General features: G+C 41.4%; 53 protein-coding genes and 1 pseudogene. 26 read left to right on the forward strand and 28 right to left on the reverse strand.

The genetic code is table 11. From position 1 onward, the window contains the following. Positions 1-188: 188 nt before the first annotated feature. Entirely contained in the window at positions 189-749 is a 561-nt protein-coding gene (locus ACFSYC_RS12435) for a helix-turn-helix domain-containing protein (RefSeq protein WP_377127925.1), read from the reverse strand. A 471-nt stretch (positions 750-1,220) separates the two neighbouring features. On the opposite strand from ACFSYC_RS12435, the gene ACFSYC_RS12440 reads away from it, so the two are divergent. Further along, positions 1,221-1,574, forward strand: coding sequence for a cupin domain-containing protein (locus ACFSYC_RS12440; protein ID WP_377127927.1), 354 nt, complete (start codon positions 1,221-1,223; stop codon positions 1,572-1,574). Between the two features lie 16 nt (positions 1,575-1,590). Here the strand turns inward: ACFSYC_RS12440 and ACFSYC_RS12445 are convergent, their stop codons facing one another. The 5 genes from ACFSYC_RS12445 to ACFSYC_RS12465 all read right to left on the reverse strand — a co-directional run bounded on the left by ACFSYC_RS12445 (position 1,591) and on the right by ACFSYC_RS12465 (position 4,483). Beyond that, positions 1,591-2,136: a helix-turn-helix domain-containing protein gene (locus ACFSYC_RS12445; RefSeq protein ID WP_377127930.1), complete on the reverse strand. Its 546-nt coding sequence runs from the start codon at positions 2,134-2,136 to the stop codon at positions 1,591-1,593. A 296-nt stretch (positions 2,137-2,432) separates the two neighbouring features. Next, positions 2,433-2,864 carry a cupin domain-containing protein gene (locus tag ACFSYC_RS12450; protein ID WP_377127933.1) on the reverse strand — a complete coding sequence of 144 codons (432 nt, stop codon included), beginning with the start codon at positions 2,862-2,864 and terminating at the stop codon, positions 2,433-2,435. A 46-nt stretch (positions 2,865-2,910) separates the two neighbouring features. After that, the gene (locus tag ACFSYC_RS12455) at positions 2,911-3,138 is read right to left on the reverse strand and encodes an SHOCT domain-containing protein (protein ID WP_377127936.1); all 228 of its coding nucleotides are present in this window, start codon (positions 3,136-3,138) and stop codon (positions 2,911-2,913) included. A gap of 138 nt (positions 3,139-3,276) precedes the next feature. Continuing rightward, positions 3,277-3,948, reverse strand: a complete 672-nt coding sequence (locus ACFSYC_RS12460) for a DUF6629 family protein (protein ID WP_377127939.1) — start codon at positions 3,946-3,948, stop codon at positions 3,277-3,279. Positions 3,949-3,988: 40 nt separating this feature from the next. Next, a complete protein-coding gene (locus ACFSYC_RS12465) occupies positions 3,989-4,483 on the reverse strand; it encodes a hypothetical protein (RefSeq protein ID WP_377127942.1) in 495 nt (164 codons plus the stop codon). Between the two features lie 209 nt (positions 4,484-4,692). On the opposite strand from ACFSYC_RS12465, the gene ACFSYC_RS12470 reads away from it, so the two are divergent. Then, complete coding sequence (locus ACFSYC_RS12470; protein WP_377127945.1) at positions 4,693-5,397, forward strand: VIT1/CCC1 transporter family protein; 705 nt, start codon at positions 4,693-4,695, stop codon at positions 5,395-5,397. Between the two features lie 177 nt (positions 5,398-5,574). On the opposite strand, the gene ACFSYC_RS12475 is transcribed toward ACFSYC_RS12470, so the two are convergent. The 7 genes from ACFSYC_RS12475 to ACFSYC_RS12505 form a co-directional block, all read right to left on the reverse strand. After that, the gene (locus ACFSYC_RS12475; protein WP_377127948.1) at positions 5,575-6,744 is read right to left on the reverse strand and encodes a glycoside hydrolase 100 family protein; all 1,170 of its coding nucleotides are present in this window, start codon (positions 6,742-6,744) and stop codon (positions 5,575-5,577) included. A 6-nt stretch (positions 6,745-6,750) separates the two neighbouring features. After that, a complete protein-coding gene (locus ACFSYC_RS12480; protein WP_377127951.1) occupies positions 6,751-7,896 on the reverse strand; it encodes a glycosyltransferase family 4 protein in 1,146 nt (381 codons plus the stop codon). Beyond that, a complete protein-coding gene (locus tag ACFSYC_RS12485; RefSeq protein ID WP_377127954.1) occupies positions 7,893-8,528 on the reverse strand; it encodes a PIG-L family deacetylase in 636 nt (211 codons plus the stop codon). The genes ACFSYC_RS12480 and ACFSYC_RS12485 overlap by 4 nt, the downstream gene beginning before the upstream one ends. A 56-nt stretch (positions 8,529-8,584) precedes the next feature. Further along, positions 8,585-9,058 carry a hypothetical protein gene (locus tag ACFSYC_RS12490; RefSeq protein ID WP_377127957.1) on the reverse strand — a complete coding sequence of 158 codons (474 nt, stop codon included), beginning with the start codon at positions 9,056-9,058 and terminating at the stop codon, positions 8,585-8,587. Between the two features lie 65 nt (positions 9,059-9,123). Next, positions 9,124-9,870 (reverse strand): SDR family NAD(P)-dependent oxidoreductase, encoded by a 747-nt coding sequence (locus tag ACFSYC_RS12495; RefSeq protein WP_377127960.1) that lies wholly within the window; start codon positions 9,868-9,870, stop codon positions 9,124-9,126. 93 nt (positions 9,871-9,963) lie between these two features. After that, positions 9,964-10,623 (reverse strand): BON domain-containing protein, encoded by a 660-nt coding sequence (locus tag ACFSYC_RS12500; RefSeq protein ID WP_377127962.1) that lies wholly within the window; start codon positions 10,621-10,623, stop codon positions 9,964-9,966. Positions 10,624-10,683: 60 nt separating this feature from the next. Beyond that, positions 10,684-10,899 carry an SHOCT domain-containing protein gene (locus tag ACFSYC_RS12505; protein WP_377127965.1) on the reverse strand — a complete coding sequence of 72 codons (216 nt, stop codon included), beginning with the start codon at positions 10,897-10,899 and terminating at the stop codon, positions 10,684-10,686. A 264-nt stretch (positions 10,900-11,163) separates the two neighbouring features. Between ACFSYC_RS12505 and ACFSYC_RS12510 the strand changes: the two genes are divergently transcribed. Genes ACFSYC_RS12510 through ACFSYC_RS12525 form a run of 4 tightly spaced genes read left to right on the forward strand, consistent with a single transcriptional unit; the run spans position 11,164 to position 15,555 of the window. Further along, entirely contained in the window at positions 11,164-12,474 is a 1,311-nt protein-coding gene (locus ACFSYC_RS12510; protein WP_377127968.1) for a TolC family protein, read from the forward strand. A 37-nt stretch (positions 12,475-12,511) separates the two neighbouring features. Further along, the gene (locus tag ACFSYC_RS12515) at positions 12,512-13,606 is read left to right on the forward strand and encodes an efflux RND transporter periplasmic adaptor subunit (RefSeq protein ID WP_377127971.1); all 1,095 of its coding nucleotides are present in this window, start codon (positions 12,512-12,514) and stop codon (positions 13,604-13,606) included. A 5-nt stretch (positions 13,607-13,611) separates the two neighbouring features. Beyond that, positions 13,612-14,856 (forward strand): ABC transporter permease, encoded by a 1,245-nt coding sequence (locus tag ACFSYC_RS12520; RefSeq protein ID WP_377127974.1) that lies wholly within the window; start codon positions 13,612-13,614, stop codon positions 14,854-14,856. Between the two features lie 15 nt (positions 14,857-14,871). Further along, entirely contained in the window at positions 14,872-15,555 is a 684-nt protein-coding gene (locus ACFSYC_RS12525; RefSeq protein ID WP_377127977.1) for an ABC transporter ATP-binding protein, read from the forward strand. A gap of 175 nt (positions 15,556-15,730) precedes the next feature. On the opposite strand, the pseudogene ACFSYC_RS12530 reads toward ACFSYC_RS12525, so the two are convergent. Together ACFSYC_RS12530 and ACFSYC_RS12535 are read right to left on the reverse strand one after the other, a co-directional pair. After that, positions 15,731-17,334: pseudogene (locus ACFSYC_RS12530) on the reverse strand (oleate hydratase). A gap of 277 nt (positions 17,335-17,611) precedes the next feature. Further along, positions 17,612-18,136 carry a DsbA family protein gene (locus ACFSYC_RS12535; RefSeq protein WP_377127980.1) on the reverse strand — a complete coding sequence of 175 codons (525 nt, stop codon included), beginning with the start codon at positions 18,134-18,136 and terminating at the stop codon, positions 17,612-17,614. Positions 18,137-18,568: 432 nt separating this feature from the next. Here ACFSYC_RS12535 and ACFSYC_RS12540 point away from each other — a divergent pair, with 432 nt between their 5' ends. The 6 genes from ACFSYC_RS12540 to ACFSYC_RS12565 all read left to right on the forward strand — a co-directional run bounded on the left by ACFSYC_RS12540 (position 18,569) and on the right by ACFSYC_RS12565 (position 25,070). Continuing rightward, positions 18,569-20,074: a PAS domain-containing sensor histidine kinase gene (locus ACFSYC_RS12540; RefSeq protein WP_377127983.1), complete on the forward strand. Its 1,506-nt coding sequence runs from the start codon at positions 18,569-18,571 to the stop codon at positions 20,072-20,074. Between the two features lie 412 nt (positions 20,075-20,486). Then, positions 20,487-20,627: a hypothetical protein gene (locus tag ACFSYC_RS12545; protein WP_377127986.1), complete on the forward strand. Its 141-nt coding sequence runs from the start codon at positions 20,487-20,489 to the stop codon at positions 20,625-20,627. Positions 20,628-20,638: 11 nt separating this feature from the next. Further along, on the forward strand, positions 20,639-22,021 hold the full coding sequence (locus ACFSYC_RS12550) for an NAD-dependent succinate-semialdehyde dehydrogenase (protein ID WP_377127989.1): 1,383 nt from the start codon (positions 20,639-20,641) through the stop codon (positions 22,019-22,021). Between the two features lie 132 nt (positions 22,022-22,153). Then, positions 22,154-22,828 (forward strand): HAD-IA family hydrolase, encoded by a 675-nt coding sequence (locus tag ACFSYC_RS12555; RefSeq protein WP_377127992.1) that lies wholly within the window; start codon positions 22,154-22,156, stop codon positions 22,826-22,828. 596 nt (positions 22,829-23,424) lie between these two features. Beyond that, positions 23,425-24,675 carry a cation:proton antiporter gene (locus ACFSYC_RS12560; protein WP_377127994.1) on the forward strand — a complete coding sequence of 417 codons (1,251 nt, stop codon included), beginning with the start codon at positions 23,425-23,427 and terminating at the stop codon, positions 24,673-24,675. A gap of 134 nt (positions 24,676-24,809) precedes the next feature. Continuing rightward, complete coding sequence (locus ACFSYC_RS12565; RefSeq protein ID WP_377127997.1) at positions 24,810-25,070, forward strand: DUF2061 domain-containing protein; 261 nt, start codon at positions 24,810-24,812, stop codon at positions 25,068-25,070. A 14-nt stretch (positions 25,071-25,084) separates the two neighbouring features. On the opposite strand, the gene ACFSYC_RS12570 is transcribed toward ACFSYC_RS12565, so the two are convergent. Genes ACFSYC_RS12570 through ACFSYC_RS12585 form a run of 4 tightly spaced genes read right to left on the reverse strand, consistent with a single transcriptional unit; the run spans position 25,085 to position 31,158 of the window. Further along, positions 25,085-27,097, reverse strand: coding sequence for a copper-translocating P-type ATPase (locus ACFSYC_RS12570; RefSeq protein WP_377128000.1), 2,013 nt, complete (start codon positions 27,095-27,097; stop codon positions 25,085-25,087). A 20-nt stretch (positions 27,098-27,117) separates the two neighbouring features. Continuing rightward, positions 27,118-28,143 (reverse strand): class I fructose-bisphosphate aldolase, encoded by a 1,026-nt coding sequence (locus ACFSYC_RS12575; protein WP_377128003.1) that lies wholly within the window; start codon positions 28,141-28,143, stop codon positions 27,118-27,120. After that, positions 28,140-30,530: a phosphoketolase family protein gene (locus ACFSYC_RS12580; RefSeq protein WP_377128005.1), complete on the reverse strand. Its 2,391-nt coding sequence runs from the start codon at positions 30,528-30,530 to the stop codon at positions 28,140-28,142. Before ACFSYC_RS12580 ends, ACFSYC_RS12575 begins: the two co-directional genes overlap by 4 nt. Before the next feature lie 46 nt (positions 30,531-30,576). Further along, the gene (locus ACFSYC_RS12585) at positions 30,577-31,158 is read right to left on the reverse strand and encodes a hypothetical protein (protein ID WP_377128008.1); all 582 of its coding nucleotides are present in this window, start codon (positions 31,156-31,158) and stop codon (positions 30,577-30,579) included. Positions 31,159-31,798: 640 nt separating this feature from the next. On the opposite strand from ACFSYC_RS12585, the gene ACFSYC_RS12590 reads away from it, so the two are divergent. Genes ACFSYC_RS12590 through ACFSYC_RS12600 form a run of 3 tightly spaced genes read left to right on the forward strand, consistent with a single transcriptional unit; the run spans position 31,799 to position 34,395 of the window. Further along, the gene (locus ACFSYC_RS12590) at positions 31,799-32,794 is read left to right on the forward strand and encodes an NADP-dependent oxidoreductase (protein WP_377128011.1); all 996 of its coding nucleotides are present in this window, start codon (positions 31,799-31,801) and stop codon (positions 32,792-32,794) included. Positions 32,795-32,818: 24 nt separating this feature from the next. Beyond that, positions 32,819-33,502, forward strand: a complete 684-nt coding sequence (locus ACFSYC_RS12595) for a type 1 glutamine amidotransferase domain-containing protein (protein ID WP_377128014.1) — start codon at positions 32,819-32,821, stop codon at positions 33,500-33,502. Positions 33,503-33,552: 50 nt separating this feature from the next. Next, positions 33,553-34,395, forward strand: coding sequence for an SDR family NAD(P)-dependent oxidoreductase (locus ACFSYC_RS12600; protein ID WP_377128017.1), 843 nt, complete (start codon positions 33,553-33,555; stop codon positions 34,393-34,395). Between the two features lie 156 nt (positions 34,396-34,551). On the opposite strand, the gene ACFSYC_RS12605 is transcribed toward ACFSYC_RS12600, so the two are convergent. The 3 genes from ACFSYC_RS12605 to ACFSYC_RS12615 form a co-directional block, all read right to left on the reverse strand. Next, a complete protein-coding gene (locus ACFSYC_RS12605) occupies positions 34,552-35,538 on the reverse strand; it encodes a zinc-dependent alcohol dehydrogenase family protein (protein WP_377128020.1) in 987 nt (328 codons plus the stop codon). 98 nt (positions 35,539-35,636) lie between these two features. Further along, complete coding sequence (locus ACFSYC_RS12610; protein ID WP_377128080.1) at positions 35,637-35,903, reverse strand: BON domain-containing protein; 267 nt, start codon at positions 35,901-35,903, stop codon at positions 35,637-35,639. An 80-nt stretch (positions 35,904-35,983) separates the two neighbouring features. Beyond that, entirely contained in the window at positions 35,984-36,283 is a 300-nt protein-coding gene (locus ACFSYC_RS12615; RefSeq protein ID WP_377128023.1) for a BON domain-containing protein, read from the reverse strand. Between the two features lie 221 nt (positions 36,284-36,504). Here ACFSYC_RS12615 and glgP point away from each other — a divergent pair, with 221 nt between their 5' ends. The 6 genes from glgP to ACFSYC_RS12645 all read left to right on the forward strand — a co-directional run bounded on the left by glgP (position 36,505) and on the right by ACFSYC_RS12645 (position 43,345). Further along, positions 36,505-38,205: an alpha-glucan family phosphorylase gene (gene glgP, locus ACFSYC_RS12620; RefSeq protein WP_377128026.1), complete on the forward strand. Its 1,701-nt coding sequence runs from the start codon at positions 36,505-36,507 to the stop codon at positions 38,203-38,205. 6 nt (positions 38,206-38,211) lie between these two features. Continuing rightward, the gene (locus tag ACFSYC_RS12625; RefSeq protein WP_377128029.1) at positions 38,212-38,973 is read left to right on the forward strand and encodes a patatin-like phospholipase family protein; all 762 of its coding nucleotides are present in this window, start codon (positions 38,212-38,214) and stop codon (positions 38,971-38,973) included. Positions 38,974-39,040: 67 nt separating this feature from the next. After that, entirely contained in the window at positions 39,041-40,762 is a 1,722-nt protein-coding gene (locus ACFSYC_RS12630; protein WP_377128032.1) for an HAD-IIB family hydrolase, read from the forward strand. 362 nt (positions 40,763-41,124) lie between these two features. Further along, positions 41,125-41,418 carry a hypothetical protein gene (locus ACFSYC_RS12635; protein WP_377128035.1) on the forward strand — a complete coding sequence of 98 codons (294 nt, stop codon included), beginning with the start codon at positions 41,125-41,127 and terminating at the stop codon, positions 41,416-41,418. A 37-nt stretch (positions 41,419-41,455) separates the two neighbouring features. After that, the gene (locus ACFSYC_RS12640) at positions 41,456-41,698 is read left to right on the forward strand and encodes a DUF2630 family protein (protein WP_377128038.1); all 243 of its coding nucleotides are present in this window, start codon (positions 41,456-41,458) and stop codon (positions 41,696-41,698) included. Between the two features lie 717 nt (positions 41,699-42,415). Next, a complete protein-coding gene (locus tag ACFSYC_RS12645; RefSeq protein ID WP_377128041.1) occupies positions 42,416-43,345 on the forward strand; it encodes a rhodanese-like domain-containing protein in 930 nt (309 codons plus the stop codon). Between the two features lie 252 nt (positions 43,346-43,597). Here the strand turns inward: ACFSYC_RS12645 and ACFSYC_RS12650 are convergent, their stop codons facing one another. After that, positions 43,598-43,885: a hypothetical protein gene (locus ACFSYC_RS12650; RefSeq protein WP_377128043.1), complete on the reverse strand. Its 288-nt coding sequence runs from the start codon at positions 43,883-43,885 to the stop codon at positions 43,598-43,600. 246 nt (positions 43,886-44,131) lie between these two features. Between ACFSYC_RS12650 and ACFSYC_RS12655 the strand changes: the two genes are divergently transcribed. Beyond that, positions 44,132-45,064, forward strand: coding sequence for a LysR family transcriptional regulator (locus tag ACFSYC_RS12655; RefSeq protein ID WP_377128046.1), 933 nt, complete (start codon positions 44,132-44,134; stop codon positions 45,062-45,064). Between the two features lie 50 nt (positions 45,065-45,114). On the opposite strand, the gene ACFSYC_RS12660 is transcribed toward ACFSYC_RS12655, so the two are convergent. From ACFSYC_RS12660 to ACFSYC_RS12670, 3 genes are read right to left on the reverse strand one after another with little or no spacing between them, the layout of a single operon-like run. Continuing rightward, entirely contained in the window at positions 45,115-45,963 is an 849-nt protein-coding gene (locus ACFSYC_RS12660) for a DUF6671 family protein (RefSeq protein WP_377128049.1), read from the reverse strand. Positions 45,964-45,981: 18 nt separating this feature from the next. After that, positions 45,982-48,336 carry a DUF2309 domain-containing protein gene (locus tag ACFSYC_RS12665; protein ID WP_377128052.1) on the reverse strand — a complete coding sequence of 785 codons (2,355 nt, stop codon included), beginning with the start codon at positions 48,334-48,336 and terminating at the stop codon, positions 45,982-45,984. Next, positions 48,333-49,805, reverse strand: a complete 1,473-nt coding sequence (locus ACFSYC_RS12670) for a proton-conducting transporter transmembrane domain-containing protein (RefSeq protein WP_377128055.1) — start codon at positions 49,803-49,805, stop codon at positions 48,333-48,335. Before ACFSYC_RS12670 ends, ACFSYC_RS12665 begins: the two co-directional genes overlap by 4 nt. Before the next feature lie 475 nt (positions 49,806-50,280). Between ACFSYC_RS12670 and ACFSYC_RS12675 the strand changes: the two genes are divergently transcribed. Beyond that, positions 50,281-51,090 (forward strand): SDR family oxidoreductase, encoded by an 810-nt coding sequence (locus tag ACFSYC_RS12675; RefSeq protein ID WP_377128057.1) that lies wholly within the window; start codon positions 50,281-50,283, stop codon positions 51,088-51,090. 250 nt (positions 51,091-51,340) lie between these two features. Here ACFSYC_RS12675 and ACFSYC_RS12680 read toward each other — a convergent pair whose 3' ends face one another. Next, positions 51,341-52,306 (reverse strand): NmrA/HSCARG family protein, encoded by a 966-nt coding sequence (locus ACFSYC_RS12680; protein WP_377128060.1) that lies wholly within the window; start codon positions 52,304-52,306, stop codon positions 51,341-51,343. 212 nt (positions 52,307-52,518) lie between these two features. Here ACFSYC_RS12680 and ACFSYC_RS12685 point away from each other — a divergent pair, with 212 nt between their 5' ends. Together ACFSYC_RS12685 and ACFSYC_RS12690 are read left to right on the forward strand one after the other, a co-directional pair. After that, entirely contained in the window at positions 52,519-52,722 is a 204-nt protein-coding gene (locus tag ACFSYC_RS12685) for a hypothetical protein (RefSeq protein WP_377128062.1), read from the forward strand. A gap of 27 nt (positions 52,723-52,749) precedes the next feature. Further along, positions 52,750-53,229 (forward strand): Dps family protein, encoded by a 480-nt coding sequence (locus ACFSYC_RS12690; protein ID WP_377128065.1) that lies wholly within the window; start codon positions 52,750-52,752, stop codon positions 53,227-53,229. A gap of 550 nt (positions 53,230-53,779) precedes the next feature. Here ACFSYC_RS12690 and ACFSYC_RS12695 read toward each other — a convergent pair. Continuing rightward, positions 53,780-54,331, reverse strand: coding sequence for a DUF1569 domain-containing protein (locus ACFSYC_RS12695; RefSeq protein WP_377128068.1), 552 nt, complete (start codon positions 54,329-54,331; stop codon positions 53,780-53,782). Positions 54,332-54,554: 223 nt separating this feature from the next. Here ACFSYC_RS12695 and ACFSYC_RS12700 point away from each other — a divergent pair, with 223 nt between their 5' ends. Next, a complete protein-coding gene (locus tag ACFSYC_RS12700; protein WP_377128071.1) occupies positions 54,555-55,013 on the forward strand; it encodes an FAD-dependent oxidoreductase in 459 nt (152 codons plus the stop codon). Positions 55,014-55,082 lie beyond the last annotated feature (69 nt).

The following is a 55,082-nucleotide window of genomic DNA, read 5'->3' on the forward strand; positions in this document are numbered from 1 at the left end:
CCTGTCAGGTGACGATGACGGAGCAGCAGCAGGAATTGGTGAGCTTTCTGAAAACCCGGTTTTCAGCAATCCAGCTTGGCAGGCTTTCGGAAGGCGGGCAGATTGTTCAAGCTCGAAGGAATAGTTCGGGTAACTGATTTTTAAGGACTTGGTTAAGTTCAAGTGATGTTAATCCGGAATAGAGATAGCTATGGATTTACGATCCCCAATTGCCTGTTTTCTTTGAATTTTTTGAAATGGGAAGGCGTTAAACCGGTGATCTTTTTAAATTGATTAGAAAGGTGGGCAACACTGCTGTAGTGTAGTTTATCAGCAATTTCTGTGAGCGATAATTCATCGTATACCAATAATTCCTTTACCCGTTCAATTTTGTGCATAATGACATAATGCTCAATGTTAATGCCTACTACCTCAGAGAAGAGGTTGGCCATGTAGGTGTAATCATAATTGAGCTTTTCGCTTAAATAGTCAGAGAAATTGACTTTGGTCGGCTCTTCTGCATAATGGATCAGTTCTACAATTACCTTCTTTATCTTTTCTATGAGTATACTCTTTTTATCGTCCAGCAATTCCAGTCCATATTTAAGCAGGTTTGATTTGAATACAATCATTTGGGCTGATGATACATCTTCTATGATCTCCACCTCGCCTAATTCTACTTTTATATAGTGAAATGAAAGCCTTTTGAGCTCTTGTTTAACGATCATTTTACAACGGATACATACCATATTTTTAATATAGAATTTCATGGTATTGAACGTGTTTAATAATAAGTGAGGAAATGGAAACCGTATTACAACGATGAGTCGTTGTTAGAAGCAAAGGTGATTGTAGTCTAACATAACAGGGTTAAACCTTACTCTCATTATGTTTGGCTAAACCCTTAAATGTTTATTAACATAGACATAAGCAACAAATGGGACAATAGTTTTAACTTAAATGTTAAATAAATAAACCATACATTAAAAGTCACACAGGTTAATAAACATACACCCGCTTTTGAAGAGTTATCAGTTTCTAATCATTCATACTGATGTGTGAATGATGTAACTTATTTAACAAGTTGTGTAATAATCTCTGCTTAAATGCCCTCATCTTTACAGCATAGATCGCGACTGCTTAAGGTTCCCCGAAGAAAGATATAAAACAGTACCACGGTGCGGCGGAATTGAGTATGATTACACTACCAATAACAGACACTCCAAAAATAACCTCATACCATGGAAATCAAAAAGCCAGAAATTTCGGAAATGGAGACCGCAAAAGCTCACATCATCGTGGAAATTATTGAATATGTGCCCAATTCAGTTGTGATCAAAACCATTATAAAAAAATCAACCGGAAATATCAGCATTATGTCGTTTGATAGTGGTGAGGGTCTAACGGAGAAGACCAGCCCCTTTGATACATTCGCGCAAATTATCGAGGGTAGTGCCGAGATCGTTATAGACAATGTTTCCAGTCATTTAGATACTGGTATGGGTATCATTATACCTGCACACCTGCCAAATTATATCAAACCTAACGGCCGTTTTAAAATGATTCAGACCATCATCAAAAGCGGTTACGAGTGAGCCGTCTGAATTGCTTTTAAGGTATAACATGCTCTTTGAACTTTTTGAAATGTGTGGGTGTTAAACCGGTTATTTTTTTAAATTGATTACAAAGGTGTGCTACACTGCTGTATTGCAACTTGTAAGATATAGCAGTCAGTGAAAGTTTATCGTAGATTAATAATTCCTTTACCCGTTCAATTTTATGAGTGATCAAATAGTGCTCCACATTTATTCCTTCTACTTCTGAAAAAAGATTGGCCATGTAGGTATAATCATGGTTTAGCTTTTTACTGAGATGATCGGAAAAATTAAGCTTAACCAGTCCTTCTTCATAATGGATCAGTTCAATGATCACTTTTTTTATTTTGTCGATCAGTAAGCTTTTTCTGTTATCAAGAACATCCAGGCCAAACCTTTGCAAAGCCGTTTTGAAATCTGCCATTTGCTCACTGCTGATATCGCCGGTGATTTCGACTTCGCCTAACTCAACTGCCATGTATGGAATAGCTAACTTTTTAAGCTGTTGTTTAACTAATATCTTGCAGCGGATGCAAACCATGTTCTTGATGTAGATCTTCATTTCAAACTACTGGTTTAAAAGTTGTCTGGCGAGATCTACAAGTAAGTGAAAGGGCGGACAATATCGGATGATCAGTTGTTTCATAGCAGTGGATGTTGCCTTTTGGCATTGATCAAATCTGCCGAATATTTCTCCTAAATGGTATGACGATCATCAACTGTAATCATGTTTGATATCACCTTTAAGGGGTATAGGCGCAAGACTAATAGTAGTTTTGCGCCTATACCCCTCATTACCCTGACTTATTCTGATAACCAGGTCATTTAACGAGAAAAGTGTAACTATCCAGCCTGTATTTACTCGGTGGTTGTGCCTTCAAACTTTTCCGGATTTTCCTCCGCTTCTTTTTTAGTTGCACGTACGATGCCATCTTTATGGTGTGGCGGGGCATATATGGTGTACATTTTCAACTCATTGTTGGCATCTGTATTGATCACATTATGCTTGGCACCTGCCGGCACCACAATGGCATCTCCATTTTTAATCTCATAAACATTGCCGTTAATTATGCATCTTCCGCTGCCACTTTCAAAGCGGAAGAATTGGTCGTTTGCATTATGTATCTCCTCTCCAATGTCTTCGCCGGGTTGAAGGCTCATTAGTACGACTTGCAGGTGGTTACTTGTATACAAAACTTTGCGGAAATTACTATTCTCCAATACTTCACCTTCAATGTTATCATTAAAACCTTTCATCGGTCTTATTTCCAGATCTTCGCTATTTTTCATGTTGATTATTATTAATTTTTTTTAAGATGTAAAATGACAGCATAGATCAGGTATGCCTGATCGCGTCTATCTCAATAAGGCCTTTCCGCTCGTGGTATTCTTCCGGTCCTATTTCACCGGTGGCTAAGCGCATTTGTATATTTGCAAAAGGACCTGTTTTTTTGCGGCGCTGACCGGGAATATCATAAGGGATAATAAATATCCAAAACAGCAGCATGCCCCATATGCACCACCAGATAAAATCCATACCACCGAAGTTGTTGTAGTAAAACATGTTTTTATGTTTAATTTAATACTATGCAAAGCTTGTTTCTTTTAGAAGCAGATGCGTTATGCAATTCTTTTAATTATTTACATGATTCACACTTTAAAACAGTTATACCATTTGATTGATGGCTAATTAGAAGTTAAACTATGTCCGGCCTTTAGCTTTTATTTCATGAGGCGATTGCTGTACCTCATACATAATGTAATAGACGGCTAAGCTGACCACTGAAGCAAAAAAACACCATACAGACACCACATAGTTATCATAAAAGGCGGTCGTTATGATATAGGAGATAAAAACCGTTAAACTCAATATCCACATTCTTTTAATATGGGAAAACAGTGGCGGTACGATTGTGGCAATGATGTACAGCAGCCCGCCTGCAACCCTGAATTTCTCCGGATAGATCTGTTCGTAGTCGATATGATAACAGTTTAATATGGCATGAACCGGGTAAACAATCAGGCAATAAGTGAGGTAACATGACACGAGTAATCCAATTCCGGCCAGTACTTTCTGAAATATTTTACGGGTCTTTGATTTCTCCAGTAATAGTACGGCAACAGGTAGCCACAAAGGCCAGATAATTTGGGCGAAGATCAGGAAGAAATAGGTAATGCCATTTTTAAAATGCAATAATTCAGGATGGGGCAAGACGAGCCACAGCACCCCTTCCGAAATTTGCTGTACCGCAAAGATCAACGGGATCGCAGCGAATAACACCTGCGAGCGGTGTCTTACTTTTTTTAACGATGCAACACCGATTACTGTTAGCATAACACCGGCTCCAAAACTTGCCGTGGCGGAAAAACACATATATCGAAAAGGTAAACAGACAGATAAAAAGTGTTTCGGACTACTTCACATTATCTTTAAAAATATCTTTTAAAGCAGTTCCGATCTCTTTTGTATCGTGTTTGAATTCTCTTTTAAAAGATTCGTTTTTTGCATTTACTGATGAGTTAAACTTTGAAAAGTCTTTATTGAATTCGATATTCCGCTGATCTAAATGGGCCCGTAATGTATCTATGTTTTGCCTGGTTTTATTCAAATTGTCCGTAAGTCTTTTCTGGTCTCTTTTATTCGCCTTAGCGATGTTCAGTTTAATGGTGTCAACCCGTTTATTCATTACTAAAATGGAGCTATCCGATTGCGCTTTAAAATTCATCCAATTGTTCTTAGCATTTTTCCTTGCTGTACTGTCAGCGTCGGTTACCGCTTCCTTCAGATCTTTGTTCGCGGCTTTAAAATTTTGATTTGCATCTTTTAAATCCTTTTTAGATGCTTGGTTACAACTGGTGATGATCAGTATCGAGGCAAAAGCTGTCGCTATTATTATTACTTTTTTCATGGTGGTTGTTTATTACTTAGTTAAATTATAATACAAATTTGCTTGATTTCTTTGCAGGGGGTATTACGCAATTCCAGTTGATAGTTACATAATTCACACTTCCTTTAACTAATTTGTGTCTTATTGCTATCTTATAAAATATTCAACCGCTTGTGGCCAGGGGATGAAAAATCAGAAGGCGACAAACGTAATTTCAGATCTTCTTAGTTATGGTAGAAAAAAATATTTATGTAGAAAAGCATTATGTAACGCGGATGGGATGGCTTCGGGCGTCGGTGTTAGGCGCTAATGATGGTATCCTTTCAACTACAAGTATTGTCATTGGTGTAGCAGCCGCTTCACCTGACAGACATGCTATAGTGCTGGCTGCTTTAGCCGGAATGATTGCCGGGGCCATGTCAATGGCCGCAGGTGAATATGTTTCGGTAAGTTCTCAGGCAGATACCGAAAGTGCAGACCTGAAAAGAGAGCGGGAGGAAATCCGCACAATGCCTGAGATCGAACTAAAAGAACTCTCAGAAATCTATGTAGGTCGGGGGCTTGATGCAGAACTTGCCCATAAGGTCGCTGTCCAGCTCACTAATCACAACGCTCTTCAGGCTCATGCAAGAGATGAATTAGGCATGAACGAAATAACCAATGCAAGACCCTTACAGGCAGCTATGGCCTCACTTGCATCATTTAGTATGGGAGCCCTATTGCCATTTCTTGTTTCCATATTTGCCCCGTTGAAATATATGGTATATCTTCAATATGGTTTGTCAATCCTTTTCCTGATGCTCCTCGGTGCGGTTGCCGCAGGTGCCGGGGGATCGGATATAACCAGGGCCGTAGTCAGGATAGGTTTTTGGGGTACAGTTGCTATGGGAGTAACGGCGTTGGTTGGGCATTTTTTTGGTATTAGTACATCATAGACCTTTTCATGGGCCACAAGTGAAAAATTTCGTAATCGCACACTTGATAAGATTGCAATTTTAAAAGGAAGTTTTTCTTTGGTTTATACTTGCTTATAAGGCAAGCACCCCCACCTGTTGTCCATTTTTAGATTCATTTTTCTCCACCTGCACTTCTGCTACAATGCCATCGGTTTTCTATCTCCGCATTTCATCAAAAAAAGGCGTTTCTTGTTCTTCAACACATTTTGCCGCGTATAGATAAAGCGCAGCCGACCAGGTTTGCCAATCCTGCCCGCGCGGCAGGCCGTCCTGCGCTTTATGCCACTCATTAAAGCCGAATTCCAGGTCCTTGTTTTGAGCCAGCTTAACCATTTCCGTCAATGCAAACAACTTCAGCCTGGCGAGTTGGAACCTGCCTGCTGCAACCAGGGCTGCAATGTAAAAGGCGGTTATAAATGGCCAGATGCCGCCATTATGATAGTCGCCGGGCAAATTAAACTCCGTATAACGCGGGATCCAGTCCGGGTCTTCAGGCTGCATGAATGGAAAGAAATTGGGTGGTAAATTACCACGCAGAACACCTTTTTTCTTTAGCCCCGCACATTCGCCCTCGATCCACGCCACCATCTCCTGTGCCCTGGATTTTGGTGCCAAACCTGAAAGTATGGCGATACTATTGCCTAAAAGATCAAACCGTTCACTGCTATAAACCTTATAGGCCCAAAGGGCATAATAAGGTTTGTATTTCACGACGAGGCCTTCATGTACATGATGATGTATCGTACTTCCGGTTATTGTGAACCGTTTCATATCATGTTCAAATTTATCGGCACGGTCATCCTGGCCTAAGATCCTTAAATAAGAATATACCAATGTGTTTACATATAAACCATAACCTAATACCCACTGTTCATCCCGCCAGTCGCTCGTGGGCAACTGACCGATCAAATATCGATCAGACGGACTTTGATACTCCATCCACACTAACGATCTGCTAACCGCATCCTGCAGGAAATCATGCTCTGCTGTTACTTTCCTGAATATGCCAACAGCCAATAAAAATAAAGGCGTCGTATCGCTGGAGCCCCGGTCTTCCGGGTCATGTACAAGTGAGGGGATGTGCCCTTTAGGCGTTTGGTTCGCGGCGAGCGTCACCAATGTTTTTCGCATGGTGTCCATTAGTTTGCTGTTACCTGAAACGGCTATCCCTAACATAGAAAGCATCAGGTCCCGTGTATAGGGTTCGGGATATCCCCAGCCGGCGGTACGTGGTAATCCCTGGAAAGGCCCGTTCGCGTTATGAAGTAATACATCGGTTGCCGCCTTTTTGGCTTTTTCAATCTCGTCCCAATTTCCTGTCTTCATAATATGCTAACTATAGGTCAATATCTTTTCATTGATAAGCTTAACAAATTTTTGGGCTACTATCCGATAGTCGAAGTTTTCTACCACCCTCTGGCGGCCAGCCATACCCATTTGTGATCTAAGTTTAGGATCAGTTAATAATTTTAACAGGAAATCGCGAATGTCATTAACGTCGGCGCGGTAATCGACCGTTCGAGGCACGTCAAATTGAATCTTCGTTCCGGGTTTAAACCCCGCAGCTTCTCCAAGCGTTACCTCGCTAACCGTTATCCGTTCAGCAACTTGCGCCAGTAATGCCGTTTTGCCCGCAACGAGCGTATCGAGCATGCCCATTGCGTTAATGCTTATTACAGGTTTCCCGCAGGCACCGGCTTCAACCTGTGGCATACCAAAGCCTTCCAGGCGTGAGGGTGCGGCATAAATATCACAGGCTGCTAACAGGTAGGGTATAAAATCCCTCGATACAACACTTGTAGCATAAGAAACCCGTTGGTCAATCCCCAATTCTTTAGCAAGTGCGAGGTCTTCTATGTTCTGTAATATCGTGCGTGGTTGTGGCCATACTTTACAAATATATTTCCAGGAGGGTACTTTAACATCCAATGCAGCAAGCGCCTGCATCACCTCGCGTGCTCCTTTTGAAGCGGCATCTCCTCCGATAGTCAGGATCATCAACTGATCATGAGCGATCCCCAATTCTTCGCGAATGGCCAAAACCTTGGGATCATCTATTTGACGGGGTGAGAATTTATCGGTATCGCAACCAACGGGCAGTACCTCTATATTGTCGGCACTGATTCCGTCCCGAACATACATCTCCTTCACCCAGTTGGAGGTAACCAGGATCAGCGGGAGCTGATTCAGCACATCCTGGTAGTTGGCAATATACCCGTCTGCCACCAACCAGGGAACAGCCTGCATACCGAAACGCTGAGGATGCAATATCACCTGTGGGGTGTTTCCCCAATAACCTATACCTACTACGATATCCGGCTTAAACCAACGGTAATACCATTCTTTCTCTATTTCGGATTCCAGGTTAACCGCATGCGCATCAACGCCGATTTCCAGTAAGCCGCGGTATAACAGATCACCTTGTGTGGCCAATCCGCCCGGTGTAGGCGGGTAATCATATAGTAATAAAACTTTCATAGTTTCTGTTGATCTTTAAGCCATTTAAATGCTATTTTCGGGTCGGAAAATTGCCAGAATGCTTCTTCTTTTGGAGTGGTTTGGGCTTCCCAGCTATCTTTATTAAAACCATACAGTTTTGTAATAATATCATATTTGTGTTTCCAAATCTTTAGGGCAAGGGAAAAATGAAGATCAGCCGCGGGTACCGTCTTCGGAAAATAGTGCCGGTTTTGATCTTCGTAAGCGAACACCCAAAGCTCAGCGGTAACTATTGCACTATTATACCATAAATTAATGACGGCCTGACTTACTTCCTGGTGGCGAATATGGGTCGTGTATTCACCATGTGGGTTATGGGTAAGGATCAGGTTAAAATCAGTTGCGGGCAAGAGCTGTAGTAATTCGAGTTGAACCTGGCGAGCAGCCAAAGGGATTTGTTCAGCACCGTCATCCAGGTCTCCCATATCGCCATTCGCATTAAACTCTTTTAGTACCCGGTGAAATTTCGGCGCACGGTCCGGATCGCTTTTTCTGCAAAGTGTGACAATAAAACACTCCCATTCGGGATGGTTAAGTATCGTGCCACCCGCCCAAAGCGTTTCGTCGTCGGGATGTGCGACAATTATGGCAACCTTCTTATATTTTTCCATCGGATATAGAACGATAACACGTAAGTTTTTAAGCTAACCTATCTTTTGCGCCTATGCTAACTGAGGAATAAACGTTTTGAAAAATATTCCCTCACAAAAGCATGCTGCTGGTTCTCCGTCATTTTATCCGCAGACTGCACTTCGATCACGATATTCGCGAAGCGATGATCTTTCCTTAAAATATTCAGCAGTTCAACCTTTGCATCGGTCGGCCCGAAAAGAATGACATCATTATAATTTTTGATGATCTCTCCAAGCTCTTTGTAATAATCGGCTTCCTCGTGCTGCTCCTTATTGTGCATCAAATTTTCGCTCCTGCCCAGGGTTTGTTCTTTTTCCTGATGCGTAAATTTTGATTCAACGCTTGTTGTAGCGATAGGATCAGTTGTAAATTCCATGATATGTGCATTTTGATGATCCATCCAAATGCCTAAACTTTTTGCTGTTGTCATTTTCTTTTTGAAAATAAAGGTTGGTATTTTTACAGGAGGATGCATTACATAATTCAGTAAATGAATTACATCATTCACACTTTAATAAATAAAGTATGGATGCCATGCTTTTAACTTACCTGTTGGATATTTCTTTAAACATATCAGCACATTACCCCACCATCAAGGATCAGTTGTGTACCGTTACAATAACTGGAATCGTCACAAGCCAGATAAATAAATGCTTTCGCAACCTCTTCCGGCTGTCCCAGCCTTTTCATGGGCGTTGCTGCTTGCCAGCCACCTCGTACCTCTGCAGGCGCAGCCTGCAAAAGCGGCGTATCAATATAATAAGGGCAAATAGCATTGCCTCTTATGTTTTGAGCGCCATACTGCACGGCAATGTTTTTGGTTATACCGAGAACACCGTGCTTAGCCGCCGTATAAGGTACCAGGCCATGCTCTGCTTTCAATCCTGCTAATGAGGACATATTTACAATTACGCCGCCGCCCTGTTTTAAAAACTGCTGTAATTCATATTTTATACAGTAAAACTGCCCGGTCAGATTAATTTGGATGATCCTGTCCCACTCGCGCTCATCCATATCATGGATGCCACCATAGGGGCCGCCTATACCGGCATTATTCAATGCCACATCCAGTCTGCCGAATTCTGCTACCGTCGTATTAATGGCATGCTTAACACTTTCCACATCCGCTACGTCAATGCCGACAAACAAACATGCCGCACCTAAAAGTTTCAATTCGTTAATCGTTCGCTGGTGGTCGGCTGTGTCCAGATCAGCAACTACTACTTTTGCACCTTCGCGGGCCGCTTCAAATGCACAGGCGCGACCGATACCCGAGTTACCCCCGGTGATAAAGACGACTTTGTTTTCCAGTTTTTTCATGATTGACTTATAAAGTGTTTGATATTTATTTAAAGCATAACGGGCAAAAAAAAAGCGGAAGAAATTAACCTCCGCTTTTCTAAAATCAAATTCCTAATTATCGTATTCGATAACCAGTTCGTTATCTACTGTCCAAACTCCGGGCGCGTTCCAGGCGATCTGTTCTGCTTCATCTTTTGCGTAAAATGAATCAACGGTACCCCTTAAAGTAACCTTGTTTCCAGCCACGTCAACTTGTATATCCAAGTCGTCAATTGATGAATTACGCTGCAATGCGCATTCTATTGCTTTCTTTTCGATGGCATCGTGCGTTTCAGATTTGATCTTGATGTTGTTGGTAACCCCCAAAACGCCAGACAGGTTATTAATGGCTTTTTTGGCTGCTTCGCGCTGGTAATTCCACTGTAGTTCACCTTCTAAAGTAACCCAGCCGTTTTCAACTTTGACCTTAATTTTTTCCTCGGGAACTTCCCAGTTCCATTTCCAGGCATTTAATACTTCGTTGGCAATTTCGGTGTCATTCTTTTTACCATAGTCGCCATATTTGATCACGATCTCTTCGGCTACCGCTTTCACGCCGGCTACATTTTTAGCCGCGGTTTCTGCTTCTACCTTTTTGTAGTAAGTATCAACAGTGCCCGTTAATGTAATAACACCATCTTTGGCAGTAACACCAATTTCTGCTGCGTTCAATAAAGGCTCCCATCGAATAGCATCCTGAACGTCTTTCTGTAATTCCTGATTAGTTTTCATTTTAATTGACTTTATAGATATATGTAATTAATTATTATTAGCATTGAAGTATACAGCCTCTTAAAGGTCTGACAGTATTATTTTCTTTCTTTCTTCGTAATCATTTTTATTGATCTCACCGGAAGCGAAACGCTTTTGCAAAATATCCAGAGGGCCGCTCTTTTTATTCCGCTGAAAGGGAATATCATAAGGTGTGGCGAAGATCCAGATCAACAGCATGATCCATATACACCACCAGATAAAATCCATTCCCCAAAAGTTGTTATAGTAAAACATGATGTTGATTTTAAATAAATTAATAATTAGAACACTGCAAATCTGCCTCCTTTAAACAGCTGGTTTACTACGCAATTCTTTTAATTAATTACATCATTCACACTTTCCACAATTGTAAAATGTGTGAATGATGTAAGCTATCCGAAGAGTTGTGTAATAGCCGCACTATAACGATTGGTCATCTTTACGACAAATTATCAGATGCTAATAACAAACTTCAACTGTAAAGAAGTGATTAGCTAACGGTAAGACCATTCAACAGGTATGCGGCAAATCACGGCAGTCATTTTAATGGGTTTTTGTTTTTCGCCCCATGCACAAGGAAAGATCATTTTTCGGTCTATTGAGGAAGTTTTGATCTACGCAGATACACACAGCAGTGTATTTAAAAATGCGACCCAGGAAAATATCCTTTCAAAATACCAGACACTTGCGGCAAAGCTGGCCGTTTGGAATCTGAAAAGTGATGCTAATTTTTCAGCTACAGACAATACCAAATTAGGCACTACTTTTATTCCTGCTGAAATATTTGGAGGCCCGCCCGGAACTTTTCAAAAGGTGACCTTTGGCCAGCAATATGTAAGCAACCTTAATATTACCCCCCAAATAGATCTGCTCAATTTTGGCGGTTTAGCTAAAGTAAAAACAGCAGAAGCTAATGAACAACTGGTCCATTTTAACCACCTGATCTCCAAAAAAAGCTTATATGATAACCTGGCGGCCGCATTCTATAATATAATCGCCTTTAACAGGCAGATAATGGTTACCGAAGGCAGCTTATTGATAGCCGATACGTTAATGAATATCATGAAAAGTAAACTGAATGAAGGGGTCGCACGGTCGCAGGATGTAAATAACGCGATCGCTAATTCACTTTCAACAACAGACAAACTGCAGCAATTGCGGGTGCAATTACAGGAACAGTACAGCACAATAAAAATACTTTGCGAGATCGACGGTGATGCCGAATTAGAGATACAGGATACTGATGCAACAGTGGCGCAATACGCTATTCCTGAAAAAGCTGCCGGTGGCCTTTTACAAAAACAACAGGAATGGCAGCAACGCTATCAGGAAGCCGATCTGGCCGCTGCTTTGAAATCGTTTTTACCAACGGTTACCCTGTTTAGCAGCTTTTCCTTGCAACAAAATACAACCCGTCGTTTTTTTGATAATAGCCAGTGGTTTGCCAGCAATTATATAGGCCTGCGCATCACGATACCGCTCATACCGGATGTCAATAAACTTATTGCGGTAAAAAATGCCCGTAACAATATTATTATAGCCGAAAACAACTTGCAACATGCTAAAATACAGGATAAAGGTAATAACACCCAGCTAAACCTGGAGTATCAAAAGGCGTTAGCCAGCTATCAGTTAGCCGTACAAATTGAAGCATTAAAAAAGGATTCTTACTTCAAAAACCTTAATATTTATAAAGAAGGGATCTTATCTGCAACTGATCTGCTCAACTCTTTAAATGAATGGTATGCGGCAAGCATTAATTCCGCAGTTCTGTATGCAGCGTGCGGCTATGCAAAGACCAGTATCAATATCACTAATACAGTTAAATGACCATGTACATGCCTCTTATAACCTTCTAAAAAATATCATGAAAAAGTACTTGTATCTGAATATCATCAGCATTGTGCTCACAACAGCTTCCTGTACTAAAGCCGTTGAGGGAATTCACCCGGTCAGGAAGGATCTTATTGAATTGGTATTTGCATCAGGTGTGCTGGAAGCTGACGGGGAGAATAAACTTACCGCGCAGACTGATGGTTTTATAGTACAGGTGAATTTCAATGAGGGTGATGAAGTAGTCCCCGGAGAACTGCTGGCGGTGATCGATAACCATCAGAACCTTGCCAATGCAAACAGCGCACGGGTACTCAACAGGATCGCACAGGAAAATACCCGTCCATCGGCACCTGCCTTACTACAAATCAATGCCAATTTAGCTGCTGCCACAGCAAAATTTAAGTTAGACCAACTGCAGACGGAGCGGTACAAGCGGCTTTATGAAGCTAAAAGTGTTTCTGAACTGGAATATCAAAATGCAGTTTTGACGGCAACTACCTCTAAAGCATCGCTAAACGCTTTGCAGCAACAATATAACAGTATACAAGTAACCGCAAAGCAGCAAGCAGTTGCCCAGCGGTCAGCCGCGGATGTTAATGCCATTATTAAAGATCAGAACCAGGTAAGAGCGATCATTGCGGGCAGGATATATGAAAAGCAAAAACAGTTAGGCGATTATGTGCGGAAAGGCGATGTGATTGCGGTTATTGCGAGCCAGAAGTTACTTTACGCCAAATTAAGTGTGGATGAAAGCAATATGGCCAGCTTAAAAACGGGGCAGGCAATAATCGTTAAGCTCAATACCAATAAGCATAAAACTTATAAAGCGGTGTTACATGAAATCCTGCCGGCTTTTGACTCCGGTACACAATCGTTTATCGTTAAAGCTTATTTTACAGACAGCCTTGATTTTCGCATCGCAGGCACGCAGTTAGAAGCTAATATCATCACCGGAACAAAAAAAAATTCCCTGGTCATACCCCGTGAGTATTTATCTTACGGGGATAAAGTGACGCTGAAAAATAAAAAATCAGTTCACGTTACCACGGGTATTGTTTCATCAGAATGGGTAGAAATAACAGGTGGTATCAATGAGCACGATACGCTAATTCCTGACCTTAAGTAACCGACATGAACTACAATCACCATATCGATTCGGAAATATCGTTTACCTATATTGTAAATCAAAAAAAACTGACACTGGTCGCAGCGCTGGGTGTAACTATAGGCATAGCTGTTTATATTTTTATGAGCTCGATGACGGCGGGTTTCTCCAGGTCAACAGATGCCTCTATTTTCAAAACAACGCCGCATATCCGGATCTATAAAGACGACGAAATAAGTAGCTCGCTGATTAATTATACCTCAGCCGCAAAACAATTGGCTATTATTGTTAACCCAAAGGTAACGCCTCAGAGCGACAAAATCATCAATCCCGACCAGCTCGTGTCATTATTAAAGCGGCAACCACAGGTAGTCGTTGTTAGCCCACAGGTAACTGTAAGTGTATTTTATAATAACGGTCAATCATTGATCACGGGCATCGCTTCCGGGGTGAACATTGAAGACGCGGATAAAATGTTCAGCATTCAACCCACGGTTGTTGAGGGAAGCATGACGGATCTGAACACGATCCCCAACGGCATCTTGCTCGGCTCTGGCATAGCAGCTAAAATGAACGTTAGTACGGGCGATAACATCACGCTGACATCATCCAGAAATGTAGTTAAGGTAATGAAGGTCACCGGGATCTTTCAGACCAAGAATTCAGGAGTAGATAAAACAAAATCTTATATCGATATAGGGGCAGCCAGGCAATTATTAAAGGAAAGCCCCACTTATGTCAGCGATATTAACGTTGATGTGACCGATTTTAACAGCGCTCCGTTGTACGCCGCTCGATTCTCCAGGCTTACGGGCTACCGTGCCGAAGACTGGCAATCTGCAAACCAAACGCTGGTAGCCGGGTCCGCCATGCGCGAGATCGTAATTACCGGCATTTCTTTATCCATTCTCATCGTAGCAGGCTTTGGCATTTATAACATTTTGAACATGACCATCACGCAAAAGATCAATGATATAGCCATACTGAAAGCAATGGGTTTCCAAGGCAGGGATGTCATCCGGATCTTTGTTTTACAGGCATTTACAATTGGAATGATTGGTTTACTGCTGGGGTGCTTATTATCCTGGCTTTTTGTGTGGGAACTATCCAAAACTTATATAGGTGGCGATATCGGTTATTTCCCTATTGGGTTTGAACCGGCTGTGTATTTAAGAAGTGTAATGCTGGGAATGGGTATCACCTTGTTAGCCGGGTTGATCCCAGCGTTGAAAGCCGCCAACGTTGATCCCGTATCCATCTTTAGAAAATAACGTTAACCTGATCCAATGGTAACTGAACATATATTGCAAGCCGATAAAATAGAAAAATATTTTTATGACCCGGTAAAATTCAAAGTACTGAACGATATTTCATTTACCATCAACAAGGGCGAATTTGCAGCATTGATCGGGAAATCAGGCTGCGGTAAATCTACTTTGCTTTATATTCTTTCTACCATGGATACCGATTATGAAGGAACGCTTAAGATAGAAGATAAACTAATCACTGGCCAGGATAAGGACAAACTGGCTATTTTGCGCAATGAAAAAATAGGCTTCGTGTTTCAATTTCATTACTTGCTGCCCGAGTTCAGTTGTCTGAAAAACGTAATGATCCCTGCCTTAAAACTGGGCGTGCTGCCAAGAAAGGAAATAGAAGAAAAAGCTTATGCTAAATTAACTTTATTGGGACTGCAGGACCAGGCCCTGAAGACTTCTTCCAAATTATCAGGTGGCCAACAGCAACGGGTAGCTATTGCCCGCGCACTGATCAATGATCCGCTGATTATTATGGGTGATGAACCTACCGGTAACCTGGATTCCAAAAATTCAGCTATTGTATTCGATACGTTTCAGCAACTTGCTCATGAACTCGGCCAAACCATCATCGTTGTTACCCACGACAATGATTTTGCTGAAAAAACAGACCGCGTGATAGAAATGATCGACGGACGGATACCTGAGAAATAATGGATCTTCGATATGGCTATCCTTAAATTGGTCTGATCAGTTTAAGGATCAATAAAAAGCAGTTTCAATGTGTGAATCATCTAAGGTATTTCCAAGTTGTGTAACGCCCAATAGTAACACTACCCATCTTTATAGCATTGATATTCAGGTTTTATCTCTTTTTATTCGTTGAACATTATGACATCATGGATTTCATGGCATCAAACAATACATCAATATGATGGTCACCTTTGTAAATGGGGATCGGTTTTTTGTCCATTTCCATTAATTCGTAAACAGCAATCTGCGCGGTTCTTATGGAATATTCTACCGTGAAAACCACATCATCCGGCACTTCGGCAAACTGACCGATAAAGGCCAGGTTTTGCGATATTTCAGGCTTTACCTGAGGGCGATCGCCCGGTAAGCGTGTTAAGAACTGGCTGGTGATATAAGGCATCATGCAGGGGATGCAATTGGAGGTCGCCAGCAGTCTTTCCATTTCCAAATCAAACCCAAGGTGCGAAAACAATTCGGTCAGGATTTCTGCACCTGTACAGTCGGCCATTTTCTTTTTGACAAAATCTCCCTCCTTATCGGGGAATAGTCCGTATCCCCAAAAAACGGTAACGTTTTCCGGTTGTCCGATAAAGTGGGGCTGGTAAGCCAAAACTATCGACATCAGCCAGCCGGAATCCTTAAACGTTACCAATCCGCCCGTACCTGCCTGATTACCCGAAAACTTTTCCATCAGATCGAAGAAGGCTGTACCCTGACACGTTACCGTAAAGGATTCCCATTTTGATTCATCGATGCGATTGTCAAAGACAGCCGGACGACCAAACTGATCGCTGTTTTTCGCGATTGCCTCCCACAATTTCCAGCTGCCATCTTTTTTACCGGTGATAAGTTTCGGCGCGGTATCCATCGACCCTAAGCTTGAATCGGCGGTCATTGAGCCAATTGAAACCAGTACCATGTCATTTACACCCACGGCAACTGATCCGTGTTGCCCTTCTTTGATAAATTGGATGTGTTCAACCGTTTTCTTTTCGTCTGTTTCCGAAAATACAAGATCGGTTACCCTTACCCCAGTTTCAAAACGAACACCTAGTTGTTTTAACCACTGAATTAATGGTTTGGCCAGTGAGTCATATTGATTATATGGCGTACGGTCCACACCGGCTAAAGTATTAATGCGCTTAAATTCATGTATAAAACGATGCAGGTAGCGCTTAAATTCGACGGCACTATGCCAAGGCTGAAACGCGAACATGGTATCCCACATAACCAGAAGTTGGTTTTAAAAAAATCCGGCTCAAACCATTCGTTAATGCGTTTATTGCCCAGGTGGCTTTCACTTACGGCCATCATTTCTATCAGATCGATCCTGTCTTTATTACTGAAGCCCATTGCTGATACATCAGTTATTTTACCCGCTTCAACCACGCGCGCATTGGAATGAGTCTTGATTTTTTTATTGAAGGCATTGATCTCGTCCAATACGGTTACTGGCGGATCGGTTAAAGAAGGTATAAATGAAAAAAGGTCATAAGTACATCGGTAGCTGAAGTTCAGCATTCTTCCGCCCCTCATCATATAGCCCTTTTCCGGCGACCCCGCCCCGTCCAGGCTACCACCGGCTATATGGAGTTCTTCAAACAGCGTGATATTTCCAGGATTGATTTTGCCGTCTCTTATAAAATAAGCCGCACTTGCCAAAGAAGCGATACCGCCGCCTACAAGATAGACCTTCCGATGCTGGATGGGATTGAAAGAATTTATTTTAAGATCATTCATCTGTGTATATTTTAGGATTGGTGTCAAAGTATCATAAACACCATCGGTTTAATTTATAGCGTCAAGCTTTTACTCTTCATTATATTTGATAATCAATACATTATTGACCGTCCACCCCCTCAGTGCATTCCAAGACATTTTTTCTGCTACTTCTTTTGATAAAAGAAATGTACGATAATCGAACGCTGCCTTAGTCCAGTTTGGACTGTTCTATAGGATCGGATCTGGTTGTTTAAAGCCCTTTCAAGTGCTTTTATATAAAACTAACCAGAGTTCATTACTCCACTGTTCTTAAGTAACGAATCAATTCGTCGCCGTCCCAATCGCCATCGTACTTTTCGCCATTGATGTAAAATGCGGGTGTGCCGCTAACGCCACTTTCCAGGCCGTCTTCAATTTGGTTTTCGATTAATGATATCAGTTTCTGGCTTTGGATATCTTGCTCAAATTGGTCCATATCCAAGCCGATCTCTTTAGCGTATACAAACAGTTCGTCCCCCTTTAAGTTAGCCTGATTCTGATATAACAAATCATACATCCCCCAAAACTTATTTTGAAAAGCAGCGGCTTCAGCAGCCATCGCTGCGCCAAACGCATCAGGGTGCATATCGGTTAAGGGGAAATTCCTGAAGACGAAGCATAAGCCATCGCCCATTCCCTGAAGTACTTTCTTTACAACCCAATAGGAGTCGCCGCATGATGAGCATTGATAATCGCCATATTCCAGCAATTGTATCGGTGCGGTTTTAGTTCCTGCTATGTGGTCCAGTTTGGTAACGGCATTGGTTAATCGTATGCCCATATTTTAATTCCCCCGAAACTTATCGATTTTATAATTCAGTAAAAGTGATGGCATTTGAGCATTCAAATGTTACTCAATTCCATAAATAAGTTACATGATTCACACATTGAATTACAACTTCGCAATTTTATGGGGAGCCCGTTATAGAAATTTCGGCAAGGTAATGCGCTCACTCTCCTCGCGTGTTGATTTTATATATAATGAACTCATTTTATTGGTGATGTGTGAATCATATAACTTATTAGCGCATTTATGTAACGATAGATTGAACACATGGATCCATATTTGGGTATTAATGATATTTCCATATACCCCCTGTTATCATTCTAAGTTTATGATTAAGAAATTAAAAGGGTATTGTTTGAGAGTCAGCATTAAAAACGTATAAGCGGTTAGTTTAATTAAGATATGGTGATTACTAAAAAACACCTAATGAGTTATAAACGAAAGTATATAGAGTCTAACAATAAGTTTGATATAATATTTAAACTAACGAGTGCGGCCAGTAAGATCCTTAATGCTGATTTAACCATCATAAAAGTAAACGAGGCGCTAATTAATTTACTGGGCTTTCCGGCAGCAGAAATTGAAGGAACCAAAATTTTGGATTATGTCTGCCCTGAATATAAGCAGGGCTGGCACGATCTTCAGGAGGCGCTCTGGGAAAAAAAGCTTCCTTATTTTAAACTTGAAGCCTGTCTGGTAAAAAAAGATCAGTCACTGGTATGGGTTAAAGTAACTACCGTTTTGTTTCATGAAAATGATATAACCTATGGATTTACGGTGCTGGACGATTTCACTACCAGAAAAACCCTCGAAGACAGCGAAATAGCGCTTAAACTTTCATTAGAAAACGCCAAAAAAATCAAAAAAGAACTGCGTCATAACGAACGGCACCTTAAACAAATTCTGGAGACGATGGCTGAAGGGGTTTGTATAGTTGATAAAACCGGCAGGTTAAATTATACGAACCCGATGGCGCAAAAGATTCTGGGACAGGACGAAACAGGAATGTCAGCGCGTATTTACAACGATGACAAATGGCTTAACTTAAGATTGGACGGTTCCCCATTACCTTACGAGGAGCATCCCATGATTCTTATGATGGCGAGCGGAAAGCCGGTTTATGACGCAGAGATCGCTATTCAACCGCTTAATGGCGAGCGGTTTTATATTTCTTTTAATGCGGCCCCAATATTTGATGATAACGGAATTATAAATGAAGGCGTAGGCACTTTTATGGATGTAACCAACCGTCGGAAACTGATTCAGCATAAAGATGAATTTATCAGTGTGGCCAGTCATGAATTAAAAACACCTGTTACAAGCCTGAAACTAGCTTTACAGCTATTAAGCCGAATGAAAGATAATCCCTTGCCTGTAAAAATGCCTCAATTGATTGACCAGGCAACTAAAAGCCTGGACAAACTAAGTGTCCTAATCGCGGATCTGCTCAATGTCAGTAAGGTCAATGACGATCAGCTCCAATTAAATAAAACGCTATTTACCCTTTCAAAAGTTGTTGACGACTGCTGTTATCACATTCGGGCTAACGGTGATTACACTATCCATAAGGTTGGCGATCTGGGATTACAGGTATTTGCAGATATCGATCGTATTGACCAGGTAATCACCAATTTTGTTAACAATGCTGTTAAATATGCGCCTGCTTCAAAACAGATATCCGTCCATATCACAAAACAAGGCAATCGGGCAAAAGTATCGGTTAGTGATAAGGGGCCCGGTATCCCTATTGAAAAATTACCCCATTTGTTTGATCGTTATTACCAGGCCGACTCCAGTGGCAATCAATTGTCCGGTTTAGGATTAGGCCTGTATATCGCAGCGGAAATAATCAAAAAACATGGAGGAGAAATTGGTGTCGAAAGCGAATTAGGAAAGGGCAGCGATTTTTGGTTTACCTTACCGATTTGGTAAACTCCTCTACAGTAACAGATCAGCAAATGTTATTTTGAAGTTTCATTGCTACAGCTACCATCCTAATATTGAAGCAGCAGTTAATTACTTCAGATTTCTCTTTGTTCTTTTGTGATAAAAAAGGCCTGCTATGCCACCAATATATTTACGATCTAATTGATTTTTCCGCACCAGCCAAAACGTGCATTTACGCTATAAATTTTAAATAAATACCACGTGCTTTCTAATATATCGTAAATGGGATAATTTCCAGATCTGCCTCAAGTAGGAAAACCAGACATCTACTGGATCAGCGTCCCATCACGATCGTTACACAATGAAAGAACTTAGCCGCTAATGTGTGAATGATGTAACTTATTAAGGTATTTGTGTAATGCCAGATGGCACAAGTATATCCACCTTTGAGTAGTAAATGCTATCACTGATCATAACCAGCTTGGTCTTTAATGAAAAGCACCGGGACTACTTATCAGTCGAGGATGTGGCAGTAGCGATCATCGATAAGGCTAAAAAGCCAAAAAACGTACGGAAACGCTTCACAGATGCTTATTAAATAATAAAATCATGTCTATACAAACCATTAATCCCTACAATAACAAGGTTGTAAAATCTTTTGAAGAAATGAGTGATAAGGCAGTTGAGGCTGCAGTAGCACAAGCCGAAAAGGCTTACACCAGCTGGCGTAAAACCAGTTATGAACAGCGGGCAGTTGTGCTCCATAAAGTAGCCTCGCTGATGAGGGAGAAAAAAGAACAGTTGGCAACCCTCATCACGCTGGAAATGGGCAAATTATTTGCACAGGCCGAGGCGGAAGTAATATTAAGTGCCGATATTATCGACTATTATGCTAAACATGCCAAAAAATTCCTTGGCGACAAACATTTAAGCCCTGAACATGGCAAAGCGTTGATACGGCACAGTCCGATCGGCGTGTTATTTGGTGTCGAGCCCTGGAATTTCCCATTATACCAGGTAGCCCGGTTTGCGGCACCTAATATTATGATCGGCAATACCATTTTGGTTAAACATGCATCCATCGTTCCACAATGCGGCATTGCTATCGAGGACTTATTTAAAGAAGCAGGTGCACCTGCCGGACTTTATACGAATTTATTGATATCAGGTAAGCGGGCATCTTCATTAGTTTCGGATGAAAGAATAAAAGGTGTATCCCTTACCGGAAGTGAAGAAGCCGGTGCCAGTATAGCTGCCGAAGCCGGGAAGCATTTGAAAAAATCTGTGCTTGAATTAGGCGGAAGTGATGCATTTATTATCCTGGAAGATGCGGATATTGATAAAGCCGTGGAATGGGCTGTGGTAGGCCGGTTAAATAATAACGGGGAATGCTGTGTAGCATCCAAACGATTTATCGCTGTTGAATCTATAGCAGATGAATTCCTGAGCAAATTTAAAAATAAGCTATCAGCAATTATTGTTGGCGATCCCATGGATCCGAAAACACAACTGGGCCCTTTAAGCAGCGAGGCCGCCGCGATACAATTAGCAGGCCAGGTTGATAAAGCCGTTGCCGAAGGTGCAAAAATAGTTCTTGGAGGGAAGAGGCCAGACCGTCCCGGAGCATTTATGGAACCAACGATTTTAACCGATATTAAACCCGGTATGGCGGTTTATCATGAAGAGTTATTTGGGCCCGTGGCCGCTTTCTATCGTGTTAAGGACGAGCAGGCCGCTATAGACCTGGCGAACGATTCTCCTTTTGGCCTGGGAGGATCTGTATTCACGAAGGACATTAAACGGGGTGAGCATGTAGCAGACCAAATAGATACCGGAATGGTGTTTATCAACCATCCGACCTGGACACAGGCTGACCTTCCTTTTGGCGGCACCAAGCGTTCGGGATATGGCCGTGAGCTTTCTGAGTTGGGAATTGACGAGTTTGTAAACAAAAAACTTATCCGCACCAGTGCGCTTTCAGATCCTTTTTAGAATTAGTTAGCATCAGGCTGTTTGAGAAGGTATTTCTTAGCGCTCTTAATGCTGGGAAATACCTTTAATGATTTAATCTATTGGATATAGGCTTACAAGGCTGTTCGATGCGTACTTATAGAAACTTAAATAATGAGCACAGAAGATGAAGAACAGGAAAAAGGGATTCGAAAACCAACTTCCGGGTTCGAAATAACTACTCTATTTCTTGATATCGGCGGAGTATTGCTGACAGATGGATGGAACCGCGAATCGCGCCAAAAAGCGGCCCGGCATTTTGGTCTTGATCATATGGATATGGAGGACCGACATCACCTGATGTTCGAAACCTACGAGCTGGATAAGATTAAAACAGATGAGTATTTACAACGGATGGTCTTCTATAAAGAACGTTCTTTTACGCCGGATGAATTTAAAACATTCATGTTTAGCCAGTCTAAGGCTTTGCCGGAAATGATTGCGTTTATCGTTGCGCTCAAAAAGCAATATGGTTTAAAAATAATTGTGGTTAGCAACGAGGGGCGGTATCTGAATGAACGCAGAATAAAAGAATTCGGCTTGTTTGAATTTGTTGACTTTTTTGTTTCTTCCTGCTTTGCACATTTGCGCAAACCTGATGCCGATATTTTTAAACTTGCCCTTGATGGCTCGCAGGTTGCACCTCAATGTATTATTTATATTGATGATCAGCCAATGTTTGTAAGGATTGCTCAGGATTTAGGTATTAACGGCATTCACCATACCAATTTTAACTCGACAGTTTTAAAACTCAAAACATTCGGATTGGTGCTGACTGGTAAAAACTAATCGCATCAAAGTGTTTCATAGAGAATATGCCGGTGATGTGAGAAAAGAATGAACATTAACAAATTATAAAAGATACAACTATGCGTTTAAAATGATTGCAGCCAATTGGAAAATGAACATGGAATATTAGCAGGGGATTGATCTGTTTAAGGAGGTTATTAATAGGCTAGGCCCGGAATTTAAGGGCAATCAGGAAATAGTAGTTTGCAGTCCCTTTATACATTTGCATGCCTTGGTTGAATTATCAAAAGGTCCTGCAAAAATGTCTGTCGGTGCCCAAAAAGGCCGATATTGACGGTGGTTTAATAGGTGAAAACACCCGAATTTGCAAATATAATACTGCCCATTAATTAATTAGCAACAGGTTGAATTCTTTGATTTTCTCAGATTATTCATTTTTTACTTAAAGATACATTAGCCAAACAATATAACACGCCCCCATTCATTATTCAACGTTCGTCACTATAGTAATGCTCAACCATTTAACGAACCAGGCATATTACGGATCAATAGCATGTTTTGAATGGCGTTCTATTTTCAATAATCATCAAGATATTATTCTACTAGCCTTATCCATAAACGTATAGGTTTTTACCATGAATATTAATGAAATTCTAACTATAACTATAGTGTTGGCTGCTTTATTTGCCTACATCAATCATAGGTGGATCAAGTGGCCGCCAACTATTGGTATAATGGTTCTATCATTATTAACGTCTCTCCTATTGGTTGCTTTTGTTGGTTCACGATCAATCTTATCCCTAAAAGCCATTCAACTCGTATCCTCAATTGATTTCCAGGATGTGTTGATGAATTTTATGCTGAGCTTTTTGTTATTTGCCGGCGCAATACATATAGATGCTCATAAGCTACAAAAAGAGAGATGGCCAGTGATCATTTTAGCAACAATAGGTACTCTTATATCTACGTTCCTGGTTGGCGGTATGGTATGGTACCTCTTCATTTTGTTCAATTTTCCGATTCCATTTATTTACTGCCTGCTTTTCGGGGCATTAATTTCACCTACTGACCCCATCGCCGTTTTGGGAATACTTAAAGAAGCAAAAATCCCTTCTTCGCTTAAATTAAAAATCTCGGGTGAATCTTTATTTAACGATGGTGTAGCAGTAGTTATATTTATAAGCATTGCCGATGTAGCACGCTCTGGCAACTTTTTAGCCGTAGACATTGGAAAGTTGTTTTTACAGGAGGCCGTCGGAGGATTGTTGTTTGGGTTTCTGCTGGGATACCTCGGCTATTGGGCATTGGAGTCCATTGATGACTACAAAGTAGAAGTATTAATGACATTGGCCATCGTAATGGGAGGATATTTTATTGCTGGCCACTTACACGTTTCTGGCCCACTTGCGATGGTAGTATCAGGAATTATTATAGGCAATAAAGCTAAAAAAGAAGGAATGTCCCGACTGACGCGTGATTATCTTGGGAAATTTTGGGAAATGATTGACGAGATATTGAATGCTATTTTATTTCTTCTTATCGGCTTCGAAATGCTGGTTATTAAAATCACATCTCCTGTATTTATTGTCGGATTAATAAGTATAATTATTGTTCTTTTGGCAAGATGGATATCGGTCTTGATCCCCGTTTTTTTATTGAGATATAAATTAAGGTTTGAAAAACATGCAGTTGCAATCCTTACGTGGGGAGGGCTTAGGGGCGGTATTTCGGTCGCCCTTGCGTTATCTTTAGGCAAAAACATGTATCGTGATGAATTTGTGCTCGTCACTTATATAATTGTGGTCTTTTCAATTTTGGTACAGGGTTTAACAATAGGTAAACTAACAAAGAAATTGTTATCCAAAAGCACCAAAATTAAATCATGAATAAAAATGAAATCGGCGATTACCGTTCAATGTGTGAATAATGTAACTTTTAAGACAAGTTATGTAATCTTCTATGATTAAAAATCTGAAATTTTGCACTATGCACTTAAAAGTGAACTACCAATACATGTTCCATGATCGAAAAATTGATTCCTCCTGAATACCGCTCCGAAAAAACGCTTAAAAGATCTATTGCAAAAACAATCAGTTACCGGGTGATCGTTGTTGTGCTGGATTTTATCGCAGTTTACCTATTTACCGGAAAATTAAAGACAGCGCTGGGGTTTACTATAGTGAGCAATATCTACACTACCATTATTTATTTCTTCCATGAGCGTATATGGGATAAAATTAAATGGGGCAAAAAAGTCTATGTTAAACCTGTTGAGCAATAATGGGGTTCTAAGTGCTAAATGGTTTTTACTTTTAACAAACTGGCATTGATGGCGACTACTACAGTACTTACGGTCATTAACATAGCGCCAATTGCCGGGCTCAATACAATGCCTTGATTGTATAGCACTCCTGCGGCCAATGGGAGCGCGATCACGTTATAACCCGTAGCCCAAACTAGATTTTGGATCATTTTACGATAGGTAGCCTTGCCAAATAGGATGAGATTGACTACATCATCAGGATTACTGTTTACCAAAACGATCCCAGCGGTGTTTGCCGCTATATCGCTGCCCGAACCCACCGCGATACCAATGTCTGCCTGTGCCAGGGCGGGGGCATCGTTTATCCCGTCACCGGTCATGGCGACAAATTCTCCCTTTGACTGTAATTCTTTGATCTTCGCCAATTTTTGATCCGGCAAAACACCTGCTAAAAAACTATCCATTCCTAAAATTTTACTCACACCCTCCGCTACTTTAGTATTATCGCCTGTAAGCAAGATGGATCGGATGTTGTTTTCCTTTAACTTTTTAATGGCTCCGGCGGATTCCGGTCTGATCTTATCGGATAAGGCGATATAACCTGCAAGCGCTTTATCAATAATTACAAAAACAACCGTCTCCGTATCGTTAGATTTAAAGTCATCGGGAACATCGATGTGTTTTTCTTTCAGATAACCGGGACTAACAACCAGTACCTTTTTGCCTTCAACCATCGCTTCAACACCTTGCCCGGTAATAGCTTTAAAGTTTTCGGTCGATGGGGCAGTTATTTTAAGGTCAACTGCTTTTTGCAAAATCCCTGTCGCAATGGGGTGTTCTGATTTTTGCTCCAGCGCCGCCGACAGCCGGATGATATCATTTTCCTTAAGCTCTTTATTTAAGGACACTACTTTCGATACTTCAAATTTTCCGATAGTTAACGTTCCGGTTTTATCGAATACAACCGTAGTTATTTTCCGTGAATTTTCAAATGCTGTCCGGTCTTTGATCAACAGGCCATTTTTGGCAGATAAGGCGGTTGATTTGGCAACCAATAATGGCACAGCCAGCCCTAACGCATGTGGACAGCATATCACAATAACCGTCACCATCCTTTCCATCGCAAATGCCAATGGATGTCCCGTCAGATACCAAAACAAAAACGTGGTAATACCAGTCCCTAAAGCTATAAAGGTCAACCATTTGGCGGCAGTATCTGCCATTAATTGCGTTTTAGATTTTGAATTTTGGGCATCATCGACCAATTTGACTACCTGTGACAAATAAGAATCCTTTGCCGCGTGCGATACCGTAACTTTGAAGGAACCGTTGCCGTTAATTGATCCGGCAATAACTTTATCGCCTTTGAGTTTTTTAACCGGCTTTGACTCCCCGGTGAGCATTGATTCATTGATATAACTTTCACCTTCGGCGATGATGCCGTCAGCCGCCACTTTTTCTCCGGGCTTAATAACAATAACATCTCCTTCTTTCAGCGTATCTGTTGTCACATCGTGTACCTTTCCGTCTTTTTCCAGGTGCGCATCGGCAGGCATGAGCTGTATTAACAATTCCAGGTCTTTTGATGCACCCATTATAGAGCGCATTTCAATCCAATGCCCCAAAAGCATGATCAGGATAAGCGTATCCAACTCCCAGAAAAAATCCATCCCTTTTAGCCCAAAGACAATGGCTACGCTATAGGCGTAAGCAACGGTGATAGCAAAGCCCACCAAAAACATCATGCCCGGATTTTTACTTTTTATTTCTTCTATAAGGCCTTTGAAAAAAGGCCAGCCTCCATAAACAAAAACAATTGTAGCGAGTACAAATAAAATATAAGAAGAACCATTGAACGACCAGTTTACCCCAATGAAGTGCTGGATCATTGTGGATAAAAGCATGATCGGCATGGTGAGAACCAGCACTGCGTAAAAGCGTTTCTTAAAATCTGCTATCATCATCGCATGGTGATCATGTCCGTTCATCTGCATGTGGGGATCCGCCTTACCGGATTGTTTATCTGCTGAATGTTGATGTTCCATATTTTATAAAGGAGTGATTGTTAAACTATGTTTTCCATTGCATTGTTATAATTACCCATACAAGCCGCCCGGTTACAGTTGGCACGATGGTATAATGCTTCTTGAGCCGCCGGGATGTTTGAATTATCCCCACGCCATATTTCTAAAGCTGGTTGCTGCAAAGCACGGCCAAACGAAAACGTAAGCGTCCAGGGAAGAACTGCCTTGTATTGCTTATTCATCTGATCAAGGCGGGCCGATGCGAGTTCTGCAGATTGTCCGCCTGATAAAAATGCGATGCCCGGAACTGCCGCAGGTACAGCCCCTAACAAAAATTTCACAGTGCTTTCAGCCACTACGTTTTCAGGATCTTGAACCTTTGCCGCTAACCCCGGCAATAGCATGTTAGGTTTAAGTAACATTCCTTCGAGGGAAACATGCTGTTTATAAAGTTGGTCAAAAACGGTGTAGATTACTTCTTTCGTTACCGCAAGGCATTTTTGTAGGGAATGTGCGCCATCCATCAGCACTTCAGGCTCCACTATAGGAACCAATCCCGCTTCCTGAGATATTGCAGCATATCGGGCCAGTGCATGTGCATTGGCTTCGATGCACCCACGACTGGGGATGTTGCTGCCAATCGCCATCACCGCCCGCCATTTGGCAAACCGTGCACCCATTTCACTATAATCAGCAAAGCGCGCACGCAAGCCGTCGAGCCCTTCGGTTACCTTCTCGCCAGGAAAACCAGCCAGCGGTTTGGACCCCATGTCTACTTTGATGCCAGGAATAATGCCCCCATCTAACAGGACTTTAATAAATGGGGTTCCATCTGTTTTTTTCTGCCTGATGGTCTCATCAAACAAGATAGCCCCACTGATGCTTTCGCCAAGGCCCGGCGTAGTTACGATCATTTCGCGGTAGCTGCGCCGCATTTCAACTGTTTGCGGTATGCCGAGTGCTGCAAAACGTTTATTGCAGGTTCCCACGCTTTCATCCATAGCCAGCAGGCCCTTGTTGTTTGCAACAAGGGCCTGGGCAGTATTTATCAATTGTTCAGTAATCATTTGCTATTATTACTATTCCATTTCCAATTTAGAATTTCCGGCATATCCATGCCGTGAGCGTTGATAAAATGCTTATGTTGTATCAGCTTATCTTTCATCATTTGCTTCAGATAATCGCCTTTGGCGCCAAGATGAGGTACACGGTCAATCACATCCTGCACGAGGTGAAACCTGTCCAGGTCATTCTGTACCCGCATATCAAAAGGGGTGGTTATAGTACCTTCTTCTTTATACCCCCGGACGTGTAAATTGCGATTGGTGCGGCGGTAAGTTAAACGGTGTACCAGCCATGGGTAGCCATGAAAAGCAAAAACAATATGTTTATCCCTTGTAAATAAAGAATCATAATCCTGATCGCTCAAACCGTGCGGGTGTTCACTTGCCGATTGCATTTTCATCAGATCGACAACATTAACTACACGTATTTTTAAATCGGGCAAATGCTCGCGCAGGATGGAAACAGCGGCCAATACTTCCAGTGTCGGCGTGTCGCCGCAACAGCCCATCACCACATCCGGTTCCGATTCCTGGTCATTACCGGCCCACTGCCATATGCCAATACCTTCGGTACAGTGGATCACTGCCTCATCGATAGTTAACCATTGCGGCAATGCATGTTTCCCGGCAACAACCACATTTACATAGTTCCTGCTGCGGAGGCAATGATCAAAAACAGACAAAAGACAGTTAGCATCGGCCGGTAAATAAACACGGACGATATCCGCCTTTTTATTAATTACATGATCAAGAAAACCGGGATCCTGGTGTGTAAAGCCATTATGATCCTGCTGCCACACGTGCGAGGCGAGCAGATAATTCAGGGAGGCAATACTCCGGCGCCACGGCAATTCTTTAGTTACCTTCAGCCATTTGGCATGCTGGCTAAACATGGAATCGACAATACGGATAAATGCTTCATAGCTATTGAAAAGACCGTGCCTGCCGGTTAACAAGTACCCTTCTAACCAGCCTTCGCATTGGTGTTCGCTCAGCTGAGCATCTACTATTCGCCCTTCCGGTGCTAAAAACTCATCATATTCGGCTTCCCTGGCATCCCACTGCCTGTTACTTACTTCAAATACGGCGCTTAATAAGTTTGATAATGTTTCATCCGGGCCAAAAACACGGAAATTATCGGGGTTAAGTTCTATGACATCCCGCAGAAATTTTCCTAATACCGTGGTGTCTCCAAGTTGTACAGCGCCCGGCGAAACTACATTCACAGCGTGCAAACGAAAATCGGGCATAAGGAGATCTTTTAATAAAAGACCGCCATTGGCGTGAGGGTTCGCACCCATTCTACGATCCCCTTTCGGAGCAAGTTCTGCCAGTTCAGCCATCAACGCACCCTTTTCATCAAACAACTCCTCCGGTTTGTAGCTTTTCATCCAGCTTTCTAATTGCGCTACGTGATCAGGATGCGCCGCATCCACTAATAATGGCACCTGGTGCGAGCGAAACGTTCCCTCCACATGTAAACCGTCAACCATTTTTGGGCCGGTCCAGCCTTTTGGTGATCTCAAAACGATCATCGGCCAGCGTGGCCGGGTAGTATCATTATTTTCTCTGGCGTTATGTTGGTATGCTTTAATATCTTCGACTGCTTTATCCAATACCCCGGCCATTAGCTGGTGCATGGTTTCCGGATCGTCACCTTCTACAAAGTAAGGTGTCCAACCGCAGCCTTGCAGGAACTTTTCTAACTCCTCGTGTTCAATTCTTGCAAGTAAAGTTGGGTTGCTGATCTTATAACCATTTAAATGAAGAATAGGTAATACAGCGCCATCGGTGACCGGGCTAAGAAATTTATTTGATTGCCACGCGGTAGCCAACGGGCCTGTCTCGGCCTCTCCGTCGCCAATCACACAGGCTACGATCAGGTCAGGATTATCAAAAGCAGCACCAAAGGCGTGGCTAAGCGAATAACCCAATTCGCCGCCTTCATGGATAGATCCCGGTGTGGTTGGTGCAACGTGGCTGGAAATACCACCCGGAAATGAAAACTGGGTAAAGAATTTCTTCAATCCGGCTTCATCTTTGGTAATAGCCGGATAAACCTCGCTCCAGGTGCCTTCCAGGAAAACATTACCCACAATGGCAGGTCCGCCATGTCCGGGGCCAGCCACATAAAACATATTCAGATCGTATTTATTGATAACCCGGTTCAGGTGTACATAAATAAAGTTCTGGCCGGGTGTGGTACCCCAATGCCCCACAACGAGTGGTTTTACATGAGCTAATTTTAACGGTTCTCTCAACAGTGGGTTATCGTACAAATAGATCTGTCCGACAGAAAGATAGTTGGCTGCCCGCCAATAGGCATTCATCTTTTGTAACAGGTCTGGTGCTAATGTTTCAACCACTGGGTTAGTCAATACTGATTCCATTTTTCTCATCTTTATATACAACTATTCTTTCTCTATATTTCCACGATCATTTCATATCGTTTTGAATTTTATTAGCTGTCGATTTCCCAGGTAAATAGATCTGAAAACCGAAGGATAAGTTAAGATTGCTTTGGTACGCCTGGCTACCAAATCCTACCAGTCCATTATACTTCAATAATGTTTCAAGTCCCAGATTCGGAGTGATGAAGTAAGCAAAACCAGGACCCACACTCAGGTTTAGCCCATTCGTGTTTCCTCCGCCGTTACTAACGTTAACGCCGCCAATACCTGCGGTAGCTTCAGCGAAAATGCGCCCATGCTTGAGCACAGCAACATCAGAACCGGTATAATATCTGCCCAAAGCACCCGCACCATAACTGGTGGTCGTATTCGATCCTTTAGCAGTTTGTATACCCAAATTGACATAGCCACCTAAAGCAACATTGTCTTTTATGAACCACGCAGCCTTTGGCGTAATATCCAAACTGAATATTTTAGGGTCGTTAAGACCGAGATTGATATTGGCAAAATTTCCGCCAACCATTACGTTTCCCTTTTGTATCTGTGCGTTGGCTAAAAATACCGTGCTGACTACAGTAGCCATTGTTATAATAATTATCTTTTTCATTTTATGTGTTTTTTCAGTGTTTATTAAAATAGTGAAAATTCTACCCTGCGGTTTTGTTTTCTTGAGTACCGTCCACAATTCGACGTAGTCAAAGTAGTGTTGGAAATTTCTTCGGTGACCGTCCGGGTCACTTGAAGCTGATATTGATTATATTTTCATTGGTTTTTTTATAAGAAAGATGATTAAATAAATAAACGTTTGCTGCGCCCCCCGTAATCAACTTAAACAGCGGCTGAGTTAACACTGCAAAACTCCGCCTTTTACCAAACCGGCTATTATGCAATTCTTTTAATTAATTACATGATTCACACTTTTTTGCATGTTGAAATGTGTGAATCATGTAAGCTATTTCCAAGATTGTGTAATACCTCATCGTTTCGGATTGCTCACCTTTATCATAACTGATAAGTCATCTTTTATAGCTTTTATTAGTGAGAAATATGTAGATCGTACTGAATGAAAAGCGGGAATTTTTTGCAAATGATTGACTTACAAATAATCAGGATGATTGCAACTGATCGAATAGTTACGCAGATCTTATCAATCAATGTCGACGAGAAAAGACTCCTTAATTGAAATATTAGCAGTCAAAATTTACTAAAAAGGCTAATCTCCATTTAAATGTCAATCAATAAAGTATATGAATAAAGTAATTGTGTTATGTAAAAGACCGGTAGGGAAACCCGCCCTTGATGATTTTAAGACAAACATTGAAGATGTGCCGTCAGCAGATGATGGTGAAGTATTGCTAAAAACAACCTATGTTTCAGTAGATCCTTACCTTCGTGGCAGGATGAACGATTCGGAATCCTATATTCCGCCATTTGAATTGGATAAGCCAATACAGTCCGGTATTATCGCAGAAGTCATAGATTCAAATAACACACGCTTTAAAGTCGGTGATTTTGTTTTGGGAAACCTGTTTTGGAAAGAGTACCAGGTGTCTGACGGTAAAGATTTGCGGGTGATACCCAAAGATCCTGCCTACTTAACAGCTTACCTGGGCGTATTAGGTATGACAGGGCTTACCGCATATTTGGGGCTTACGGAGATCGGCTTACCAAAACCGGGCAAAACTTTGGTTGTTTCAGGGGCGGCTGGTGCCGTTGGCAGTATAGTAGGCCAGGTTGGTAAACTGCTGGGATGCAAGGTTATTGGCCTAACGGGGTCGGATGAAAAAGTTCACCTGCTTACATCAAAATTCCATTTTGATGCTGCAATCAACTATAAAACTGCGGCGGATCTGAGCGGGGCAATTAAAGCAGCATGCCCGGATGGGGTTGATATCTATTTTGATAATGTAGGCGGTAAAATATCAGATGATGTTTTGAACAATATCAATAAACATGCGCGTATCCCGTTATGCGGTGCTATTTCATTGTACAATGATGCCGATCCGGTGTTAGGGCCTTATATCCAGCCTGTTCTGGTCAAAAAGAGCGCACTCATACAAGGGTTTATCGTTGGCGATTTTGCCGATCAGTTTGCAGAAGCAACCAAACAATTAACAAGCTGGCTAATGGACGGCAAACTGACCTATCATGAAACCATTTACGAAGGATTTGATCGTATTCCACAAGCTTTCCTGGGGCTGTTTGACGGTAGCAATGAAGGGAAAATGATCGTGAAAATTTAATCCCAAAAAATTATAAAGTCTATTATGAAAGTATTAATGGTACTAACCTCGCATAGCGAATTAGGAACAACCGGCAAGAAAACCGGATTTTGGATAGAAGAATTTGCAGCACCTTATTATGTCCTGGCTGATGCTGGAGCAGAAATAACCCTGGCATCGCCGAAAGGTGGGCAGCCGCCTATCGATCCCAAAAGCGAAGACCCGGACGCGCAGACCGCGGCTACCCGGAGATTTAATGGAGATAAGATCCTAAAAGATAAGTTGGCACAAACCCTTCCGCTCAATACGGTAAATGAAATGCACTATGATGCGGTATTTTATCCCGGCGGGCACGGTCCATTATGGGACCTCGCTAATGATAAAGATTCAATCTCCTTAATAACAGATTTTTATGCGCACCATAAGCCTGTAGCTTTTGTTTGCCATGCACCAGGCGTTTTGATGAAAGTTAAATTAGCCAACGGCAGCCCGCTGGTAAAAGGGAAATCTGTAACCGGGTTCTCCAATACAGAAGAAGAGGCCGTTCAGTTAACTGATGTAGTTCCCTTCCTGGTGGAAAATGAATTGAAGAAATTGGGTGGATTATACAGTAAAGGGCCGGACTGGGGTTCCTATGTCAGGCAAGATGGCTTGTTGATCACGGGTCAAAATCCGGCATCCTCGGAACAAGCTGCTAAATTATTATTAAAGGCCATTAAAAGTGCTTAAAAATCCATTGCTACGAAATCATTGAAAATTTATTCATTAAATCAAGTCCTATGGAAACCATATTGATTACCGGTGCAAATTCAGGTGTGGGCTTGGCCACGGCCACTGCTTTAGCCAGACAAGATAACCGGTTGATCCTATTGGTAAGAAACCAGCAAAAAGCAAATGAGACCAAGGCCAAAATCTTAAAAGCGGCCACTAAAGCTTCACTGGACTTTTACCTGGTAGACCTGACTGACCTGGCTTCGGTCAAAAAAGCGGCAGACGATATCAAAGGGATATACACCAGTATTGACCGGCTGATCAACAATGCCGGCTATTCGCCCGTTGGAATTACTTTTACCAAAGATGGCTATGAAAAATCGTTTGCAGCCAATCATTTAGGGCATTTTGTATTAACGATGAACTTGCTTGGTTTACTTAAAGCTTCAGTCGAGAGCAGGGTGATCAATGTGTCGTCTTCAGCTCATGCCTTTGGCAAGGCGGAGCGATTTTTTAAAAAAAACAACACCAAACTATCAGATATGCAAGCCTATGGTGATGGAAAATTAGCGAACATCTTGTTTACTAAAGGCTTGGTTGCCCATACAAAAGGTACTTCCATTACCGCTTATGCTTTGCACCCCGGTGTGGTGAAAACACGTTTTGGACACGATATGAATGGCTTTTTGAAAATCATATTCACGCTGGCGCGTCCGTTTATGATCTCACCCGAAAAAGGAGCTGCCACTTCAATTTATTTGGCTACCACAGCCATTGAAAACATAAAAAGTGAAAATGGCGCTTATTTCGAGAAATCAAAACCAGCGGCTACTTCAAATAAGGATATTACACCGGAAAATGTTAACAAGCTTTGGGAAAAAAGCCTGGCGGCAGCAAAATATTTTATTTAAGAATGGATGCTGCGGTACCCCTGATCACACTTCTGGTATCATTCTTCAATTGTAAAATAAAGAGTATATAACACGCTTTAGCTGAAAAGTAACAGCCTGGAATGTTTGTGATTGCCTCCCTTTTATATTCTACATCCATTCATGATTTAACCATTGTTACATCACTAACACAGCGGCACCGCTAATATTACCATTGCGAACAGCATCTAAAGCCTCATTGGCCTTTTGCAGCGGGAACAGTGTTGTTTCTGTTTTTATCTTGATTTTTCCCGCAAGCGTAAAGAAGTCGTCGCCGTCTTTGCGGGTTAGATTGGCGACAGAACGGACGGACCTTTCCTCCCAAAGGAGTTGATAGGCAAATGAGGGGATGTCACTCATATGTATTCCGCCACAGACAACAGCGCAACCTCTATCAATGTCCAGTAATGCTTTAGGAATAAGCTGGCCAACAGGGGCGAAAATAATAGCGCCATCTAATATCACTGGCGCGGGCTCACTTGAATTACCTGCCCATGTTGCCCCCATTCTGGTTGCAAATGACTGGGCCTCAAGGTCACCATCCCGTGTAAAAGCATAAATTTTTTTTCCTTCTTGTTTGGCTATCTGTACCAGGATATGTGCAGCTACACCAAAACCATAGAAGCCTATGTGTTTTGCCGCTGGCCCAACCATTTGATAAGAACGGTATCCGATTAAACCGGCGCAAAGTAACGGTGCCGCTGAAGGGTGCCTGTAATGTGGCGCAAGATGAAAGCAGTATTTTTGGAACGCTACGGTATATTCGGCATAACCACCATCGATAGTGTAACCTGTAAAAAGCGCATTTTCGCAAAGGTTTTCCTGATCCTTGAGGCAGTATTTACATTGCCCGCAAGTATAGCCTAACCATGGTACACCAATGAGGTCACCTAATTTTAGTGTGCTTACTCTGCTGCCTACTTTTACAACAGTTCCAACAATTTCATGCCCCATTATCAGCGGAAGTTTGGGAGCTGCAAGTTCGCTGTCCATTATATGCAGGTCGGTGCGGCACACCCCGCAGGCAATGATCCTGATCAGCACCTGCTCATCATTAGGTACCGGCAATGGCATTGTTGTATAAACCAATGGTTGGCCTGCTGCTTCCATTACCATCGCCTGCATCGTTTTGGGCAAGGGAGGTCGACTCTTATACTGTTGGGGAGATTTTCCGGCGTGGTCAGCTGTTTCTATTAATTTCTTGTTTATCATGGTCATGTAACTTATTCAACGATCAATTCATTTTTAATCATTAAAACACCCGGCGCATTCCATGCGATCTTTTCAGCTTCTTCTTTTTGATAGAATGACTGTACTGTGCCGTTAAGCGTTATCATATTCTTAAAAACGGTAACCCGGATTTTTTGATCAACAGTGGCAGCGTACCGAAGTAACGCGTGTTCGATCGTCTTTTTTTCCAATTGCTCTTCTGGCTCAGCGGCTAATAAGAGATTGTTGGTAAAAATCTTGATACCCCTTACGTTACTCATTAATTTTTTAGCGGACTCCTTCTGAAAGTTATAGATCACTTCACCATCAAGGGTCACGTGTCCATCCTCGACCTTAACCGTTAACCGGTCAATTGGAACAAATTCAATTGCAGGGAATCGAGTACCGATTTGGCAATAGCCTCATCACTAACCTCGTCATGGGTACCTAAATTAACGGTCATGTGCTCTGCTATAGCTTTCACGCCAGCAATACTTTTAGTAACAGTTTCAACACGTAACTTATCCAGAAAACTGTGCATTACACCGGATAAGGTTACCAGGCCATCTTGGGCAATTACATCAACCTGCGCGTTTTTCAATAACGGATCCCATTTCAGGGCATCCTGAATGTCTTTTTGTAACTCGCGGTCGTTTTTCATTTATGCAGCATGAATTGATGAAAAGTAAAATTGAGTTTTTAAGAAGTTTATCCGTTACGTAATTCTATGTTTTAGTTACATCATTCACACTTGAATCACCTTGCCCATTGCAAACAATTATCTGTATTTCAATTATTTATATACAATTATTGTGATATATGTCATCAAATCAGCTGACTATCGTCAGTTAGCTTATAAGGTTAAATATTTAGGTTTGGTATATGATTAGCAGCAGAAAAGATTTGTTCGGGTATGAACCAGATCCGGAATATTCATTACCGGTAGCCTATTTTTCCATGGAGTACGCCATCGATCAGGCGTTAAAGATCTACAGCGGGGGCCTTGGGTTTTTGTCGGGATCACACCTGCGAAGCGCCTTTGAGTTAAAGCAGAACCTGATCGGCATTGGAATGTTATGGAAGTATGGTTACTATGATCAGCAAAGGGATAGCAATGGGCTGATGAAACCCGGCTTTGTCGAAAAGGATTACTCATTCCTGCAGGATACCGGAGTGATGTTCACGCTACAGGTTCATAATGCACCGGTGCATGTCCGGGCCTTTCTGCTGAAGCCGGAGATCTTCGGGGCGGCACCGCTTTTTTTGCTCAGCACAGATGTTCCCGAAAATGATGAACAGTCCCGTTCGATCACGCATTGCCTGTACGACGCAAATGAGGCTACCCGGATTGCTCAAAGCATCGTTTTGGGTATTGGCGGTGCCATGCTGCTTGATCAGCTTAATCTTACTCCTGAGATCTACCATCTTAATGAAGGCCATGGGGTAGCATTAAATTTTTACCTTTATGATAAGTATAAAACACTTGAAGATGTACAAAAACGGATTGTCTTCACAACGCATACGCCTGAAAAAGCAGGTAACGAAGAACACAGCTTCGACCTCCTCGACGAGATGTCCTTTTTCTATCACCTCAACAAGCAGCAAGCCCGGATACTTTTAGGCATGGAAGGCGTTAATTTCAATTTTACGCTGGCCGCATTAAAATTTGCCCATAAGGCTAACGGTGTTTCCAAAATGCACGGCGCAGTTGCCAAAAATATGTGGGCGGGAAAGCCCGGAGTATGTGAGATCATATCCATCACCAATGCGCAAAACAAAACTTACTGGGTGGACCCACTGATTGACAGGGCCATAGCTGATCAGGATGAACCGGCTTTCAAAACCCGCAAAACAGCGCTAAAAAAACAACTTTTCAAAATAGTGGCAGACCAGTGTGGTAAACTTTTTGATGAAAACAAGCTTACCATTGTGTGGGCAAGGCGGTTTGCCGGTTACAAACGTGCGGATCTGATCATGCAGGATTGGGAGCGGTTTTTGAAACTCATCAGCAGCACTCAATATCCTGTACAACTGATCTGGGCAGGTAAACCCTATCCGGAAGATTCGGAAGGTATTGATCTGTTCAACAGGATCATCAGTAATGCCAAGCCATTGGCTAACTGTGCCGTGCTGACCGGATATGAACTGGAATTATCGTCATGTTTAAAAAAGGGTGCCGATGTATGGCTTAACAACCCGAGAATGTTCCATGAGGCTTCCGGAACAAGCGGAATGACGGCAGCGATGAACGGAGCCATTAATTTAACTATGCCGGACGGATGGGTTCCCGAATTTGCCAGGGATGGTGAAAATTGTTTTTTGATCCAGCCTGAGATACAGGAACAGCCTGAAAGACAAATAGACAGGCTGGAAAATAACAGCCTTATGGATATATTGGAAAAAACGGTGTTGCCCATTTATTATTCCGACCATAAAAAATGGTTCAATATCCTTACAAAAGCGGCAGTTGATATTAACCCGGAATTTGACTCCGGACGCCTGGCCAGGCAGTATTATGAATTGATGTATAAGGTTTTATTGCCGGAGGAAGTTAAGGAACAGATGCAATTATCTTTCGAGTAATTGAAAATGAACACTATAGGACTGGTACTTTCAGGTGGTGGTGCAAGAGGAATCGCCCATCTCGGTGTATTGCAGGGAATTGAGGAAATAGGTATTAAACCAAAGGTTATTTCCGGCGTTAGCGCAGGGGCTGTGATAGGGGCACTTTATGCAGCTGGATATACGCCCAGGCAAATATTGGGTATAGCGAAAAACCATTCGCCGACAAATATAGTCACGGCGGTCATAACTGCAGGTGGCCTTTTTTCACCGGAAATTTTGAAAGGGGTATTATTAGAGGCCATACCGCAAAATAGTTTCGAATCGCTAAAAATTCTATTATTTGTGACCGCTACAGATATCGGAAACTGTAGCAGCATAACGACTTCTAAAGGCGTTTTGTGTGATGTGCTTGTTGGTTCAGCAGCAATCCCGGCCTTGTTTGATCCGGTTCCCTATCAGCACCGGCTCCTCGTAGACGGTGGAGTGCTCAATAATTTCCCGGTTGAATGCCTGGCCGGTAATTGCGACAAGCTCATCGGATCGCATGTCAACAAACTTTTAAGCAGTAAAAGCGGCCCTTTCTCCAGGCTACAGGTTTTGGAAAGATGTTTCCATTTGGCTATAGCCGACAAGGTATTGGCACAGGCAAAATTTTGTGATATTTTGATTGAACCTCAGCTTCCTCAATACAATATGTTTGAAATGAAATATGCAGAGGAGATTTTTGAGATCGGGTACCGGTGCGCGATGATGCAGAAGGAAAGTCTTCTACTACTCACAAAGTGATGAAAGTCACGTCTGCTCATGTTGCCCGTCAGCTCCTGCCTGCCAATAAAAAACAAACTTTACTTTATTGGCAAAATCATTAGCACAGATGCGGTATCATATTTTAACGACGGACTACGATGGCACCATTGCCGAGAATGAAAAAGTTTCTCAGGCAACGCTAGAGGCCTTGTTAAGGCTTAAGGCCACCGGAAGATATCTCATCCTGGTGACCGGGCGCGAACTCGGGCCTTTGCAGGCTATATTTCCTGAGTATACCATATTTGATTTAATTGTAGCAGAAAACGGCGCATTGATCTATAATCCGGCAAATCTGCAAAAGATATTGCTGGGCGAACGGCCAACGGATTCTTTTATCCAGGCGCTAAAAGAAAAAGGTATTCCGTTGTCGGTTGGCGAAGTCATCGTAGCAACCTGGGAACCGCACCAGGATGCTGTACTGGAAGCCATTAAAGTTGCAGGGCTGGAACACCAGGTGATCTTTAACAAGGGAGCAATTATGATCCTGCCGCCCGGTGTCAATAAAGCCACCGGTCTGCATCGGGCGCTCAAAGAATTGAACCTGTCTGAACATAATGCCGTAGCAGTGGGTGATGCTGAAAACGACAATGCCATGCTGCAAGTTGTGGAATGTGCCGTTGCTGTAGGCAATGCTTTACCACAGTTAAAAGCTAACGCAGACTGGGTAGCGCCCGGCGAGCGTGGCGAAGGGGTATCGGAGTTGATCAGCCAGATCATCCTGGATGATCTGGCTATCCTTGATCCAAAGCTATCAAGGTATTATCTTGAAATAGGCAAACAAGCGGATGGGGCTTCCTATGAAATTAGCCCTTATGGAAATAACATCTTGCTGGCGGGTACATCCGGCTGTGGCAAAACAACGCTTGCGGCAGCTTTTATAGGAAAACTTATTGAAAAAAAATACCAGTTTTGTCTGATAGATCCGGAAGGTGACTACCAGGACTTAGCTGGTGCAATTACCATTGGTGATAGCAGTCAGCCTCCTTTGATTGATCATGTTATTAAAGTGCTCAGCCAGCCAGCCGAAAATGCTATCGTCTGTTTCCTTGCAATTCCCTTAAGCCATCGCCCCGTCTATTTCAAAAAACTAAGGTGTGCGCTTACAGAGTTGCGTAAAAATACCGGGCATCCGCACTTTATCATCATTGACGAAGCGCATCACTTAATGCCAAAAGAAAATACGGTAAACTTTAATGATTTTCCGGAGGATTTCACCAACATTTTTGCGATAACGACGCAACCAGACCTGCTTTGTCCGGATTTTTTAAAAAGAATCAACGTGGTGCTGGCAATGGGCGAATCACCAGCCCAAACGATCGTGTCGTTTGCAGTTGCTTCGGGTAACGAAATAATCCTTCCGGACACAGGGAAATTTCAAAAAAGGGATGTGTTGGTTTGGCGAAAAGAACCGGGCAGTATATCTGTTATAAAAAGCAGTGAGCCAGGTCAGTTCCTGATGCGCCATAAAAGAAAATATGCCAGTGGGGACATGTATTCCAATAGCTTTTATTTCACGGGGCCATCACACAAGCTAAATCTGAAAGCCAATAACCTGATGATCTTTATACAAATGGCTGCAGGTATAGATGATGAGACCTGGCTTTATCATTTGCACCGGCACGATTATTCGAAATGGTTCAGGAATTCTGTGAAAGATCCGAAACTGTCCCTACGTTCGGAGGCCATAGAAAACGACGAACCCAATGCTGCTTTATCCCGTAAGGAGATTTTCAGTCTGATCTTAAACAGGTATACGCTTCCTGCTTAGTGTGAACCATGCAATGGGATCACAGAGTTATATAAAGAATAAGTACGCTACCGGTATCACCTTTACTCGGCGTTTATACTTTTCTGCCTTTTAAATCGGTGTAGTTAATTAAATCAGATCCATGCATTTCAACGTAAAGCGCTCCAGCGGGGAGATCAACAGCGTTTACCGTATAAAACGGCGAAGATCAGTTTCGTGTTCTTGCCGAAAATGCCCTCGTAACAAAAAAATAAAGATTGAAACAAATTGACTGTCAATTGTTATATCTGCATCAATTCAGTTAATAAGCGGATAGCAAGGCGTACATGCAGTGATCCGATATATTACTTTCCTTTTGACCTTGTAACACATTCTAATATATTATGACCACCTATAAGAATATACAGCCTTTAAGTGCTGAAGCACTTTTCGACCTTTTAAAGAAAGAATTTACCAATGAGATCAACACTAAACTCGATTCCAGCGTAAATGTTGAGTATGCCCATGTTTACGATGTGATCAATGTATCATTCCCTGAAATTATTGAAGGTACGGTGTTCACCATTTTGGTAAACGACAATGAGATCGAGTTAACCAATAACAGCAATAGTTTAGAATACAATACTGAACTGTTAGAGGAGCAACTTGCAGCGTTCCTTAATGACAAATGCAGTTAATTCATTCCACTTAATTTATACTAGATAAATACAAATCATGGAACAAAATCCACAAGATAAGTCGGTGTTGATGCACATTAAAGAACTTACTGAAAAAGAAGAAAATTTATATGGAAATCCTGATCTAAGCGAAGATGATATCAAGGAAATGCACCGTGTTAAATCTGAGCTTGACCAATATTGGGACCTTTTGAGGCAACGAAGAGCATTTCGCGATACAGGAGATGACCCCAACCGAGCTAAAATGCGTTCGAGTGATACAATTGAAAATTACAATTAAAAATAAACGATGTCTGCGAGGGTGCGGATGGTGAGAAATGGATTTTTACAAAGCGACAAAAAACTAAAACGGCCACACATATTCCATTGTTACAAGAGGCTGTGAGGTTAATGGAAAATACCATAATCATCCAAAGTGCATTGTCACCAACCTTGCTTTTCCTGTGCTAACTAACCAAAAAATGAATTCTTACCTTAAAGAAATAGCTGATTGCTGTAGTATTAAGATAAATTTAACGTTCCACATCGCCAGACACATTTGCGACTACCATAACGCTAAGCAATGGCGTACCCATCGAATCGGTTTCGAAAATGTTAGGTCATTCTAACTTGATCCAGACTCAACACTATGCAAAGACATTAGATATTAAGGTAGGGCAAGACATGAGTAAACTTAGAAACTTATTTAGTGAAAAAGAGAGTTAACATTATATTTATAAAATGCATCTCATCAGTATTATAAACACATTTTGAGCGGTGGGATTATACCCACCGCATCCAGGTGCGGATTGTCGCGGCTAAAGCGCTTATTCTCAAGGGTATTCTCTGCCCGCATCGAAATGAAAACCAAGCAGTTTAGTATCTCGCAAGATTTGAATCGCAGGACAAATGATCGTAAACCCTTAGTGGGCTTTAAAGCATGCTAACGTAAAATTTCACCCTAAGCAACAGTATCATAATCTATTACTTTAATTTTGTCTGTTGTAAGCTTTAATGAATGAACACGTTAATTGAATTGGTACAAGCTTACGGGCTTTGGATAATATTTCTCATCACGCTATTACAGAGCGTTGGCTTGCCTTTACCTGCGTTTGCGATCCTGATAGTTACGGCAGCAGTCACACCTCCTCATACCTTAAATATTATTTCGCTAGCACTTACCGCAATATTCGGAACTTTAACTGGTGACATTATCTTATACTTCGCCGGTAAAAAATTAGGAACGAGTGTACTAGGAAAACTGTGCAGAATTTCTTTATCACCCGACTCTTGCGTCAAAAGTAGCGGAGATATATTTAATCGTTACGGCCCTCCTGCGTTGACCGTCGTAAAATTCGTTCCCGGCCTCTCTACCTTAGCTCCCGTAGTAGCAGGTGTTTATGCCATGTCGATGTCTTCTTTCATAGGCTACTCGATAATTGCCGGTGCAATTTACAGTATTGCTGCTGTTAGCCTTGGAATGCTATTTCGTCATGAAATCGGTAGCTTAATTACTACACTTACAAAATTCGGAAAGTTTGGTATTGTGATCGTAATTATTTTATTTGTTATCTACCTTTTTGCAAAATGGTTGCAGCGATATCTCCTTATCAGACAATTCAAAACTGACTGTGTAACGGTCAATGATCTGCTTGATTTGATTCAGAAAAGAGCTAATCCAGTAATATTCGACGCACGCCCTGCCGACCAGCGTACGAGGAACGGGTTCATCCCCGGTTCTATCTCTATAAGCGACAATAATTTAAATGAGATGGCTAATCTTTATTCGGAACATGCAGAAATAATAGTCTATTGTTCTTGCCCAAACGAACTCACCGCGGCAAAATATGCTCATAAATTACGCAAAAATGGCTTAAAAAGGATAAGACCTTTACTGGGCGGCGTGGAAGAATGGGCAAAATCCGGTGGAGAAATTTCTTTCAGTTGAGGTCGCAGATAAGTTCAATAATTATTAATTCGATAAGTGTTTTTATTTCCGGTGCTATTCATAGGCGAACCCTCAACAGATATTTACAGCTATTATAATAAGCCCGCTAAATCTTCTGGCAGACAAATTAAATAGTGCTATCCCTGTTGCTTGGCCGCTTACCCTGTTCATCTATTCGCTTCTCTGCATGGCTTTACCGTTAGAAGGCTTAATGCAGAGAGGAAAGAAGGGGCGCTTTTCCCGGCATAAGAATTATTTGCTCTCGGGCGAGTAAAAATTGATCTGGATTTCACTTTTTACTTGTACCAGCGTATCGTTCTTACCGATTAAAAGAAATTTTGCGATGGCATTTCGGGTGGCTTCTAATTCAGCAATTTTTTGTTCTACTTCAGCAACATCCCCTTCATTGCATTCAAGAATCTGCATAAGTTGTCGGTTGTGATACAAAATCTTCTCATTATACAGCGTATTGATAATAGATTTTGCATCTGCAATTTTAAAAGTGCCGGTAATTAAAGGAAAAGAATTGATTGTTTGCATATCGGTTAATGTTGAGTTTGATATCTAATGTGCTATACAAATTTACTCAGCGTTATCCATAAGTTATTATTTATAATTTTTATGCTATGTATAAGTATTTTTATAAAGAATCTTTATGATTAGCCTGGTCCCTCGTCTAACATAAACAATAGAAATCATTAATGCCTGCAAGAGCATTTATCAATAAAATTTAACTAGACATGTTATTAATACTTATATATCCGGCAATATGTATAAATTGTACTAATGAATTACACTTTACATCAATTACAGGTTTTTTTAAAGATCGTCGAGACCAAAAGCATTACAAAGGCAGCTAATGAATTATATTTAACCCAGCCGGCGGTATCTATACAGTTAAAAAATTTTCAGGATCAATTTGATATCGCGCTTACGGAGGTTCTCGGAAAACAACTTTATGTGACCGATTTCGGGAAGGAAATTGCGGGAATGGCCGAAAGAATTATCCAGGAAGTTGAAGCGATTAACTATAAGACACAGACTTATAAAGGCATCCTTTCAGGGCGTTTGAAATTGGCCATTGTTTCTACAGGAAAATATATTATGCCGTACTTCCTGACCGGCTTTATCAAACATAACCCAGCCGTAGATCTTACTATGGATGTAACCAATAAAGCTATGGTTATCTCCAGCCTCGAAAACAATGAGATAGATTTTGCACTAGTCTCTTTATTGCCGGATAAACTTCAGGTGGAACAGGAGATATTGCTCGAAAATCATCTTTATTTAGTCGGAAATAAGGAGGAAAAATTCTCTTCCAAACCGTACAAAAGATCAATATTCGATAGCCTTCCAATGATCTACCGAGAGGCTGGTTCCGGCACCCGCTCAGTCATGGAAAACTTCCTTGAAAAAAGCAAGATAACTGTTAAAAAGAAAATGGAATTGACCTCCAACGAAGCCGTTAAACAAGCTGTCATAGCCGGATTAGGGTATTCGATCATGCCGCTGATCGGGATTCATGGAGAGTTAGTTAACGATAGCCTACAGATCATACCTGTAGAAGGATTACCCGCAAGATCCACATGGCGTCTGATTTGGTTAAAAAACAAAAAACTTTCGCCAACTGCATGGGCGTTCTTGGAATACATCAGGAAAAACAAAATAGAGATCCTGCATGATAATTTCGGATGGGTGGAAGAATTTAATAAAGAATAAATTAAGTGAACTTCCTACTCGTAATAACCTGATATCTCGTCTAATGTATTTTAGGGATTACAGTAGTTACAATACTGTGGGTCTTCCAATTTGATCCCGTGCGGATACGTTTTTTTTTCTTCGAAATTGCATTTGGAGCACCTGTAAATATAATACAAGGTGCTATTTGTTGGATATCTGCAAAGATTACACGGCAGACCTCGCACCACTTCGACAACATCAAAACCAGGTAAGTCACATTTAGGGCATTGATAAAGAATCTTTTCGACCAGCTTTCTTGTTACGATTTCGATCACCTCCATCCGTGTTGGATTATTCATGGCACGCATATCTGTTTCCAAAAACACATGCCCGAACAATTTTAAATAGTCCGAACACCTGTCTTCCAGTTCAGCCCAAGTATGAATGCCTTTTAAAAGATGAGCTATGTCCTGTTTTTCTTTGCGCAGAATAAGCGCATGCGACGGAAAATGAACCGCTTGGGCAAACGCTTTAGCGTCTGCCCAATTTTTGCATAGGCCTCCGGCAAAGTTTGTTTTAGTGCTCACCTCACGGGCTTTTACTTCGATGCCATTCTTAATGTCAAGGAAAACCACGATCTCATCGTCTGCCGGAACAAAAAAAAGCGAAGGATGCGCGCCGAAAGATCCTTCGCTGGCAATGGCAAGGTCACAATGATAGGCCTGACACGCCGCATTAGCTTTGATTCGCGCTGCTTCAACCGGGTCAGCCTCCCGCTCAATTTCCCCGCTAAACGTTCCGTATTGATCGGTATCGAAATATCCCGGAATAATAATTTTCACACCTAAAGTCTGCTCCAATAATGGCGCAATTACCTTTTCCTTGCCGTGCATAGTAGCAATCACGAGGGTGCGGTATTTAAATAGTTCAACTGCCATTTACTAATCCTAATAAGACTAAACGGCAATAATCTGATCTGATTTTTCAAAAGCTATAAAAGTCCATTCACCATTGTTTTGGTAGCGATTTATTTGATTAGACGTTAATGGGTCGATGACCATTAAATATATCCACTCGTTCTCGATCAGCGACTTTAGCTGCTTGTTTTTATTCAGAATTTCCTCTACCCGAAATAATGGAGCCTGGATAATTACCGATAATCTAAGGGGCTGGTGAAAAATTTCTTGATCAGATATATTTACTGATTGGAGGGGAAGACCTATCTTTAAATCGCCCCCGTTTCCTTGAACCACACCGAACTTACCCGTAACATTATGTGTTATTTTTGATCCACCCCCAAACTTGTTATTGTCGACTGTAGAAAAATAATAATGGTTATTGATCCATTGGGTAACCACCATTGGCCCCTGCATGATGGATTCGAGGAAGTTTCCCTGCTCGTCCATTTCCCATTCATACGAATGCAGAAAACATCTGTTTTCCAGGTCAATATCCTTTGTGAGATTCCGTGGGGCAATAATAAAACTGGCATTACCGGCCAATCCCCATTCGGGCCTGGTCTCTGCCCAGCTTCCAACTTTTTTATACGCCTCTTGTAAGGCACCTTCTTTAGATCCTGATCTTTCAGCGATTGCAGACTGTTGGATTGCTATGAGATCCGATTTTAACGACCTAATAAGACGGTGATGAGATTCAGGAACCTCAGCGTCGAAAAGGACGATCTCTTCCGTGGCTGTATCATGTTCTGCGCCAATAAAGAAGGTATTATCGGGGATATCAATATCAAATTTCTCTTTTAATATAACCCGTACTTCCGGCTGATTAGCTAATTTAGCTAACATTCTGGCGTTATGGCGCCCCGGGCTTGCCGCACATGCACCACAGTCAAGACTTGAACCAAATGGATTGTTGGCTGAATGGCTTCCATGCCCTGCAAGGATGACTACTGGAGCGAATGTTTTCCATCCCAGCATCTGGAACGCGGATCGTACAATTGATATTTTTTCATCCGTTGAGATCGTTTCCACATTTGCATCGTCCTGTCCACAATGGTGAATTTCGGGAGCGCAGCTACCCTCATGGCCGTCTATACTATTAAACGGATTGCCGGTAGAATGAGCAGGGAAAAGGGTTCTCCATAATAACTTGCAACCGTAAAAAAGTCCCGCCCCTTCAACATATCCAAAAGCGGAAGGAAGCATATTCTTTAAACGATTTAACAGAGAGTTCAAAAGTTTCGCATCCTCTTTTTGCTTTTTGTATCGGGCAAATTCTTTTGTTTTACCCGTATCAGCTGTCTCAGAAATTATATAGGCAGACTCCAGGATTGGGGGGCATGATTTTCTAACGAGGCCCGATACCGGGTCTTGATAGTCCGTTGCGATCCCAAAAAATCCTGCATAGCCAAAGGTTTCATAATCGCCTTTCGCCTCAACGTGCCGTCTGATCAATTCTGATCTGGTATCAATACAAAATACCAGCTGTGCTAAAGCGGAGTTTTTATTGCCCGGTGCGATCTCAACATTTGGCAAGTTTTTATAAAGCCTTCCAGCTAATTTATTTTGCCAGCTCTTTTCCCAGGCCTTTAGCCAAATATATTGTAGTTCAGCAAATTTGGATGGCTCATCTACAGCGTTGTCAGCTACAATTTTCACATCGATCTGTCTCGCTATCCATAAGCGGACAGCAAGATAGTCTTCTAAAGTAATGGGATATTTTTGCTGCCATTCAGAATTTGCTGTCATGCGATATTTAATGTATCCTGTCCAGCCGGGTAATGCGGCAATATGATTTTTAAAAATATCCAGATACTCTTGAGGAGTGTAACTTGCCAATACCGATGCTAACGCTTCGTCAGCAGTAACTGGAATTTCGTTGATCGATTTTATGGCAAGCTCCCGGTCATAGATTGCTAACTCACGCCAGGCAGAAAAAAAACCTTTTGATTTGCCCGGCATTTCCCATTCTGCCAGCCCTTCGTCCATAAAAACACTGAGCCATTTCGATAAAAGCCTGTCAAGCTCATGACTTTTATTTTTTGACAGACCATAAACTTCCGATTCCAATTCACCCAGATAGGTTTCCGGTAGTTGATAAAGATGGGCTTCTTCGAGCATATCCCGGATTATATCCCTATCTATTTCACCATGCTCCCATGCCTGGTGAAACATACTGCCTGAAGGTAGAGTACCAGCTTCAGTATATTTTTTGGCTTCTTGTATTGCTTGTTTAAAAGGTGTTCCTTCGTATCCGGATAAGGGGTTGGAGGTGACAAAACTATAGAGAGGCCAGGTTTTCCCAACAACTGAAGATGCTTCCTGAATACTGTTGCTAAAATCGTTTTTCGTCATATAGATTCGTTCTTAAACATTAAAATCGTTTTTTTATAGGGCTGTGAGCTATTTAACAGTTTGACATAGATCCAGGGTACCTTACGGTAGACGCCGAGTTTCATGATAAAGAAGCTGGCGATGAATAAAATTCCTATTAGGATATGTATCATAGACAGCGGTAAGGGTGCGTCTATACCTGGCATATCACCCATCAATTTGGTAACAACATTATAGATGAGTGCGTAGCAGCCTATCCCTGTAAAAAACATAATGGGAGGCCATAATAGCTTTTGCCAAATAGACAAGGAATGTTGTTTTACGATATTGTAGGTTACCTGCCCAACGGTAATTGCAACTGTAACTGTTAGAAAAACACCACTATCCATAGCGTTACCCTTGCCGGTTAGTGTAGCGAATAAACAGGCGCCCAATAGGCCAAATACAAACACAGCTATGGCCTGTAATGGCCTTATCCGGATCGGTAGCGGATCGATTGGCACAGAGGCTTCAATATTTTCCCCGGAAGAAAGAAACAGGTAAGCCTTGTAAAACCCGTGCAGGATCAAGTGCGCTACTGCCGCGTTAAAAAAACCTAAACCGCATTGCATGATCATAAAGCCCATCTGGGCGATAGTCGAACAAGCTAATTTATGCTTAATACTCGTTTGGAGCAGTTTCGTAAACTGGGCAGCTATGGCAGTAACACCTCCAATGATAAATAACAGCGGCAGCGTTCCGGTCGTAAATAATAGGGTAGAAAATAAGGTTAGCAGAATGCCGGAACCATTAACGAAGCCGGCATGCATGAGTGCGGATGCGGGGGTTGGGGCCGTCATGGCTGAAAGCAACCAGCGGTGGAAAGGATATATGGCAGACTGAATGATGGCTGCCGTAATAATAAAAAGCGCTGAATTAGTTAGTATTGGTTTCGACAGGTTTAGCAATGCAGCGATAATTCCGCTAATCATAAAATTGCTTGATTTAAAAGCCAGTAGTAGTACGCCAATGCTTAAACACACACCCGACAACAGGAAATATTTTTGTGCGAATTTCGACGCTTCTTTTGCCTCTCCCCAGTCCTTATCTGAACCGATGAGCCTTGCCATAAAAAAACCCATTGCAAACCATGAAAAAAGCAGTAACAGGACATGCTCACTGGCGACGAATAGCATCACTGATATTGTAAAACCCAAGGTAAGATAGACGAAACCTGCCCGGTAAGTAAATCCATTCAGATACCTCCTGCTGTAGGTTAGAACTATCGCGGCGAAAAAGGTTACTATTGTCCAAATCAGTATCGTAAATCTATTGATCCGGATTATGCCCAAATTATCCCAATGTGTTTGATCATGGTTCAGAGCCAAAAAGCAGAGGTTGCAAAAAAATAATAGCCAAACACAGTTATTTACGAAAGGATATACACGATCAAATACTAATTTTTTATTTAAATGGACACTTACTTCTGAATGTTCTTTTTTTGCTTTCATTTAATGGATTGAGTTTGATTTGTAACCCAGTACAAACCTCTCAAACATCAACCATATATTATTATTTATAATTTATATGATATACATTAATTAATTTAATGCTTTTTGTATTCGATACGAAATTATGCAGATAAAATTTGGCTATTAGCTAAATAATTAATCCATATGTATAAATTGATTAATTTCCGGTTAAAACAAATAGTTAGATTGTAATTATAATGAAGTTAATATCTATAATAAGAATGAAAATGGTACCATTTTTCCAAAAATCATGTTTTGTAAAGTTGATGCTAAGGGCATGCTGACAAGTACTTAAATCGCTAGTCAGGCATGTTTCGGATTATTTTTCCCTTTTGCTGTTAATACATTTTAATATCATCTATTTATAAGGTTTCTACAACAAATCGTAAACTAGAAATAAAACATAAGAAGTCAAGTTTTGTTCAATTCTAAGAATACCTGAAATTTAAATATCATGTCAAAAACTATTTTAATTACCGGCGCATCTTCAGGGCTTGGGAAAGCAACCGCAATTTTATTTTCTGAAAATGGTTGGGATGTTATTGCTGCGATGCGTAAGCCTGAAGAGGAAAAAGATCTGTTACGATACAGCAATATCGAGCTGATTAAATTGGATGTCACCAATGTAAATGAAATCCAGAAGGCTGCTGAACAGGTAATTCTTAAAGCAAAACTAGATGTAGTTTTCAATAATGCAGGTTACGGGTTGGTTGGGCCTCTTGAAGGTACTTCCGATGAACAGGTTATCAACGAAATAAATACAAATCTGCTAGGTGTGATAAGGGTGACTAAAGCTTTTATTCCATTTTTTAGAAAACAAGGTAAAGGACTTTTCATAACTACCACCTCAATCGGGGGCTTAGCAGCTTTTCCCTTTAATTCTGTATATCATGCAACTAAATGGGCTCTTGAAGGTTGGAGTGAGAGTATGGCTTTTGAACTTGAGGAGTTTGGTATCGGAATAAAGACGGTTTCCCCGGGAGGTATAAAAACTGATTTTGCAGGGCGCTCGCTTCAATTTGCGCAACATGAAGCCTATGCGGGGTCTATAGGAAAAGTAATGAAAGCATTTGGTGACCCTGCGCGTGCCGAAAATTATTCAACGGCCGAACAAATTGCAGGAGTTGTTTTTGAAGCAGCAACCGACGGTAAAAAACAGTTGCGTTATATTGCAGGCAAAGACGCCAAAATTCTTTACGCAAAACGCTTGGAAGTTGGGGATGAGGAATTCAGAGCGCAGATTAAGACTAGTTTTTTAGAATAGTTGATGTAAATCCGGCTTCTAAAAATAAATTTTTTCTATAAGAATGTATAAGTGTTTCTCTGCCTAAATGTAGGTAGGCACTCGCTGATCAGAAAATTAATTCATCTGAATTTTTTTAAAAATATTCTGACGATCTTACGCATTGCGTACATTCTTTAGACACGATACTTCAAAATGTATATAACATCTTTTGCCTAATTTATTTTTAGCTACAATTCTGGGAGAACGTAAATAATGAACTAAATTATAATTATAGATCTTTTATCCTGTCTGACAGCTTTAATTTTTTAGTCAAAAATTCGCCTACTTTTAAAGGGTTAAACCTAGAACCAATAAAGAAATTTTGTGTTTTCACGAACATCTTATGGAAACTTTGCTTATTTTGCTTTTCCAGGAAGCGGCGAAGCTGGTATACATCCGGTTTTAATATCCAAAGCTTCCAAGATTTAACAGCATAATACTTAAAATTCCTTCCATGGTATACCAAGCTTAATATTTCCGCTATTTTATTCCCAGTTAAAAAATCCGCTATGAGATCGATAGTCATTTTCTTATAAGTGCCTGGATTTTTGAAGATAATTCCAGCACCCCTGGCGATGTCTGCCAGGGCAATGTAAGGCACGAGCGTCTCCCCACTATAATTTCCTTCGATTTTTCTTTTATTAGGCTGGATTTTAATATTTTCCATAAATAATGCACAGCGAAGGATTGTAAAAGAAATGCCACGAAGCCTGATCAGCCGCTCGATTTCAACTTTACTATCTATAAAATTGACGCCTGTCAGCTCATTTCCCGTTCGAATAAAAGAACTAAATACGAGGTGATAAACCCCACACTGCTGGCATGTCCAAAGAATATTTTTGGCCTGGATTATTTCACTTGTGATATCATAATTTTTTTTTGTGGCCGACCATGGCTGTGTAACTCCAAACACCCCATAGGCACCTGTGAATGGCTCAATTAACGAAACCTGGCTGTTGGTATCGGCTTTGAAGATTCGGGCACCCATAGTTGCTAATTGTTTCGCAGCACGGGAATCGGGATCACGTGTAAGCGCAACTACTTCCCAGCATTCCTCTCTGAGCAGATATCTCGCAACCGCACCGCCCTGGTTACCGGTAGCTCCGCAAACTACTATTTTTCGTTTTAGCGCGGATGTCATGGAAGCTTTTGGTTTTGATAAGTCTGCTGTTTCACAATTATTCTCAAGTTTCAATAAATGAATTTTTTATCCATGTACTTTTCAGTGAGTGCTGCATAATCTATACCGTTTGATGAAATGATCATGTTTAAGCGAAATACTATATGAGAAGAATGACGTGTAACGAAATTTCGTATTCCGGGCGGTGAAGGTTACGAGATTTCGTAAACCCTTCAATCGCTAACCAAATCTTCTACCGGGAAAATTAGATTGGCTAAGAATTATTATTGATCAATTGGAGTCAGCATGACCAACAAATTGTTCAAGTAGTAGTCGATTCAAAAGGCGTGACCACCGATACCATGGGCGCAAAACTGTTCGACCTTAAAAAACAACCTGTGGTACCTATTGATATAGGTATCGAAATTATTGAACAGGCCTGTTTATTGCTGTGCGAAAACCAAAAGAGCTTATCCAAAACCCAAATTTGATTATTAAATATCAACCATCACATCACCATGGATTCAAAAGAAATTAACCTGGCAGAGGCAAAAGTAAAACCGGTTGTAGATCATTTAAACGATTTACTTGCAAACTACCACATACACTACCAAAAACTGCGCGGCTGCCATTGGAACGTAAAAGGCCATAGTTTTTTTACGCTGCACTTAAAATTCGAGGAACTGTACACCGTTGCCTTAACCACTATAGACGAATTAGCCGAGCGTATACTAACCCTCGGCAAGTCGCCATATAGCACCTTTGCTGATTATATAAGCGAGTCGACTATTAAAGAAATGAATACCATTGGTCTTAAGGATACCCATATGGTGAAAGCGTTACTAAACGATATGCACGTTTTAATTAAAATGGAGCGCGCTATTTTAGAAATTACAGCCAACGCAGGCGATGATGGAACCAATGATATGGTAAATCGCTTTATGCAGTTTAAAGAAAAAACCATCTGGATGCTAAGTGCATTTATTAACGAGGATTGATGACCTTGTAAGGTAAGGTCGTCCACTAATCACATTTATTAACTGTCAACAGGTGTGATTAATTGAGCCTGCATTTTCAGTAATGCAATAAAGAGATTGCTGCGCGCTTTTTCCAAATACGGCAGCCGCAGTCAGGAGCAATTTTTTTGGCTCCAATTTTTATGCGGTTATTTTCGCTTGCTAAAAGTTATTTTTATCTTAGATTGTAAAGGGTTGCAATTTTCATTCCTTTGAAAATCGCCTGACATAGAATTTCGCAAAATCCGCTACTACATCCCAGTGAATGAACTGCCATTTTAAGAAACCTGCACATCAAAAATCCAATCCGAATAAAGATCGATAGCGACCCATTGAACAGGATTCTGAAAGGAATTTTATTCACTATCATAAATTATGAACATGTTTTTATTACGTGTTTAAGAACATCGGACTTTCCTTATTAGCAGCGACTGAAATACATATTTATAAGTTGCTTAAAGTGGTAACTATTGCTGTTACCAGAGAAATTTTCAGGCCAAAAAAAATGATGAAAAAAAAATTATTTATTCGCCTAACAGTTGAACTGTTTCAAGTGGTAGTCAATATGAATAAGACATAATTTACCCCACTCGCTTGCTGAAAGTATTCCAAAGTAACAATGCGGCTGCCATTGTTTAGATGCCGTTGAAGAGACCGCTTTATCCAGAATCTCTAAAAATCTTGTTTTCTCAAAATCGAAGTTGCAATAATTCTCATGGCTGACCGCCATACCGATAGGTAGCTCTAACCCTTTCGGCTGTTCTGAGTAAAGGTCTATAACGATCCACTTGATCAGGCTCCTGGAGAGGAAATTACTTTCATCCGGCAAAAAATAGTAGCCCTGGCCGCTCCCCATTGACAGATTAAGATGATGTAGCATTTGTGCAGCATCCATCTTACCCCAATTTGAATGAGATGATGGGTTAAGTCTTATTAGTCTTCCTTCAAATCTTCGGTAGGTTTTAGCCGAAAAAAAGGCTTCACCGCTTACCCGCTTGGCCACAAAGTATTTCGGGATGTAGCGCAATAACGCCAAAAAAGAATGCCAGAGTTCAGGAGTAAAAAAAGCGTTTTTATATTTCATGACGGATTGTGTAACCATTGATAACCTGCGTGGATCACCTGCCGGAGTTTCCCGTTCGCGGCTTGCAAAAGTCGGAATGATCATCTGAGAAACAATTCACATTTGTTAAGCAATTACTTTTAAAAATTTAATAACCTTATAACACACTAACTTAACTTCGTTGGTCATAGTAAAAATCAAGGCATAGAAATCGCTTAGCAATTAATGTATTTTAAAAAACGCTATGATGGCAAATAAAATCAAAAAATGCAGAATACTGATTGCGGGCGCCGGACCCACTGGATTAATGCTGTCGGCCCAACTGACACGTTTTGGTATAGACCATATTATTATAGACGCAAAAAATGGTCCGACATTGGAATCCCGTGCACTGGTAGTTCAAGCCAGGAGCATGGAAATCTATGAGCAGCTTGGCCTGAGCGACAACGTGGTCAGCCAGGGGCAAAAAGCTTTCGGAGCAAAGTTGTACCGGAAAGGCCAGGCTCATGCGGAGGTCCGCCTCATCAATAGTGATGAAAATTCAACCGAATTTCCCTACCTGATGATGTATGAACGAAGCAAGAATGAGTCACTGCTTTATCAATATGTGAAAGACCATGATCGCGAAGTTGAATGGAATACCAAAATTATAGAAATCATAAATTATAGAAAAACTGTAACTATTCAGGTTAAAATTGGTTAAAACAATTAAAAACAGGGTTATCAACAAATTTGGCTTAGGATTTCGAAAATTAAGAGGTTGTCCACAAAG

The sequence above is a fragment of the Mucilaginibacter antarcticus genome (assembly GCF_042686155.1).
Classification (GTDB): Bacteria; Bacteroidota; Bacteroidia; order Sphingobacteriales; family Sphingobacteriaceae; genus Mucilaginibacter; species Mucilaginibacter antarcticus.

Coding starts and splice junctions, on each gene's coding strand:
- ACFSYC_RS12435 (WP_377127925.1), bottom strand. CDS start 749: ATGAAATTCTATATTAAAAATATGGTATGTATCCGTTGTAAAATGATC.
- ACFSYC_RS12440 (WP_377127927.1), top strand. CDS start 1,221: ATGGAAATCAAAAAGCCAGAAATTTCGGAAATGGAGACCGCAAAAGCT.
- ACFSYC_RS12445 (WP_377127930.1), bottom strand. CDS start 2,136: ATGAAGATCTACATCAAGAACATGGTTTGCATCCGCTGCAAGATATTA.
- ACFSYC_RS12450 (WP_377127933.1), bottom strand. CDS start 2,864: ATGAAAAATAGCGAAGATCTGGAAATAAGACCGATGAAAGGTTTTAAT.
- ACFSYC_RS12455 (WP_377127936.1), bottom strand. CDS start 3,138: ATGTTTTACTACAACAACTTCGGTGGTATGGATTTTATCTGGTGGTGC.
- ACFSYC_RS12460 (WP_377127939.1), bottom strand. CDS start 3,948: ATGTGTTTTTCCGCCACGGCAAGTTTTGGAGCCGGTGTTATGCTAACA.
- ACFSYC_RS12465 (WP_377127942.1), bottom strand. CDS start 4,483: ATGAAAAAAGTAATAATAATAGCGACAGCTTTTGCCTCGATACTGATC.
- ACFSYC_RS12470 (WP_377127945.1), top strand. CDS start 4,693: ATGGTAGAAAAAAATATTTATGTAGAAAAGCATTATGTAACGCGGATG.
- ACFSYC_RS12475 (WP_377127948.1), bottom strand. CDS start 6,744: ATGAAGACAGGAAATTGGGACGAGATTGAAAAAGCCAAAAAGGCGGCA.
- ACFSYC_RS12480 (WP_377127951.1), bottom strand. CDS start 7,896: ATGAAAGTTTTATTACTATATGATTACCCGCCTACACCGGGCGGATTG.
- ACFSYC_RS12485 (WP_377127954.1), bottom strand. CDS start 8,528: ATGGAAAAATATAAGAAGGTTGCCATAATTGTCGCACATCCCGACGAC.
- ACFSYC_RS12495 (WP_377127960.1), bottom strand. CDS start 9,870: ATGAAAAAACTGGAAAACAAAGTCGTCTTTATCACCGGGGGTAACTCG.
- ACFSYC_RS12500 (WP_377127962.1), bottom strand. CDS start 10,623: ATGAAAACTAATCAGGAATTACAGAAAGACGTTCAGGATGCTATTCGA.
- ACFSYC_RS12505 (WP_377127965.1), bottom strand. CDS start 10,899: ATGTTTTACTATAACAACTTTTGGGGAATGGATTTTATCTGGTGGTGT.
- ACFSYC_RS12510 (WP_377127968.1), top strand. CDS start 11,164: ATGCGGCAAATCACGGCAGTCATTTTAATGGGTTTTTGTTTTTCGCCC.
- ACFSYC_RS12515 (WP_377127971.1), top strand. CDS start 12,512: ATGAAAAAGTACTTGTATCTGAATATCATCAGCATTGTGCTCACAACA.
- ACFSYC_RS12520 (WP_377127974.1), top strand. CDS start 13,612: ATGAACTACAATCACCATATCGATTCGGAAATATCGTTTACCTATATT.
- ACFSYC_RS12525 (WP_377127977.1), top strand. CDS start 14,872: ATGGTAACTGAACATATATTGCAAGCCGATAAAATAGAAAAATATTTT.
- ACFSYC_RS12535 (WP_377127980.1), bottom strand. CDS start 18,136: ATGGGCATACGATTAACCAATGCCGTTACCAAACTGGACCACATAGCA.
- ACFSYC_RS12540 (WP_377127983.1), top strand. CDS start 18,569: ATGAGTTATAAACGAAAGTATATAGAGTCTAACAATAAGTTTGATATA.
- ACFSYC_RS12545 (WP_377127986.1), top strand. CDS start 20,487: ATGCTATCACTGATCATAACCAGCTTGGTCTTTAATGAAAAGCACCGG.
- ACFSYC_RS12550 (WP_377127989.1), top strand. CDS start 20,639: ATGTCTATACAAACCATTAATCCCTACAATAACAAGGTTGTAAAATCT.
- ACFSYC_RS12555 (WP_377127992.1), top strand. CDS start 22,154: ATGAGCACAGAAGATGAAGAACAGGAAAAAGGGATTCGAAAACCAACT.
- ACFSYC_RS12560 (WP_377127994.1), top strand. CDS start 23,425: ATGAATATTAATGAAATTCTAACTATAACTATAGTGTTGGCTGCTTTA.
- ACFSYC_RS12565 (WP_377127997.1), top strand. CDS start 24,810: ATGATCGAAAAATTGATTCCTCCTGAATACCGCTCCGAAAAAACGCTT.
- ACFSYC_RS12570 (WP_377128000.1), bottom strand. CDS start 27,097: ATGGAACATCAACATTCAGCAGATAAACAATCCGGTAAGGCGGATCCC.
- ACFSYC_RS12575 (WP_377128003.1), bottom strand. CDS start 28,143: ATGATTACTGAACAATTGATAAATACTGCCCAGGCCCTTGTTGCAAAC.
- ACFSYC_RS12580 (WP_377128005.1), bottom strand. CDS start 30,530: ATGGAATCAGTATTGACTAACCCAGTGGTTGAAACATTAGCACCAGAC.
- ACFSYC_RS12585 (WP_377128008.1), bottom strand. CDS start 31,158: ATGAAAAAGATAATTATTATAACAATGGCTACTGTAGTCAGCACGGTA.
- ACFSYC_RS12590 (WP_377128011.1), top strand. CDS start 31,799: ATGAATAAAGTAATTGTGTTATGTAAAAGACCGGTAGGGAAACCCGCC.
- ACFSYC_RS12595 (WP_377128014.1), top strand. CDS start 32,819: ATGAAAGTATTAATGGTACTAACCTCGCATAGCGAATTAGGAACAACC.
- ACFSYC_RS12600 (WP_377128017.1), top strand. CDS start 33,553: ATGGAAACCATATTGATTACCGGTGCAAATTCAGGTGTGGGCTTGGCC.
- ACFSYC_RS12605 (WP_377128020.1), bottom strand. CDS start 35,538: ATGCAGGCGATGGTAATGGAAGCAGCAGGCCAACCATTGGTTTATACA.
- ACFSYC_RS12610 (WP_377128080.1), bottom strand. CDS start 35,903: ATGAGTAACGTAAGGGGTATCAAGATTTTTACCAACAATCTCTTATTA.
- ACFSYC_RS12615 (WP_377128023.1), bottom strand. CDS start 36,283: ATGAAAAACGACCGCGAGTTACAAAAAGACATTCAGGATGCCCTGAAA.
- glgP (WP_377128026.1), top strand. CDS start 36,505: ATGATTAGCAGCAGAAAAGATTTGTTCGGGTATGAACCAGATCCGGAA.
- ACFSYC_RS12625 (WP_377128029.1), top strand. CDS start 38,212: ATGAACACTATAGGACTGGTACTTTCAGGTGGTGGTGCAAGAGGAATC.
- ACFSYC_RS12635 (WP_377128035.1), top strand. CDS start 41,125: ATGACCACCTATAAGAATATACAGCCTTTAAGTGCTGAAGCACTTTTC.
- ACFSYC_RS12640 (WP_377128038.1), top strand. CDS start 41,456: ATGGAACAAAATCCACAAGATAAGTCGGTGTTGATGCACATTAAAGAA.
- ACFSYC_RS12645 (WP_377128041.1), top strand. CDS start 42,416: ATGAACACGTTAATTGAATTGGTACAAGCTTACGGGCTTTGGATAATA.
- ACFSYC_RS12650 (WP_377128043.1), bottom strand. CDS start 43,885: ATGCAAACAATCAATTCTTTTCCTTTAATTACCGGCACTTTTAAAATT.
- ACFSYC_RS12655 (WP_377128046.1), top strand. CDS start 44,132: ATGAATTACACTTTACATCAATTACAGGTTTTTTTAAAGATCGTCGAG.
- ACFSYC_RS12660 (WP_377128049.1), bottom strand. CDS start 45,963: ATGGCAGTTGAACTATTTAAATACCGCACCCTCGTGATTGCTACTATG.
- ACFSYC_RS12665 (WP_377128052.1), bottom strand. CDS start 48,336: ATGACGAAAAACGATTTTAGCAACAGTATTCAGGAAGCATCTTCAGTT.
- ACFSYC_RS12670 (WP_377128055.1), bottom strand. CDS start 49,805: ATGAAAGCAAAAAAAGAACATTCAGAAGTAAGTGTCCATTTAAATAAA.
- ACFSYC_RS12675 (WP_377128057.1), top strand. CDS start 50,281: ATGTCAAAAACTATTTTAATTACCGGCGCATCTTCAGGGCTTGGGAAA.
- ACFSYC_RS12690 (WP_377128065.1), top strand. CDS start 52,750: ATGGATTCAAAAGAAATTAACCTGGCAGAGGCAAAAGTAAAACCGGTT.
- ACFSYC_RS12695 (WP_377128068.1), bottom strand. CDS start 54,331: ATGAAATATAAAAACGCTTTTTTTACTCCTGAACTCTGGCATTCTTTT.
- ACFSYC_RS12700 (WP_377128071.1), top strand. CDS start 54,555: ATGATGGCAAATAAAATCAAAAAATGCAGAATACTGATTGCGGGCGCC.